Here is a 57,671-nt window from a genome sequence, read left to right on the forward strand (position 1 = left end):
GTAACTACTAAAGTTATTATTGTAGTTATGACAACTACAAAGAATAGTTTATGCCAATTATTTGCTAAAATATTAATTGATTTAAGTAATCCTACTCCTGGTGGCAAAAATAAAAAAGCTAAATTTGTTAGCATTAAATTCGTTGCATTCTTTATATTTTCAACTTTTAAAATTTTAAAGTTAAGTAAAATAAATAGCAAAAGTATTCCTATTACAGGGCCTGGAATGGGAATAGGTGTATACCTACTTATTATAGAACTTATATACGTTATCGCTAAAATAATAGCAAACTCTCCTATCATAAATCCTCCTGTTAAAAAATTATTTTACAACTTTTCCTGGATTTAAAATAAACTTAGGATCAAAAACACTCTTTATTCCTTGCATGATACCTATTTGCACATCTCCTATTTGCTCAAATAGATATTTTTTCTTAGCAAAGCCTATTCCATGCTCTCCAGAAACTAAACCTTTGTACTCTCTTGCTCGTGAGTACATCTCTTCAAAAACATCTTCTAAAACCTTTTCCCATTTACTCTCTTCCATGCCATCTTTGCATACATAAATATGTAAATTTCCATCTCCAGCATGACCAAAACTTGGAATTCTAACCTTATACTTTTCTTCTAGCTCTTTCGTGAATTTTATAAAATCAGCTACTTTATCTCTAGGAACAACAACATCACACTCATCCATTAAATCTGTACTTGCTTTTATCGCTTCTAAAAATGCTCCTCTAGCTGACCAAACATCTTTTTTTCTTTCTTCAGTGTCAACAATATATGCATCTAAAGCTCCCTCTTTTATACATAAATCAGCTACTTTAGAATAATCATTCTCCACTGATTCTAAAGTATTTCCATCAAATGATAGTAAAATATAGGCTTCTGCTGATTTATCTGGAAATTTTTTCCCTAGAAAGTCCTCAGCATAAAGCAAAACCTCTTTTTGAATAAATTCTATAGCTGTTGGAATAGCCTTAGATTTTATGATTTTAGGAACACACTCTATAGCTAACTCTATACTTGGGAAAGGTAACAATAAACTTATAGAATATTTTGGTAGAGGTAAAAGTTTTAAAGTTGCTTTAGTTATTATTCCTAGAGTCCCTTCTGCACCAATCATAAGATCTTTTAAAGCATAACCTGAGGAATTTTTTACAACCTTTCCACCTGTTGTAAAAAGCTCTCCATTTGGCAGAACTACTTCTAATTCTCTAATATAATCTCTAGTTACTCCATATTTAACTGCTCTCATACCACCTGCATTAGTTGATATATTTCCTCCTATTGTTGCAGATTTTTCTCCTGGATCTGGAGGATAAAATAGATCTTGTTCCTCTACATGTTTATATATATCCATTAAAAGAACTCCTGGCTCTAAAGTTAAAGTTAGATTATTTAAATCTAAATCTAAGAATCTATTCATTTTTGTCATATCTATCATTATTCCTCCATGCATAGCAACAGATGCTCCAACTAATCCTGTTCCAGAACCTCTTACAACAACAGGAATAGTATTTTCATAGGCATATTTCATAATTTGAGATATTTGAAAAGCATTATCAACTTTTAAAACAAGATCAGGTGGATTTGATATCCCTCCTAGTTCATCTTTATGATAATCATGTCCTACTTCATTTTCAAATAATGTATTTTCAATTCCAACTATATTTTTTAAATGCTCATAATCTTTAATATCTATCTTTTTATACATAGCTCCTCCCCTAGTAAATTGATTTTCCACTTTTTATATTCTCTATTAATTTAGGAACAATCTCATACATATCTCCAACAATTCCATAATGAGCTATATTAAAAATAGCTGCACTTTCATCACTGTTTATAGCAATTATTGTATCTGAACTATTCATACCTGCTGTAAATTGTACTGCACCTTGAATTCCACAAGCTATTATAAGTTTTGGTTTTACTGTTCTACCACTTAATCCAATCTGTTTTTTAGCTCCTAAAGTTCCATTTTCAATGATAGGTCTAGTACACGCTAGTTTCCCATTTAATAAATCAGCTAATTCTTGGAAAATTTCAATATCTTTAGCATTTTTTAAAGCTCTACCTACAGCAACAATAACTTCTGCTTCTGAAATATCCTCTTCAACCTCTTTTTTTGTAACCTCTATAATTTTTATCTTTGTATCTAAATGTTCCTCTTTTACTAAGAATTTATGTATTTCTCCAGAAGGAATCTCTTGTCTTTCAGGAGCTGAAAATATTTTATATCTAACTGTACATAGTTGTGGTCTATGATTTTGAGTTATAATTTGAGCCATTATATTTCCACCGAAAGCTGGTCTTATTTGGATTAAATCTGTGTTTTCTTTCATATCTAATATTGTACAGTCTGCAGTTAACCCTGTTCTAAATCTTGCTGCAATTCTTGGAGCCAAAGATCTTCCAATATTAGTAGCTCCAACTAATATAGAAGATGGCTTTACTCTTTCAATTAAATCTTCAAAAACAGCTGCATAAGGTTCTATAACAAAATGTTTCAAGTCTTTTGATTCATAGATAAAAATATCATCAACTCCATAATGTCTCAACTCTTGAGCACTCGTTTCAATATCATCTCCAATCATAAGAGCATAAACTGGATGATTAATCTTAGATGCTAACTCTTTAGCTTTTCCAATAAGTTCTAAACTTACTGGGTGTATCTTTCCATCTAAATGATCAATATAAACTAGAATTCCTCTCCATTTTGATTTATCTATCTCAATGATTTCATCCTCTTCATAACTTATTGCTCCTGCAGAGTTTTTAACACATATTTTACACATTTTACATGCTGATGTAATGTCAATACTATCTCCTAATTTTTCAATAGCTTTAAATGGACATATATTTATTAAACTTTCAATAATATTCTCTTGAAGCATAGATTGATTAACTATTAGTCTTCCCATTTAATTCCCTCCTAAACAAATTTTAGTTCTCTTAATTTATCTGAAAGCTTTTCAACTAACTCTTCACTACTACCGTTCCAAATAACTTTAGAACTATTTTTTTCAGGTGGAAATATTCTTTCAACTTGAGTTGGAGATCCTTTTAATCCATAATATTCCTCTCTTTTATCTTCCATATGACTTAAATTAAAAATAGGAATATCTTTATTTAAAGTTTCTAGTTTTTTCTTATAAGAAGGTAGTCTTGGAGTATAAATTCCTTTTTCAACTGTAATTAAACATGGAAATTTAACTTCCTGAATCTCAATAGTATGATCCATATCCATTTCAACTAATATTGAGTCCTCTTTAATATCTATAATTTTTCTAACATTTGCAACATGAGGTATATTTAAAAATTCAGCTAATTCTGGTCCTACTTGAGCTGTATCTCCATCTGTTGTTTGCTTTCCACAAATGATTAAATCATAGTCTTTTACAGTTCTGACACCTTGAGAAATAGCATAAGAGGTAGCTAATACATCTGCTCCTGCAAATTTTCTATCTGATAAAATAAATCCCTCATCAACTCCCATCATATAGGCTTCTTTTATAATATCTTTTGCCATAGGTGGTCCCATAGTTAAAGCTGTTATTTTTCCTTGGGTGTCCTCTTTTAACTTTAAAGCTGTTTCTAAAGCATAAAGATCATAAGGATTTATTTTTGAATCCACTCCATCTCTAATTAGAACTCCTGTAATTGGGTCAACATTAACATTGGTACTTCCTGGAACTTGTTTAATACAAACAATAATATTCATACAGCCTCCTTTTTAATATTGGTCTAACCAATTTATTAGTGATAGGAGTATACTTCATAGAAAAACCATTGTCAAATTTATTTCGAATACAAATTCAAAATAAAAAGCACATATCTTTTCAATATGTGCTTTTCAAGAGGTATTTTAAATATTAAAAAATATTTTTTTTCATTAATAAAAAATGCTCTTTTATAACTTCTCTTCCCAAATCAAGATTTTTTTCAATTAAAGCTTGATAAATTATTTTATGATGCTTTAAAAGTATATCTTTATTGTTTGAATTTTTTAAAATACTTATTCTTATATTCTTAATAAATTTTTCTAAAGTTAATCTAGAAGAGTTATATAAGCTTATAAAAAAAATATTATGACTAGCTTCTACAATAGCTCTATGGAACTCTGCATCTAAAAGAGAACTTTCATCCTCTGAAGCTGCATTTTTTAAATCTTTAAATATCATATCTATTTTTATTAAATCTTCATCTTTTATATTTGTTAGAGCTAATTCAAAAGCTTTAATTTCTATTCCTTCTCTAAAGTCTATTAAGTCAGAAACATTTTGCCCTGTTAAAAGAAAAAAAAGATTAAAATTTTCAAAAAGAGAATCTTTAAAATCATCTTTTAAATAATATCCACTTCCTTGAATACAATTTGTTATTCCCATTGCAGTTAAAACTTTTAAAGCTTCTCTAACTGTAGTTCTGCTAAGATTCAATTTTTCTGCCAAATCTCTTTCTGTTTCTATTTTCTCTCCTGGTTTTAAAGTATTATTTTCAATTTTTTCTTTTATATATTCTAAAATTATATTATAATTTTTATCTTTCATTTTTCTCCTTTAATATTCAATATATCTAGGGATTGTACCAAATTGTGTGAAGATTTTCAAGTGTTTATAATTTTGATAATTAAATAGACAATTTTATATAGTATAAAAAAACACAATTTTTAACTAATCGTGTTTTTTATATTTTTATCTTTCATTTTTTAAAAGATTTTTTATATCTCCAGCAATAAATTGAGCTTTTGCTCCAAATATAACTTGAACTCCATATTTTCCTACTTTTATTGTTCCACTTGAACCTAATTTTTTTAAACCTGCTTCATCTACTAATGACGTATCTTTTACCTCTACTCTTAATCTTGTTATACAATAATCAATAGAGGTAATATTTTCATTTCCTCCTAAATAATTTATAGCCATTGCAGCAATCTCTTTATCTGTAAAATTATCATTTTGGTTTTCTAAGTCGTTTATAACTTCTCTACCTGGTGTTTTTAAGTCAAACTTTCTTATTAAAAATCTAAAACCAAAATAATAACACATAGCCATAACAGTTCCGAAAACAAGAACCATTATATAATTTGTTTCATACCCAGAAAATGATGGTAATATTCCAAATGATAAGAAATCAATAAATCCTGCAGAAAATGACTTTGCTATATGTACATTTAATAAATACATCATCATATAAGATATCCCTGCAAAAACAGCATTGAAAAGATAAAGTACTGGTGCTACAAATATAAATGTAAATTCAATTGGTTCTGTTATTCCAGTTAAAAAACAAGTAAATGCTGCTGATAATAATATTCCTGCAACTAATTTTTTATTCTTAGGAAGAGCTTCATGATACATTGCTAAACCTGCAGCTGGTAAAGCCATTAACATTAATGGATACTCTCCTTGTAAAAATTTTCCTGCATTTTTATAACTTTCTGATGAAAAACTTTTTATTCCTTCCTCAAACATTTTAAACCAAATAGCTTGATCTCCATTAATAATATTTCCAGACTGTGCAGTATATTCTCCAAAGTTGAACCAATAAGGAGAATAAAAAATATGATGTAATCCAGTAGGAATTAACGCTCTTTCAGTAAATCCAAAGATAAAAGTTGATAATGCTTGATTTTCTCCATTTGCTAATTTAGATAGTAATCCAATCGTATTTTGAATTGGTTCCCAAACAAACGGAAACCCTAAACCTATTAAAAAAGCAAAAAGTGCTGTAATAATTGGCACAAATCTTTTCCCTGAAAAAAATCCTAAAAAATCAGGTAGTTTTATATTGAAAAATTTATTATACATTGTTGCAGCCAATACTCCAGATATAAGTCCACTAAATATACCACTTTGTAAAGTTGGAATACCCATAACACTAGCATAAGCTCCACCTTGAGAAGCCATTTCTGGAGTTACACCTGCAACAATTCCAGCAGTTGAATTTATTATTAGTATAGCTACAATTGAAGCTAGTGCCGCTATTCCAGACTCTCCGGCTAATCCTACAGCTGCTCCAACAGCAAATAATAATGGTAGATTATCAAATAATATTCCACCGGCATTAGTCATTAACGGAAGATTTAATCGATCGCCAAAAGCCAGTAGTATTCCAGCAGCTGGTAAAATAGAGATGGGTAGCATCAATGCTTTTCCTATCTTTTGTAAATTAGAAAATATTTTCATTTCATTTTCCTCCCTTTTATTAAACAATAAGTTTTTTTAAAACACACTTTATATTCGTAATAGTATATAATTTATATATTTTTGTCAAGTTTTTTCGAAATTAAATGAGCCATATATTGACAATATTTTAAAATAATAGTATTGTAATACTATATAATACAATATTTATTAATCTTTGGAGGTTTATGAAAAGTAACAATAACATCAATAAACTTAAAATTATTAAAATGTTTTTAGAAAATAAAAAAACTTTAAAAGAAATATCATATGAAGAGAATATTCCATATAGTACTTTAAAAAGATGGATAAAAAAATTTAGAGATGATGGAACAGAAGCGCTAAATTTAAAAGAACGAAGTGATAAAAATTCCTTCCGAAAAGTTGACAATACTTTACTTGCAACTATTAGGAATTTTTACTTAGAAAATAAAAATAATTCTTTACAAACAATTTATAATGACCTAAAAAATAATTTTAACTCTAATATAAGCTTTAATACATTTTATAGAATTATTAGTAATTTAGATGAATATTTAAAAAATAAATCTAGTACTGAAATTAATAAAAATATAAAAAATGGAGATGTGTATATTTTAAAATCCTTTATCTCTTATAATTTCATTGAAATTAACAATACAAAAAAATTACCTATTATTTTTCTAATTTTCAATGCTTCTGATTTAGATATAATTGATTTTCATATTGAATTTTCACTTACCAATTCCCAAAGTATATTAGCTTTTTTAAGAGAAAGTATTATTCTAGGGCTTCTTAAATACAACGTAACTTATTTACCAAAAGAAATTTTAAATGACTCTAGTTTTAAACTATCTAATAATATAAAAAAACAAATTAATGATTCTCTATCTTTAAAAATTCATGATTTTATCCACGAAAATAAAGAAATTGAGAGATTTATAAATTTTTTGAATAGCGACATTGAAAAAAATTTAAAGAATAATATTACATATGAAAATCTTTATGATTTTTTGAGTAACTATTTAAAGGTTAATAAAAGTTTGCCTACATTTATAGAAAGTGAAGATAATAATTTATTAATGCTTCTCTTCAAATTAAATATTTTTCTCCCAAAAATAAAAAGAAAAATACATTCGTATGGTATTCAAATACATAATACTATTTTTAATGATAGAACTTATTTAAAAAGATATTTAGGAGAAGTTGCTGAAATTATATATAATCCTTTAAATTTAGATTTTATCTTAGCTTTTAAGAAAAATTATCTAATTGGAAAAATTAAAAATGATAATCTAAAATAAATTTTATATACTTGAGAATAGAGATTGAAAATAATATCTATTGAGGATTAATAGTTATAGATAAAGATGGGAATTCTAATAAAAATTTAAGCAAAGAGCACTTAAAGAAAAGTTTAAAAGAGTTTAGATTTTAAGTAACTGATTGATGGTTAGGGTGGCAAACATTGTTATTTAGATGAAAACTCTTTAGAAACAGTTAATTTTAATAAATTGGATTCAAAACTAGCTAATATTTTAAGAGATGAAGATAAACTTAAAAAATTAGTTGAATCTATTGTATTGAGTATAAAAAATGATTTGGACAAATTAAAAGGAAATAGAGTAATTTAAAAAGAAGAAATTTATGAACTTAAAAGATTTACAACAAAAATATTGGAGTGCTTTTATAAAAGTAGCATTAATAAAAAGAAAATTATCTTCAGATCAATATAGATTAATTAAAACAACAGGTATAGATGTTTCTATTTGTAAAGACTATCACTTATATATTTCTATAGATAGTAGAAATAAAACTTTAACTATAAAGGTTTATATTGATAATAATAAAGAGTATTATAAACTTTTTGAAAGTAAAAAATTAGAAATAGAAGGTCAAATTGGCTCTAACTTAGAATGAAGAAATTTAGAGGATAATAAATCAAGTATGATTATGAAAAGCGTGGAATTCGACATATATAATGAGAAGTCATAGGGAGATTCAATAAATTACTTATTATCAGAAATTCCTAAGTATATAGAAGTTTTTAAAAAATATGAGTATAGCATCTAAAGAAATATGCGAGTCCTAGCTACTAAGGTAGGCTACTGTAAACAACGGACTGGCTAAGGCGAGACGAGCTGCCTTTTTAATCTAGTAGTAAATTTTATAAAGATAAATAAGCAAATGTAAGAATTTGATTTTCTATGTAAAATAGTATATAATAAAATTATTAAATTTTTTAAGGAGAGATTGAGATGGATAAAAAAATCTTAGATAATATATATAAAATATGTCAAGAAGCTTCTATGACCAATGATGAATTCTTTTATCTTTTAGAAAACTCTAAATCGGAAGAGGAGAAAGAGTTTTATGTTAATATGAAAAATTTCTTTTTACAAAAAGGAATGGAAAAAGTAATTAACCAAAACAAGTTTTAAGGAGATACATATGCTAAAACCGACATATACTATCTTTGCTGGAGTTAATGGAGCTGGTAAATCCAGTTTATATAATAACCTTATTTTAACGACAGAAAAAGATTTTTTAGGTAAAAGAATCAATACTGACGAAATTGTTAAAGAGATTGGAGATTGGAAAAGAGAGACAGATCAAATGAAAGCGGGAAGAATTGCCTTAGCTAAAATTAAAGAGTTTTTTGAAAATAAAATTACTTTTAACCAAGAAACAACTCTTTGTGGAAATTCAATTTTAAGAACAATAAAAAAAGCTAAAGAGTTAGGATATAATATTGACTTGCATTTTGTAAGTGTTAATTCATCAGATGTTGCTAAAGAAAGAGTTCATCAAAGAGTTTTGAAAGGTGGGCATGGGATTCCTGAGGAATCTATAGAGAGAAGATTTTATGAATCTAGAGAAAATCTTGCAAAAATAAGTGAATATTGTGATAAAATAACTATTTATGACAATACAGATGTTTTAATCACAAAAGTTTATATAAAAAATAATAATATATTATATAAAGGTTCAAATCTACCAATTTGGTTAGATGAATTTGTAAAAAAATTAGGAAAATAAATAGTAATTTTTTATTCAAGAAACCCCGCCTGCTGCGAGAGCCGATATTCGGCGGGACCAAGCCAGCAATGAGATACATATCTCCAGTGAGAGATAGGGATGTCAGTCGCTGGCTTTTTTCTTTCATAAAAAATGTGTGGGCTTGGGCCACCCCCTTCCGGCATCCCCCGTCAAGGTACTCCCTTTTTAGTGGGACCGCTCTTGGGGGTGGCCAATGCCTTTCCTTCATTTTGCTCCCTCTGGGATAGAATCAGGCTTTTTTTTGCTGAGATTGTATAAAAGAGAAAGCATGTCTCAGCAAAGCCTTCATAAGCAAGAGGCAGCAACTGCGCCCACACTTAGTAATTCCCGCCCTCCCTCTACTGCTATCTTGTTGGGACATTCCCATTTTTTAGTAAGTAGAGCTAGACATACTATCAATAATAGTTTTTAAAAATTTAGGCGGAAATAACTTTTTTTATCTTCTAGCTGCAATCTCCGCCAAAAATCTACCCGGTGGACTTTCAGATTTTACCAAAGATAAAATCTCAGTAAAGATATGGTATTAACAATGATTAAAGCCTTTTATTTACAATTCATGAGTTATATGATACACTGAAGGGCAAAAAATAAAAAGGAGTTAATTTTAATTATGAAAAAAAGAGTGTTTTATATTTTAAATATTTTTCTAATTTTATCATTTCAGTTGCTAGCTTTAAATTTTACTGAAAATAAAAAAATTGAAGAGATATTTGAAAAGAATAAGTTAGAAGGAACTTTTGTCCTTTATGACGCACAAAATAATAGTTTCACTGGTTACAATAAAAAAAGAGCAGAAGTACAATTTTATCCAGCTTCTACTTTTAAAATTTATAACTCTCTAATTGGATTAAATACTGGAGCTGTTAAGAATGTAGATGATATTTTTTACAAATATAACGGTGAGAAAGTATTTTTAGAAAGTTGGGCTCAAGATTCAAATTTAAGATATGCTATTAAAGTTTCACAAGTTCCTGCTTATCAATTGTTAGCTAGAAAAATTGGAACAGAAAAAATGCAAGAAGAAATCAATAAATTAACTTTTGGAAATAAAAAAATTGGAGAAGAAGTTGATCAATTTTGGTTAAGAGGACCTCTAAAAATTAGTGCAGTAGAGCAATGTGAGTTATTAACTAAATTAGCAAAAAATGAATTACCATACACTAAAGATATTCAAAAACAAGTTCAAAAAATAACAATTTTAGAAAAGACTGAAGAATGGACTATGCACGGAAAGACTGGATGGGCAACTTCAAATATAGAAATTCCAGTTGGATGGTTTGTTGGTTGGGTAGAAAAAGATGGCAAGGTATACAGCTTTGCTATAAACTTAGATATGAAAGAAGGTAAAGATTTACCTAAGCGTGAAGAAATGGCAAAAGAATCTTTAAAAGCCTTAAATATTATATAGAATCAGAGAACAGAGGAGGAAATTAATTTAATTTTCTCCTTTGCTCTATTTAATACAAAACCTCTAGAAATGTAATTGAAAAAAATATAATAAAAGGTGATAAATTTGAAAAATAAAATTATTTTATTAAAATTAAGTTACGAATATAAGCATGAAAATTTTGATATTTTTCCATGTGTTATACAAGATGAAAAAAATTTAGTTCTTGTAGATTGTGGTTATTCTAACTCTCTTCATTTAATAGAAGAAGAAATGATTAGTAATGGACTAAATCCCAAAAACTTAACACACTTATTTTTAACACACCAAGATGATGATCATATGGGAAGTGCAAAAGAAATTAAAGTTAAATATCCTAATATTAAAATAGTGGCCTCTTTAAAAGAGAAACCGTATATTGAAGGAACTAAAAAAAACCTAAGACTAATTCAAGGAGAAAAAGTTTTAGATACTCTACCAAAGGAATATAAGGAGTTTGGAATTGAATTTTGTAAGAGATATGAAAATTTAAATAATGTTAAGGTTGATATTACAGTTAATGATGGAGATATTTTAGATTGGTTTGGTGGTTGTATGGTAGTTGAAACTCCTGGACACACTCCTGGGCATACTTCTCTTTATTTAAAAAATGAAAAAATTTTTATAACTGGTGATGCTGCCATTATAGAGGATGGTAATTTAGTTATTGCTAATCCACAATTTTGTTTAGATTTATCAACAGCTGAAAAATCCTTAGAAAATTTTAAAAATTTAAAAATCGAAAAATATATTTGTTACCACGGTGGAATTCTAGGAGCCAATTAGGTTTTCTTCCGATAATAATGATAGAAAATTAAAAGTTATCATCTAACTGAATAAAATAAAGTATAATTAATTGAGATATGTTATTTTAATTTTAAAAAGTAAAAATAGCTTATAACCATAAATGTATTATAAATTTTTTATTGATTAAAATTATAAAAGTAATATTGGAGGAAAAAATTGGAAAAACATTGGTCTAAAATAGAGATGATTCATGAAACAGTAACAAATGAAAATATTATTATAAAAGGAACAAAAAGTTATTATAGTAATGCTTGGACTGAAAATTTTCAAAATTCAGTTGTGAGATATTTATATGGAGATGAATATAGTAAAAAAAGTTGGAAAAATAAGTGGGATTTAGATAAATTATATATTGGAAATTTTGTGTGTATTGGTGCAGAAAGTATCATATTGATGGGTGGAAACAATACTCATAGGGTAGATTGGTTCTCTTGTTACCCTTTTATGGAAAAGATTGATGAAGCTTATGAAAAAAGAGGAGATACAATAATCGAAGATGGAGCTTGGATAGGAATAAGAGCTATAATTATGCCAGGAGTTAAAATAGGCGAAGGAGCGATAATTGCAGCTGGAGCTGTTGTCACAAAAGATGTACCACCATATTCAGTTGTAGGTGGAAATCCTGCCCAAGTTATAAAATATAGATTTCCTCAGGAAGCTATAGAGAAATTATTGAATATGAAAATTTATGATTTACCTGAGGAAAAAATTGAAAACCTAATAGAATCGTTATGCTCTAATAATTTAAATTTTTTAAAAAGTATGTACCATAAGATTAAGGGTGAGTAACAGAAAATAGTTCTAAAGGTCTTTGATTTTATTAAAAAAGATGTAAATTTAAATATCTCTTGATTCTATTGACTTAAACGAAGAAAAAGTGACTTTTTTTGGAAAAAACGAACCGAGACCTTCACAAATTTTATCAAGCTCTTTTTTAACTTTTTGTCTATTTTAAAATTAATTTTAGATTGAGACATACTATTATCTCCTTAAAATATTTATAAATAATTATAGATTCTAACTGAATAAAAAAATAGAGGGCAACCATCACAAATCCCTCTATTCACTACTAAATCACCTTTGAATAACTTTAAAACTTTCAATCATTTCATTTAAAAATTAAAACAACTTTGAAACTGTGTGATGGCTATTTGTACTGCCTTAAATTCTTTTCTATCTTCTAACTATTATTGTAATTTTTGGAGAAATAAATGATGATAAATTATTTTAAATATATATTAAAAATCTAAATACATTTTTTTACTTATCTCATTAAACCCTTTTTTTTCATAAAAGGAAATTGTGTTTGTATTAAATGAATATACTGTTAATTCAATTCGATTGATATTTTTATCTTTAGCCCATTCCTTAACCTTTTCCAATAAAAGATTTCCTACTTTTTTATTTTGGTATTCATTTTTTACGGCTATGTTATCTAGTTGTATCCATTTACGTTCTTTTATAACAGGATGATCTATAGATGTTGCTATAAAGCATTCAGTAAATCCAATAATTTCAGAGTTGTATTCTGCTACAAATAATTCTCGGTTAGGATTTTCAATAATATTTTTTATATCAGATTCGTCTCTAGAAGAAATCAATGGTTTTTTAAAAAGTTCAGGATGATTTTGAAGATGTAAACTATCTAATTCGTCGTAAACTAAGCAAAGAGATGTGTAGTCTTCAATACAAGCTTTTCTAATATTAATCATTTTACTTACCCCCACAAAAAGTTTTTAATTATAAATTTGTGATATTATACATTAATTTTAAATAATTAGCTATAAAAATACAAATGACCATTTTTTTTGATAAATGCTCACTTAAATGCTCACATGTTATTAATTTTTTTTAAAAAACTCAATAAAATCAAGGAGATAAATGCTCACCTAAATATTAAATTAAATTTTCATATGGATATTTAGATTAGAAGAGAAAGTCCACCCGGTGGACTTTTTGTATTTTTTAATTAAAAAAATTAAAATACAAAAAAGGGAAAGAGCCTCTGGGGGGATAGAGGCTCTTTTGGGGGGATTAAATTATTTATTACTTTTTTAACATTTATTTACAATATTTAGACAACGGGTTGGTGTTATAATCTTTTAGTAGACACTTTTTACTTTAATTAGTATCATAGTTTTAGATAATAAATTAAGGTAGGTGCCCCAAGTGTCAAAACACAAATATGATGATGAATTCAGAAAACAAATCGTAGATATTGTTGAATCTAACGTAAAAACAGTAAAAGAAATTGCAGGAGAATATGGCCTGCCTGTTCAAACTATTCATTCATGGGTTAGAAAATACAAAAATTCTTCTAGCTTTAGAGATGAAGATCAATTAACTCCTGAACAAAAAGAAATTAGAGAGTTAAAAAAGAAAATCAAACAAATTGAAGAAGAAAATGAGATTTTAAAAAAGGCAACGGCCATATTTTCGAGACTCACAAAGTAGTTTCTATTACTAAAAAATTTGAATTCATCAAAATTCATTCTAAAGTTCATAATATAAAAATTTTGTGTAAGGTTTGCGGTGTTTCACGTAGTGGATACTATAAACACTTAGCTACCGAGGATATTCGTACGAATAAAGAAGCTGAAAAAGTTATTTTAATAAATAAAATTAAAAAAATTCATATTGATTCAAGAAAAACTTATGGTTCCCCAAGAATAGCAGCTACTTTAAATGCTAACGGTCACATCGCAAGTCAAAAACGTGTTGCAAAACTTATGAAGGAAAATTCTATTCAAGCGATATCATATAAAAAATTTAGATCAAAATCTAAAGCAAGTAATGAATCTATTGAAGAGAATTTAATTAAAAATCTTAAAGTAGATGCGCCAAATCAAATTTGGGTTACTGATATAACTTATATTTGGACTAAAAAAAGATGGATGTATTTATCATCAATTATGGATCTTTATAGTCGTAAAATAATAGCTCACATCATTGATGATAGAATGGATTCGAGTTTAGTTGTAAACACCTTAAAACTAGCAATAAGCAGACGTGGATTAGCTGAGAATTTAATATTGCATAGCGATAAAGGATCACAGTACAGAAGTAACATATTTAAACAATTATTGAAAAAAAATAATATTAAACAATCTATGTGTGGTAAAGGAAATTGCTACGATAATGCAGCAATGGAATCCTTTCATTCAAGTTTAAAGAAGGAACAAATTTATCCAAATCCAATATTAGATCAAAAAGAAACACAACTTCAAATTTTTGATTATATTGAAGGATTCTATAATAAAAATAGACTTCATAGTAGTTTAGATTATGTTTCGCCAGAAGTATTTGAAGAAAAGTATTTAGAAAATGTCTCATGAAATTATATGAGATATTTTCTAAAAAAATCAAAGTAAAATCTGTCTACTATCTTGACAGAACACCAGGTTTTATAAAAAAGTTTTAATTTTTGAGAAAATTATTTTGATATAAAAAGTTCGCTCAGCGAACTTTTTGTAAATTACAAAAATAAGAATATTTTCAAAATTGTTAAAAAGAATTTCTGGCAAGAAATAGCCACTTAACTCATCGCTTTCTCCCTCTGGTCGTAGCTGGGATAGTGGGAGTCTTATTGACAGTCCCTTATGGTACGCTACCCTGCCGGTCGCTCAGTACTCCGCTCAAGAGTTAAAGACAGTTCTTGCCTTAATAGGAAAAGGGCTCGAGAGCTGTGGATGAAAGACAATTTAATTTGCAATACACGGATCTCTTCGCCCTTGAACCTTTAAGTCTTTCCCACCCTCCCCATTCTGCTATCTTGTTGAGATAACTCCCTTTTAAAAGATAAAACCTCAGTTAAAAAAGCCTTTAAGAAAGGCTATTAATAACGCCCTAGAGTTTTTGGAACTATTAAATGAGTTTTTAAAAGGTGGTATTAAATCTGAAGATATAACAGTTCGAGGGAAAGTAGATTTTTAAACTATATGAACATCCAAATGGGATATTTAAAACATGAGGAGTTTTTCTAAATAGCAGTAATCAAATAGTTTTAAATGAAACTCTATTTTGTGGAACTATAGACCGCAGTGTTGTTTATCCAAGATTGATAATTGAAAAGGCAATCCTATCAAAAGCTAAAGGAGTTATATTTGTACATAACCACCCAAGTGGTAATTTAACTCCATCTAAAAAAGATATTGAGCTGACACTGGAGATGCAAGAGCTTCTTGATAAAGTTGATGTAAAACTACTTGACCACTACATAATCTCAGAAACAGAAAACTTTAGTTTTTATGAAAATGGTTTAATTGATTATTTGTAAAGCTTGAGGGAGTTCCCTCAAGCTACTTTTAAAGATGGAGGTGCTGTATGAAAAAGTTTGATATTATGGTTAGTATTAGAAGAGAGATGAATCTGAAAAATTTAAGCAGTAGTAGAGTGGCCAAGAAGATTGGAGTTAGTAAGATAGAGATGATAGAGTTTTTCTTGGAGAAAAATGTAAGTCTAGAACTACTTGAAAAAGTTATTGAAATAGTTTTTGAAAGCTATGAGTTCCAGTACTCTTTTAAAGAAAATCCACTTAGAAAGTTTAGTACTAAAGAGTTGTTAGAGGAACTTTTGAGAAGAGAAAAAGATTGAATAAACATAAAAAAGCAAGATTTAAAACCTTGCTTTTTTTTATTTGCTATTTACTAACTTCTATAGTAAAGTTTTTGATATTTTAGGGGAGTGCTTAATTAGAAGCATATTATAATTTCCATAAGGTTTTCCTATTGTAATTAGATTAAAGAGCTTCAATTGGGTTGCTAGACTATTCCATAAATGAGCATCTTTTAAGAAAACTTTACTTTTTTCAAAATTAGGATTTAAATTTTTTAAAAAATCAAAAATTTCAAAATTATAAAATTTAGTTTGATTCGTTAATAATGGAATAGAATCTAATTTCCAAATATCTATAATATTTTTTATTATTTTTTCTGTAATTTTAATTTTCCAATCTCTTTCTAGAAGATTAGTTGTGATTAACTTAATGTTTGAACAATCTTCAATAAGTTTTATTATTATTAAATCATCAAAAATATTTATATCTAGTTCTTCTTTTTCTATTAATTCAAAGATGGTTGCTTTATTATTAAAAATATACTCGTTTCTTAAGTCTTCAGAGAGAGAAGCTTTTAATATATCTAATATTTCTTTATTGAAAGAAAGCTTCTTACTTTCTATTAAATATTTTATTTTATCACTTTTAATTCTTTTAAAAATTTCTGAATCTATCTCATATATATAAGAATGCATATTTTCTAAAAGATTCTGAATTATTTGTATAGAGATATCATCCTCTAATATCAGTTCATCTATTAAATCAACATCAATTTCTTCATCTAAGGTTATTTCAGTAGTCCAATTAGTTAAAAATTCTACCAAATTTTCTAATCCAAATTCTGAATAATATTTATTTATATTTGAAACCGTTTTAATTATCTTATAATCTTTAATTAAAGTTTTCCAAAGATTTGTAGAAAATGAGCTTATATCTATAAATGGTTTCATATTAAGTTTTAGTAAATTAAAGATTAGTTCCTCATTATTTAATTTATTATTAATTAAAATTATGATTAATTTTTGTTGTTCTTCAGAATAATCACCCAAATTAAAATATATATTTTTTAAAAATATCTCTATATTTTTATCAATATAGTTTATTAAATCAGTATCCGTTAAATCAGAATAAAATCTATTTTGTTGTATTTCTTTTTTTGTCTCCATAAAATAAATATTCTCAATATTTGCTTTATTTAAAACATAGCTTTCATTATCTTTTATTAATTTAAAGAAATCAGTATTGGTTGTTCTCAATATATTATTAATTTCTATTTGATATGTTTTTAAAATAAACTGAAATTTATCTAAATTTAAATTTAAATTAAATATATCTTCTTGATTTTCTAAAGATTCTAGAAATTGATCACTTGTAAGTTCACAAAGTTCCTCAATTCCTTTTTCTGAAAAAGAATTAATTATATTTTCTATTATTTCATTTATAAAATTAGTCTCAAAATATTCATTTAACTCATTCCAAGTTAAGCTGTTATTTCGTAATAGACTAAGAACAAATTTTTCTTTATCTTCAACTTCTCTTAGAAAAAATAAAAAATCTTCTCTAATATCTAAATTTTTTAAATCCATAAATTCTAAAAATCTTTTATAATATATATTTTTATTTTCGTTTAAAGAGTCAGATGAACATGAATTTATTAATGATATATTTAACATACTATATTTATTTACAGTTTTTAATTTTTCAAAAACTGCAATTTCATTACTTATAATTTGCTTTCTTTGAGTATCACTTTCATCGTTTATATGAACTCTTCTTATAAACAGATTATCTTCTTTTGTAAGTTCTCCTTCTTTAAATTCTGATAAATAATCACCATACGTTTCATCAATATACCCATTCCCGAATAAAAATAATTTAAAATTATATTCATATTCTATTTCTTCAGGATTTCTCTCTTTTTCTTTCAGCTTATCTTTAACTTCTAAAACTTCTTTCTTTTCTAACTTGGATTGTTTTTTTAATAAATTAGCTAATGCCGTTCTTTCGAGTTCATTTTTTCTTTTTTTTAAAATTTGTATTTTTTCTTTTATTTTTTTTACTTCATTTTCTTCATTTCTTTTAATTAATTCTTTTTCTCTGTAGTAATCAATTCCTAAAATAGTTTCAATATCTTTTAAATTTATAGTTTCATTGTCACTAGACCAAGTACTGTTATAAGAATAATAATATTTATATGTAACTGTCAATGATTCTTTAAATTCAAAAGGTTCTAATTTAATTATTCTGTTATTTTTCTCTGCAATTTTTCGATATATAGTATTTTCAAAGGTAACATTTAATAATTTTAAATCTTTTATTTTTCTATTCTCTATTTCTATTAAGTCTTTCTCAAAAGAATTAATATTTTGATTTATTTCTTTTAATTTATTTTCAATTAAACTTGCTTTAGTAGTATGAAATAATCTATATAAAAATCCAGTACTAAAATTTGCCTTTGAAAATTCCTGAGGATATATATTTTTATATACAATAATTGATAATAAATTTTTAGATGAAAAATGTTCTTTTAAAAATTTTTCTCGATATATTTTATACTCATTACAAATATTCAAACCTAATCTCATGTCTGTTATATATTTAAAAATTTCACTTAAAAACTCATTATCTTCATCTTCAAAATCATTTTTAATTTTTTCTCTTAAAAGACCTTCAGAATTTGATGAATTTAGAACTGGAATTACAGGTATTATAAAGTCAAAGAACTTAGTTCTATCTTTATCTGAAAATAAATCATCTCTAAGAGCATAAACAAATGTAACTTTTCTATTTTCTAGTCGTTCATTTAATAAAATATTTAATTCTCTTAGTTTTATAAAAATATCAATATTATCACACCTATCTAAATCTTCTATAAACATTAAATCTAGTTTTAGAGCTTCAAAACAATAAATAATATCTTCCATATATAAATCTAATGTGCTCTTTTCTTTATCTGAATCATTACTTAATTCAATAGAAGAAATAGGTGCTATTTTTTTTATTTTAAGTTTTTTAATACTACCAACTAATTGATAAAATATAAACGTTCCCCATAAAATAAAAATAAAAAAACAAATATATTCTATATAACTTATTTTATTGAAACCTCCGTTTTTTATAATTAATTTTATCATATCAAAATATTTTTCTTTTAAAATAAAGCTAGCTATTATAAATAAAACAAGTTGAAATATTTTTAAATATTCAATAAATTTATTTTCAATTTCTATTTTATGAAATTTACTTAAAGGTAGTTCTTGAGATTTTTTTTGATAAAATATTTGTTGAAGTATTCTCTTTTCTAATTCTAAAGTTTTTTCTTGAATACTTTCCTTATTTATATCTTCTTTACTAAAATTTAAAAGTGAAATAGATATATATTTTTTCTTTTCTATATCTTTATCAAGTTTAATTGATTCTATTAAAGAACTTTTTCCTGATCCATAAGATCCTGTTATTCCAATATTCTTAGTCTTTTCATCTTTTATTTTCTCTTTTAATAACTTATAAGAAATTTCTTTCTTTTGAACTATTGAAGGAGTTAATAAATTATAACCTTCGATTTTTTTATCTTTTTTTCCCCACATTTTATATCTCCATTGAATTTAATAGTATTATTTATATTATTTAATTGAACAAGTAATATTAAAATTTTATATGAATTAAATATTGTTTATTTTCTCCCACTCTCTAAGCAGTTTATAAAACGTTGTCTTTTTAAGATTTAATATCTCCATAGCTCTAGTACCTGTGATTTCTCTAGTTTTCCAACTGTTGTAAATATCTTTCCAGTTTTCTGGAAAAGGTATTGGTTTACGCCCTTTGTACTTTCCTAACTCCTTTGCTATCAATATTCCCTCCCTTTGACGCTCTAAAAGATTAGTCCTTTCAAACTCATTTATAGCAGCTATCATAGTTAACATTAGCTTTCCAGTAGGTGTAGATGTATCGATGTTCTCTTTAAATGACACCAAATGCACCTTTTTTTTGGCTAAAAGGTCAGTTATATGTAAAAGGTCCTTAGTAGATCTAGCTAATCTAGAGAAATCATGGACATACACAGTATCCCCTTCTCTAACAAACTCTAGCATGTTTTTAAGTTCAGGTCTCCCCTCGATATCCTTACCTGATACTTTTTCAATATATAGTTTTTCCACCTTGGCCTCTTCCATCCTCACCAATTGGCGACTTTCATTTTGGTCCACAGTGGAGACTCTCACATATCCAACTTTCATACTTCCTCCGATAATTAAAATTCTTGGATATATTATACAATATCGTTCGTTTAAAGTAAATAACAATCACATATTCATAAAATACGTTCGAAAATTATTTTTAAGGCTTTGTAATTTTGATTTTAAGGCGTTCGTTTAGATTGTACCTTATTAGAAAAAAGAAAATTGAAAAATATGTGTTTATGGGAGAATACATCTGAAAAGGTCAATTTTTTTAAGCAAATATAACAATATAACCATAAAAAACTATATTGATTACATGTAAAATGAAAAAGGATTTTATTGTTATTTTAGTACATTATAAAATATTAAATTAAAGCGGAGGTTAATACTAATGAATACATTTTATATTATTTTTATCATAATATTAATTTTAATAAATTGTTTTGCTTATTTATACATAATAGTTTTTAGATTAAAAGATCTAGAAAAAAATTTATATTTAGAAAATATAACTAATGAGTATATAAAAAATCGTTTTAAATTGAATTTATTATGGTATGAAAAGCATGCTCTAATTAATTGTTTTAATTATAACTTCTATATTCTTCTATCTATAATTTTAGCAGCTTTTATTCCCTTCTTAAAAGATTTAAATAAAAATAATGCTAACAACAATATTTACGTGATTATTTCTATTTTGATTACTATAATAAATGGATATCTATATATAAAAGATCCTAAAATAAAGTGGTATACTTATAGAAAATATTCAGAAATTTTAAAAAGATTGATTTCTGATAAAATTATTAATAATTTAAATGATAACGAGTTTTTAAAAAATTTAGAAGATATTCTATCAGAAGAGAGTGGTACTTGGTACTCTAAAGGAAATATTAATAGTACCTTTCTCTCAGGAAAAGGTTTTAATTCGGACGATGAAAAATCTTAATTTTTATCTATTTCTGGTATCTAGCCAAGACCAATAAACACATTAATATAATCAGAAAAACTATAAAAAATATGAATTTGTTATGGTTATATCTATAATAAGTAGCTTTAATAACTCTTTCTTTAGGGTTATAAAATAAAAAAGTCAATACTGCTCGTTTAGGAGTAGTCATTGACTTTTTTTAATCTTTCTTTTTCCAGCTGTCTACTTTATCTAAAAAGTTATTCATATTAGAAGCTCTATCTTTATAAGCTTTTATTCTTATGTATGATTTTTCAAAAGTTTCCCATTGCATCAAACTACTATCTCTAAAAACTTTTTCAAAAACCATCTATTAAAAGAGAATTTTGAGCAAATTCATTTGACAACTTCTCTTTTAATTCATCTGTTAATATTTCGCTATTTCCAATAGTTACAGCTTCTAAATCCTTAGCAAAGAATATTGTTTCAAATGGAACTCTTGGTATTTTTCTCTCAGAAATATTCTTTTGCTTTTCTTGTCGTCTTTGAATTTGATTTTGATAAACTTCGATCTCCTTAAAATTGAACATTTTTGATAGACACTCTTTTTTATTTAATCTAGGTAGAGTTTCTTCAAAAAAACAGTTATCAGTATCTGTTACATAAAAAACATATTCAATATTTTTAGCTTTTATACCTAGATCTTTTACATCTTTTCTGTTTAAATATTCAATTATGATATTTTCAATATATTGATTTACATTGTCAGCAGTAACTGTGAAAAGAGTTTTACTATTTGGGATGTTTTCACTTGTTTTATCACCATAAGTTTATTTGTACTGATAATTTTTTTCTATTCTTAAACATCAATTTTGTTATATATGCAGAAAGAGTTTCTTCATCTGAAGGTCCTTCAACAATAAAAAGAACAAGTTTAATTGCCATTTTTTAACACCAACCCTTTTACAAAAATATTTAAAGCTGGGATATTTAAATGAAGAGGTTCTATATTCTCTTCACTCCATAAGGCTTGAGAACGTAAATACTTTTGTCTAATGTTAGTGCTGTTTGAAATTCCTTTCATAAATGTGTAAACTATATTATCATTAGATTCAGTGGCGATTATAATAGAATCTTTATCTAATTTTTCCATAGGTAAAAGATTATGACCTGTAAAAATAAGCTGTCCTTTAGCTAAAGGCGCCATTGTTTCTAGTAGCACAGCTAATAGGTATTCAAAGATATGAATATCTAACTCGTCTATAACAATAATAGCTTTTTAATTTTGTATATACACAATTAAAATAGATAAAAGAGATACAAGTTTAATTGTACCAGTAGATTCTAGTGTTAAAGGGATTTTGATGCCTTTTTCACCAGGAACAAGTTGATAGCAATTCTTTCATCAGTTTCATCAATTCCAACAACTTTTTCTTCAAGTATAAACCTAGAATCAGGAATAATAATCGAAAGCAGCTTATCTATATTTTTAGCAGCTCTTTTCAAAGAGTCTACATCTTTTTTATTGAAAATATTATCTTGAGTAGAGTAATTTATAGTATCTAAATCTGAACCATCTCCATAATTAATAGGAATAACTAGTGTATCCTTATAAAGAGCTTGTTTTGATAGAGTAACTACTACAATATTTTTAATTAAATTTTCAACTATTTTTAAATTTTCAAAGGAATCTTTCAGAATTTTAAATTTAGGATCTTCTAATTTTTTTATATCTGTATGTAAGAATGAGCTCAAGAAAAAACTATTCAAATTACTAAAGTTTTTTAACAGTTGTTTAAAGTTTGACGTATCTAAAAACTCGATTAAAATATTTGAATTTGTTGTATTTGTTCCTCCTATAAAAATCTCTGGTAATAACACTGTATCATCATTTTTAATCTTAGCTATACGTTGAAATTTACGTCTAGCTTTAGATTGTTTTTGGAAAAACTCCTCTCTAGAGACAAAAATTCCACCGTTACTATCTTTGACGAACTCCACTAAAACTTTAAAATCGATATCATTATGAACAAAAATAGCTTCAATAACCATATTTTGTTTATCTATCGTCATAAGCTTTAGAATTTTATCTAAAACTTGGTTATTATTTATATATTTAGAAGTATTGCTAAAATATACTTTTAAAACTTCTAAAGCTTCTATAATAGATGTTTTTCCTATTCCATTAGGACCATAGATTCCAGATAAATTACTACGGAATTCTATTATACTATATTTATATTTTTTATTTTTTTCAATCCGATTTGTTTTATATTCATTTTTATTCCCACTTTCTAAAAATATATTTTATATTAATTTTAATATAATAATCATATAATAATAATTTATTTTTGTTAAAATATGTTTTTTTATCATAATTTTACAAAAAAATTAAAAAAATCAATTTATCTCCATTATAATTGTGCACGCACTTCCTGCATAATTTCTGCCGGATTTTCTACATCCACAATAAATAAAAAAATACGTCGGAAATATGTCGGCGTAAATTAAATGTTACTTTTTAAAGTTTCTAGTATTTCACTAATATGTTCTAATTTTTTTATTTTTAAGAATATAAGAAAGAATAGATTTCTTCTTAGTTTGTTAATATTATGGCATAATTTAAATAAGATAAATAAATTTTAGAATGGTGATTGTATAAACAATATGAAGATAAATAGAGTATTTGAAATCTTATATATATTATTAAATAGGGAAAACATTTCTTCTAAAGAATTAGCAGAATAATTTGAGGTGTCAGTCCGAACAATTTATAGAGATATTGAAATTATATCTGGTACAGGTATCCCTATTTTTATGACTCAAGGAAGAAATGGGGGGATAAGTTTACTGCAGAATTTTACTCTTAACAAGCAAGTACTAACAGAAAATGAAAAAAAAAGATATGTTAATAGCGATTTAAAGCTTGAACTCTTTTAATAAAGAATCAGCAAAAAGTATTTTTTCTAAACTTAGTTCTTTGTTTGGTGAAAATCAAAGGGACTATATAAAAATTGATTATTCAGGTTGGGAAAACACAATAGAGAGGTAGAACCTTATATTTTATGGTTTAAAAGTAAAGCCTGGTATTTAAAATGCTTTTGCCTTGAGAAAAATGAAATTAGACTATTTAGATTAAGGAGAATAATAAATATTCGGATATTAAATGAAAATATTAATTTAACTAAGCTTGATGAAGCAGTTTTAATAGAAAAAAAATAAATACAGAGGCTTCTTCAAATTTTGTGTAAACTCTAAAAAATTTAGAGTAATATTTTATATTTTTTAGGGATGATTTTTTTAGATCATCCATTTTTATATATTTTAGAGAAATCTTAATAAAGTGAAAAAATAATTTACTTTATTAATTTTATACTTTCATATACTTATATTTAAATTTTTTCTTTAAAATATACTAGAAGCTGCAATATGATTTGACTCCTATCTCTTGATTGCTTTTCTATTTTTTGAGTTATTAGAATCTTTATTACGATAGTCGTAGTATATCCTAACTCCTCTTATAGATCACCTTAATAAAACTCTTCTATTATAACTTTCATCATATCTTAAAAAAGTATTAAGATTATCAGAACTAGAAATAGAATTTTGTTTCAAAAATTCTCTCATTTTAATTCTTTTTTGCTTTTTTTCTTCAGACATATTTCTTCTCATAAAAAAAACTCCAAGTTAGATAATTTAATATTACTCTAACTTGAAGATTTAGACAAATATTTAATTAGATCCAATTTAATAACTAAAAAGGTTATCTTCTATTTTTTATAAATTGTAAAATGCTCTTCTACATAGTCCTCTTGCTTTATTGTTCTAGCTAAAAATATAGCTAATATAATTTTACAATTTAAATCTTCTAAATTAGTAGCTAAAGAGTAAAAAGTTTTTCCAGAAGTTAATATATCATCAAAAACTATAAGGTATTTTTCCTTTAATTTATCTTTATTTAATATAAACTCATATTTCTTAACCTTCATATCATCTTTCAAATGATTAGGAGAGTTATTTTCTTTCATGCTTATATAAGCATATCCATTTTCAATTTTTAACTCTTCACACAAAAGCTCACAAAATTTCTTATATCTCTTTTCATTTACTTTTTTATTAGATGCTGGTATAGGAAGAAAAATTACTCCATTTAACTGGTAAGTTCCATAATTTTCTATAAGCCATTCCTTTATTTCAATAAGAAATTTATCAAAAGATACTCCGTTTTTAAACTCATATATTTCATCTCTTATCCTTCTATCTAAAGCTCCTATTTCGTATCTTTTGGGATAATATACTCTAAAAAATTTTATTGAATATTTTTTATTATCTTCTTTAAAAACTAAAGATTCGATATCTTTATATAACTCCATAGATATTCCTCCTAAAAAAAAGATTTTTTTATACTTGTCATAAGTATCCTCTTTATTCTAAAAAAAGAATATTACTTTGAAAATATACCTTACCCTTAAGGTCACTGCTACTAAAGTAGTGGGTCTTATAGAATTTGTTGTAAATAAAGAAAAAATAATTTTTTAGCTAAAAAACTAAAGTATCTGTATTATCCATAAAATCCAAAAATTCATCTAAATTTTCATATTCAAGATTAATATTAAAAGTACTAGCTAATGAAAATGCCATTTCGTTGGCTTTATCTAAGTTTTTATTATCTAAAGATAAATTTAATTCTTTTATTTTATCCATAAAATTAGATTTTTGTTCAAATAAAGTAGCAAGAACATTTTTTTCAATATTTTCTGCTCCTTCTTTAATTTCTTTAGATCTTTGATCAAATATTTCATTTATTCTTTGAATTTTCTTTTCCCATTTAGATCCAAACAAATCAAGTTTATCTAATATATAAACTACTCCCGCTACTGAAAATCCTTCTAGTAAAATCATTATAATAGTATTAAGCGGACCTGCAAATGGAATAATTTTTGATATTGTTTCATTAGCAGATACGAAAAAAGTACCCCTAAAGCCGTGGTTGCTAATAATTTAGTTATTGCATCCATTCTTTGACTTAAAGTCATTCCTTCGGGAGGAGATACTAGTAATTTTATTGATTGAACTATTGCACCAAATCCTTTAACAACAATTTGCCCGATCATTTTAATTGTTCCTAAGAAAAAATCAAATATTAATTTTACAAAACCCTTAATAGCTTCAATTATCATATCTTTAATGCTTCCTGACATAATATCTTTTAAAGATGTTATTATATAAGTTACAGCTCTATTTACTCTTATTTTCAAAGCTTCTAAGGTTGTGCTAGCATCAATATTATGTGTTATCCCATTTTTAAATGAATCGACTACTTCAAAGTAAGTTGTTTTTATTAATAAAATAGTCATTCTAGTATAAATACCTGTCTTTGCTGAATCCACACCCACTTTTAAACTTGTTTTACTCATCTCTTTTAATGCTGTATTTCTCATTTCTGAATTATTTTTAAAATTATTCACGACCCTTTTATTTGCTTCTTTTGCTATTGCACTATTTGCTTGTTTTTCTTTACTCTTCATTATCGCAATTGTTTCTTTAGAAAGTTCATTCTTATTACTTTCTATGTATTGAGAGTTTGTTTTATCCCCTTTAGAACGATTAAGTTTTGAGTTTGTTAAAGCATAATTATCCTCTAAATTACCAATCACTTTTATATCGGATTCTTTTAAAAGTATATTACGTTTTGTTTGTTCATGAAGTTCTTTCAGAGGAACTATATGATCTACATCTGTTGTATGACTATTTATATCTTTAAAATTTCTTTTTTCTGCATCATTTCTTTTCTTATAGATACTTTTCTTCTCAACATACTCATCTTTTACTGTTTTTCCATTTGTTTTTTCATCTCTATAATTATCTCTCTTACTAACATGATCTAATTTGTTTCGATTAAATTCTCTTTCTTCTATGTCTAACTCTATTTTTTTATTCAGACTTCTTACTCTAACATCAGATAAGTTATAATTATCTATAGTAAATTCTTTACATTCTCTTACAACTTCTCCAGGAGAAATTGACATTTCGGCTTTTCTTCCAACTACATCTAACATTCCATATACTGAAGGAATCATTAATGATTCTATGGCTCCGCCTTTTCCATTAAACTCTTCATCAATTTGTTTAAACAAATCTTCAGCTTCTACTTTATTATAAAATTCCATTTCTAATAACTCTTTAACCATATCTAATGGATTAATTGTATCAAAATCATTTTTTTCCATAACCTATCCCCCTATGCTGATACTTTTAACTCTTCTAATACTTGTTTATTACTTTTTATAAAATCATTTATATTATTTGTATCTTCTGTAATAATAGTTGAATTTTCTGTGTTTATATACTGCATCTTAGACATCTCTATTAATGTTTTAACTAGTGTAGTAGAAAGCATTATATTCTTTTGAGATAGTTTAGGAAGATCTCTTACACTATATTTTCCACTAATTAACTTTTTAGTTAGAATTATTAATTTTGTTCTTACTTGACCTAAAGAGAACTCTAAATGTCTATTTGATTTATCAACTACGTTTATAAGTTCTTCAAAATAACTAGATATATTCTTAAGAGATTCTACCATTAAATTTAGTCTCTTAATTTCTGCATGCATTTTTTCTACTTCAATTTTAACTCTTCCCGCTTCTTTTTCTGCATTTTCAAGTGATTCTCTTGCTTGACCTCTTGTTAAAAACCCTAATGTAAATATTGCCTTCATATTATTTTTAAATGTATCTTTTTGAAAATCAATCTTTATTACTTGTTCAATTGCTTTCATTTCAGAGAGATTAATATTTTTTATATTTGCTTTTTCTAATAATTCTTGACTTTCTATTGCGGCATCTCTAATCTTTTTTAATATATTAATGTATCTTTTTAAAGAGATATTCATAAATTTCTGTTTGTAGCTATTAATATCTTCTACTAATGTATTTATCTCATCTATACAAGAATCTCTTGAACCATTATATAATTTCAATTCGCGTTCATATTTCTCTTTAGTTTTTTCGTATAGTTGTTTTGCCTTATCTGCTGTTTCTTGTCCTGTAAATTTATGATAAACATCCTTTACTTTATCTCTTACTTTTCCTGCAACATTTTTAACTGTATCAACAATTGCTGATCCTATATTTTTTACCCAACCAAAGAATCCCATACTTCCTCCTATTTATCTTCTAATAATATATAACCTTCTACTAGCAAATCATTAAATGCGTCTACCCATCTTTTCATCTTATTAAAATCATATTTTTCTAAATGCCACACTTCTAATAGTTCTTTAAAAACTTCATCTTCTGCCATTAGTTTATCATTACTATTTAAAGCTAAAGATATCAACTCCAAAAGAAATACTTTTTGAGTTTTTTTAGGAAATCTTTTTAAAGTTAAATTAAGATCACTAACATTTTTTCCTTCAATTTTGTATTCTGTTTTTGCTAATCCTAGTTCTCTTCTATAATTTTCAAAAGTTAATCTATCTTTTGGTGTTATACTCCCATTTTTATTTGCAATTAAAAAGGCCAACTCTAAAAAAACCTTTTTTTCTGATTTTTGTAACTCTTGTAAAAACATCTGTTATATCCTCCCTATTACCTTACCATTGCCATCATATTTTATTATTTCCTCTTTTTTTCTTCCTTTTTCTTGAGTATACTCTATTTTTTCAATTATTTCACCATTTTTATATTTTAATTTTGTTACTAACTGTCCATTTTCATATATCTCACCTTGAAGAAAGTTCTCATTATTATCATATATCATAGTATTTATTAATTTTTTATTTACATCATATGTTTCTGTTTTTACTACTTTATTTTGCTTATATTGAATTTTAGTTACGGTATTATCTGATTTGTCTAAATATTCAGTTACAAGATCTTCAGAATAAGTTTTTATTAGATTTCCTTCTTCTACTCTTCCATTTAATTTTTTAGGTTTAGAATTTTGTTTTGTTGCTTCAATGGAAGAATTTTTTACGAAATTTTCTAGTTTTTCTAAAATTTTATTATAATTTTTCTCTAATAAATTATACTTTTCTTTTATTTCTTTCTCTGACTTAGAAGTTGAATCTAATACTTCTAACTTTGTTTTAGATATATTTTCATTTAATAATTTTGATGTGTTTTCTAAGTTTTCACTTAAATTTCTTGATACCTCTGATATTCTATTTAAATGAATCTCTTTTGTTTCTTCTAACTCTTTTGATAATTTTAATGTTTCTTCTTTTAAATTTTCTTGAAGATTACTACTTTCTACATCTAGCTTTGTTAAAATTTCTTTCTTATCTTTTTCTATTATCTCTTTCAGTTCCTTTTCTGACTTAGAAGTTGAATCTAATACTTCTAACTTTGTTTTGGATATATTTTCATTTAATAATTTTGATGTGTTTTCTAAGTTTTCACTTAAATTTCTTGATACCTCTGATATTCTATTTAAATGAATCTCTTTTGTTTCTTCTAACTCTTTTGATAATTTTAATGTTTCTTCTTTTAAATTTTCTTGAAGATTACTACTTTCTACATCTAGCTTTGTTAAAATTTCTTTCTTATCTTTTTCTATTATCTCTTTCAGTTCCTTTTCTGACTTAGAAGTTGAATCTAATACTTCTAACTTTGTTTTAGATATATTTTCATTTAATGATTTTGATGCATTTTCTAAGTTTTCACTTAAATTTCTTGATATCTCTGATATTCTATTTAAATGAATTTCTTTTGTTTCTTTTAACTCTTTTGATAATTTTAATGTTTCTTCTTTTAAATTTTCTTGAAGATTACTACTTTCTACATCTAGCTTTGTTAAAATTTCTTTCTTATCTTTTTCTATTATCTCTTTCAGTTCCTTTTCTGACTTAGAAGTTGAATCTAATACTTCTAACTTTGTTTTAGATATATTTTCATTTAATGATTTTGATGCATTTTCTAAGTTTTCACTTAAATTTCTTGATATCTCTGATATTCTATTTAAATGAATTTCTTTTGTTTCTTTTAACTCTTTTGATAATTTTAATGTTTCTTCTTTTAAATTTTCTTGAAGATTACTACTTTCTACATCTAGCTTTGTTAAAATTTCTTTCTTATCTTTTTCTATTATCTCTTTCAGTTCCTTTTCTGACTTAGAAGTTGAATCTAATACTTCTAACTTTGTTTTGGATATATTTTCATTTAATAATTTTGATGTGTTTTCTAAGTTTTCACTTAAATTTCTTGATACCTCTGATATTCTATTTAAATGAATCTCTTTTGTTTCTTCTAACTCTTTTGATAATTTTAATGTTTCTTCTTTTAAATTTTCTTGAAGATTACTACTTTCTACATCTAGCTTTGTTAAAATTTCTTTCTTATCTTTTTCTATTATCTCTTTCAGTTCCTTTTCTGACTTAGAAGTTGAATCTAATACTTCTAACTTTGTTTTGGATATATTTTCATTTAATAATTTTGATGTGTTTTCTAAGTTTTCACTTAAATTTCTTGATACCTCTGATATTCTATTTAAATGAATCTCTTTTGTTTCTTCTAACTCTTTTGATAATTTTAATGTTTCTTCTTTTAAATTTTCTTGAAGATTACTACTTTCTACATCTAGCTTTGTTAAAATTTCTTTCTTATCTTTTTCTATTATCTCTTTCAGTTCCTTTTCTGACTTAGAAGTTGAATCTAATACTTCTAACTTTGTTTTGGATATATTTTCATTTAATAATTTTGATGTATTTTCTAAGTTTTCACTTAAATTTCTTGATACCTCTGATATTCTATTTAAATGAATCTCTTTTGTTTCTTCTAATTCTTTTGATAACTTTAATATTTCTTCTTTTAAATTTTCTTGAAGACTATTTTTTTCTAAATCTAATTTCAATAAAATTTCTTCCTTTTGTTTAATATTTTCTAAGTTATTTTTTAGCATTACAAGAAAAAAATCTCCCAGAATAATAAATTCTAAAATATTATTCATATTTAAATTTAATCTTTTGTCAATTAATAAAATAATTGTGTTTATTATTAACAAAACAAATACATACAATGAATAATTTATTTCTTTTAGTAAATTCTTCATGTTTCCCCCTCTTTATTATTATGTTTCTGTTAACTTAAAATTTATTGAAACTGCTCCAATCCTTTGAGGTATAATAGTTATTCAATTAACCAATACCTCTCCGAGAAAGAAGTAGTTTTTAACTATGAATTTAATTATATCATTTCAAAATCAATATATCTATTTGAAATATTTTTAATTTTTTTTAAAATTTCTTCAAAAAATAAATCTTGTGAAAAATCTATTCACTGAATATTATCTTCAATTGATTTAATATTATTTTCACTCTCTTATTTTCTATTTAAATTAATATTACTCTGTAAAAGTCAGCATTAATTTAATATAAAAAATAACTTCCCATAATAGTTTAACACTATTACAGAAAGTTATAATCTTTAAAATATTTTTTAACTTATTTTAATTTTTAGTTATTTTTATTTTTAAAACCTCTTCTTTTTGTTCCTTTTGAGCATCAAAGGTTATATCTTCAATTTTAAATCCATACTTTTTTAATTTTTCATCTATTTCGGTAGAAAACTTTCTAATCAGTTTTTCTGTTTCTAAATTTAACAAAATTAATGCCCCCATCAATATTATTTTTTATTTTTCTTTCTAAACTCCCAAGGTGGCGTAGGATTTTTCTCTTTCCATAACCCTAACCCTTCTAATTTAGCTTTTTCTTCAGCAGCAGCAAATTCTAAATTTTTCTTAGAATACTGCTTATACCACCAAGCATTTCCTGTTTCTAACATGTAAAGATTTACATTTTTTCCGTTATAATAAACCTCTCCAACAACTCTTCCATATTGATCTTTATCCTTAACATCAATCTCTACAATTTTACCATCTATCATCTTTTTTAAAACATCTAAAGACTTTATTCCATACTCTTGTTTTTTTTCTGGAGCATCAATTCCATAAAATCTAACTCTAACTTTTTCTCCATCTTTTAAAACAGTTATCGTATCTCCATCTGTAACTTTTATTACTTTTCCTGAAAAAGCAAAAGACAGTGTAGTTAATAAAAATGCTATTAATAAAATAATTATTTTTTTCATAATTTTAACCTCCATCCATAAACTTACTTTTTATTTTTATAGTTCTATTATTTACTTTTTTTTAAAATACTTAATTCGTATTCTAATTCTTTTATCTTTTGATAATATTCAGCTATCTTTTTTTCAATCTTTGTAATTTTATCAAAATCATTATATAAAATTTCTGCTTCTTCAATTTCGGGTATTCTATCTTTCGGGTTACCCGAAAGATTAACTTCAATCTCTTTTGCTACTAATACTGGCTTTTCAGCATTTACAATTTCTAATATTTCTTTAACATCTACTTTATCTTTTATTTTAGAAATAGTTTTTATAGCTTTTTCTGGTATTTCAAATATTCTCTCATTCTCAACTTCCATAAATAATTCATTTCTTTTAAGAAGCATATATACAAAATCTTTTTTAAACCCCAATACTTCAAACCATTTTACAAATGATCCTGTCTTTGCAGATGCTAATGTTTTTTGAGCTTCATAAAATATCTTTGATAAGGCTATAGTATTTTTAGAAAGTTCATTTGCATGATGAATTGCTTTCTCTTCAAATAGAATCATTTGTTCTTTCTGTGTATTTTCAAGCTCAAACTCATCATAATTTAATATTGGATTATATTTTTCTTTAATTTCAACTATCTCTGTTGTTTCTATATTAGCTTTTGGAATATTAGTTTCTTTAAATTTTTCTCCTAATTTATTTGCTATTTTTACATTAATCTTTTTCATTAAGACACCACCCTAGCAATTTCTATTAAATTATTTTGTATTTCATCTATTTTTTTTGAACTACTCTCTAAAATAGTTTTTCCTTGATGTGTTAATTCAGATAAAAATGCCATTTGAGGTATAGGTTCAGCAAAATAAATTGAGTTCCCTTTTAAGAAATCTCCTAATATATTTTTCCAAAATTTCTCTGACTTTGTTTTAGAAAATTTGTTTGGTACTATTGCTTTTACTTTCGCTAAATCTACTTCATTTGATAAATTCAAGATTCCTTTACAACTTGCGGTATCAAGCATTGTTGGTATTACTATACTATCTGCTAGTTCTAAAAAGCAACTATCTATATTTAGTATTGGAACTGAATCTATTAAAATATAATCATATTCATCTTTTAACTTTTCAATTAATATTTTTAATTTTTTATCAAATCCCCTTTTAAAATTACTACTTGTTAATGGAATATAATATAAATTCTCTCTTAAAGCTATCATATCTCCATCACCTTTATCTAACCAATTTTCTAACCCCTCATCAAATTCAACATCAACACCTGCATATAACATAACATTGTTTTGTGAATCAGACGTTAAAACTAGTATTTTATTATTTTCTATATTTGAAAGGATATGAGCTAATTGCAAAGTAAGCCATGATTTACCAACTCCACCCTTATTATTTTTTATTGTAATAACTTTTCCCATATTTCCTCCCTATTTCAGTTTCTCTGCGATGGTCTCATTTATCTCATCTATTGTAAGTTTTTTTAGAATAAATTTAGTCCCTAATTCTTTTAAAGTTTCTCTTTTAATTTCTATAATTTTTTCATCTGTTAAATTAAGAATCATTTTGTACATATCGATACTTTTATTTATTATATCGTTAAATACTTCCAACTCTAAAACTAAATTATCATTATTTTGAACCTTTTTTTCTTGAACCTCTTGAATATCTTGAATTTCTACTTTTTTAACTTTATGTAAATTATTTTTTTCGATATACTTGTAAATTAAACTATTTTTAGCAACACTAAATGCCATTTGTTGAATTTTTGTTTCTTGTCCACACTCTTTAATATACTCTCGATATGTTTTTTCTTCAATATCTTTTTTTATATTATCAGGTGAATCATTATAAAATTTAACTATACTCTCATCTATTTCATCTATTTTGTTCACTTCTTCTTTTTGAACTATAGTAGCAGATGATCTTTCGCTACTTTCTTTAATTAAAATATCATCAGCCCAATTATTTTCAAGAGCTTTTAAAAAATATGCTCTAGGACTAGTCACTTTTTTTTGATTGGACATATAGATAGCTGTAGCTTTAACTTTTTCATAACCATAGTTTTCTATTGTATCTTTTATAATTTTAGGCATAGATTTCAAATTTTTAGCTTTAGATGGCATTTTCTCTAAAATATCAAATATCATTTCACTTGTTACAGCAATTGATGGTTTTATCTCTTCTATATTTTTCTCTGTAAAACTTATAGCTAGATTATTGTATATATTTTTAAGATCTTTATTATCTTCATCAAATCTCTCTTGCTTTAAAATATTATGAGTTTCATCAAAATATATTTCAACATCTGATTCTAGCCACGTTGACGTTTTGATAAATTTAAAATCTTTTATAAGATGTTTTTGTTTTAACTCATTAAAAGCTTTTTCTAAAGTTTTTATTGTTGTAGATAAAGTTTTTTTCTCATATTTTAAAGGGATTTTTTTTATTAACGCAAAAACTGATTCTCTAACATATAATTCTTCAAATCTTATTTTTTCAATAAGCATGTATAATGTTCTTGAAACACTAGAGTTTATATCTAAAAGAATATCTGAATCGTATACTAAATAACCTCTTTTCACGATATTTTTGTAAAAGTGGTCGGAAATTCTTATAATATAAACCTCTCTAATACGCCCATCTTTTATTGTGTTTTTTATATTTTCATTTCCTGACAAATCTAATTTTTTTGCTTTAAATGTCAATATTGGTGTGCTCACTTCTTCTTTTAAAATAGCATTCATTTCATTAGAATACATTGTATTTTTAAAATTATAACTAGTTTCAGATAATCTTAACAATGCTCTTTTTATTTCACTAATATAATTATTGGAATGAGTTTTTACTGCATCTTTTATCTCTTTAGCAGTAACAATAAATTCTTGCGTCATACCTTTTTCTTTCATTAATTTCATTAGGGCAATAAAAACTCTTTCTTCTCCTTCTCCTGGAATTAACTCTCCACTCGATGGTTTAACTGTAATGTAGGTATCTCGGTTCTTATTGAAAAAATAAGTCGTTATTTCGTTCTTTTTTCTTTTTGTATTTTTACTAAAAATTGGAAACTGTACTATGTTCATATCCATACGTACTAAAGCTTTATTTTTTATATATCGTTCATCTATAGATATATCTTCTTCCAAGTAATATGTGGGGCCTGTATCTATTGTTTCTATAAAATCTGTTCCATCTGTCTCAATTAAATCATTTATTTTTTTAGACATATTTATCTCCTTGTTTTATATAAAAAAGACCCAAATTAACAAGGTATAAGTTATAAAATTTCATCAAACTATATCTTGTTCATTAAGAATTTTCTATATAATAGCATATATTTATCAAAAAATATAGAGTTTTTAGGAAAAATATACCTTATTCATTAGGAAAAATTATATATAATAAATATATACCTTATTAATTTGGATTATATATCTTGTTAATTTGGATGGTTATCCTTGTTAATTTGGATTATAACCCTTGTTAATTTGGATTATAACCCTTGTTAATTTGGATTATTAATATCGACAAAAAAGTCAATAAAATCAATAACAAAATAGAGAAAATACATATGTATTTTTTGTACATAACAAAAAAACAATATATAACAAAAAAACAACAAGAAACAACGTATAATTTTTAAAATAAGTTTTAAAAGTAAAATAAACGATCTAATTTTTAACACTAAAATATTTTAATATAAAATTTAAAAATCCATTTCAAAACTTTTCTTTTTCTCTATTTCAAAATCAACTAAATAGTTACCTAAGATTTTTCCTCTTAAATTAATATAATTTGTTTTTAAAGATGCTTTAGTAAATCTATTAGATATATCTTTTTCAAAATCTAAATCTCTTTTTAGCTTATTTGTCTCTTTAATAAAAAATTCATTAAGCTTAGATTTCTCTTTGAACATATCACTTTGTTTAGAGTACCTATCAGCAATATTATTTCTTAAATTATTAATTTTAGATATTTCTTCATGAAGTTTTTTATCATCAATTGATCTTTGAATCTCTTTAAACTCTTTTTCTAATTTTAAAAGAGACGCATTAACATTTTTAAGTTCTCTATTTACTTTAGACAAAGCCCCTAAATGTAATAACTTTTTAGATAGAGTTGAGTATGAATCTCTTTTTATTTGTAACTCAATTCTTTTTTTATCTAAAACTCCATATTCTTTCATAGCTTTAAAGTATCTTCCCTTACTTAAATTGTTTAAAGCTAAGCGTTCTATATTTTCAAATTTCATATTTTTAAAATAATTATAAATCTCAGATGACTTTGAAGCTTTTAAATTGATTTTAAGACTTTCTGACTTCATTTTGGATAAATAACACTCAAAAATAGTATCATCAACCTTAAAAAGAGTTTTACGTAGGATTTCAACGGTTATTTTTCTATCTAACAGGATAGATTCTTGCAACTCTTTTTCTTTTAGTAATTTTGATTCTATACTTTTTTCAATTCTAATCTTTTTATTTTTCATTTCAGAAGTGGAATAATCGCTTTTTATTTTCTCAATTTGAGATAAAATTATTTTATTTGACTCGCTTAATCTCTCAATCTCTTTTTTAAAGAAATTTAACTTTTTCTCGCTACCATCTTTATACTTATAACCAGATTTATATATCATTAAGTTTAATTCATTAGAATCCAATTTTCTCTTTAACTTAGAGTACTCACCTTTAGTCAGAATATTTAAACTTGTAGTTTCTAAGTTTTCCAACTGTCTTGGAATATTTTTTAAGATCTTCTCAGCTTTTTTTATTTCATAGTTACTTTGATTAAATATATTAAACATAGTATTGAAACTATTTTTTAATTTTTCTTCTGCATAAACTTTAAACTCATTCTCTTGTATTGTTTCTTCAAATTGATCCAAATACTTTTCTAAATTAAGTTTATCATTGTTTAAATTTTTCAATAATAGATTTAAAGAATCTAATCTATTTTTTTCCATATTAAAACTGCTTAAAAGCTCATGTTCAACTTTTAAGATTTGCACATTAATTCCTTCTAACTTCTCATGAGTGTCTAAAATATCTTGGTATTTACTATCACTAAAGCTATTTAACTCTAAATCAATCTCTTTTATTGTGTCTTTTTTCAAAGATTTTTCAGCTTCTAATCTTTCTAATTTTAGAATTTCATCTTTTAATTCTTTTATTTCTCTAATTATTTTAAAATATTCTATTTTATCTTTATCCATTTTATTTAATTTATCTTTAGATTTTTTTAATAGATAACCATCTATTTGAACGGGGTCTCTATCTAAAGATTTAGCTAAAAAAATATCTCCTTTTTCTAAAGCAATCTCTCTTTGTTTCTCTAAAGTTTCACATGAAACTCTCTCATTACTTTTTTCATTTTCTAAATATTTATTTTGTATATCTTCCCAAAGTTTTCTTATCTCTAATAACTTTTCTATATTATTCCAACTTGTATTTTTCTTACAACCTCCACGTTCTGGAGATTTAGCATTAGCTCTTTTAAAAAAAATATCTTTATTTCGCTCAATTCCATCAAGTTCTCTTGGAGAAAACATTATATGAGCATGAGTATTTAAAATCTCTTTTTTGTATGAACTTTCTTTACTGTGAATAGATACAGAATAGTGGTATTTCCCCTCTAAAATGGTATCTATAAACTCATTTAAAAGCTCAATATTCTTCTCATGAGACAGTTCATTAGGAAGAGATATTCTAATCTCTTTATACACTGTACCGTTGACTCTTTCTTTGTTATCAGCAGCTACCCAAAAATCTTTAGGAGATTTACACCAATTAGGCAAATTGTGATTAGTGTATTTAATCTCATTTTCTTTATTAGCATATTTATTTTGTCCTAAAATATAGTCAATATGTGGCCCACCTTTTCCAACTCTACCATAAGATATATTCAAATGATAATTTGCCATGATTTCACCTCCTCCAAAGTCGAAGACACCTGAAAGGTCAGAAAACCTCTTTAAACACGCAGTTTCTAGCAATTTGCCAAGGCAAATGTTAGAAACTATTAAGCGTGCACTTTGGTGACTTCTGTTGGGTAGTTATACTATGCAAACACTCTATTTCTTTATTTTTTTCTATTTTTTCTTTGATTTTTATTTTTTTAAAAAAGGAAATGCTCTATATTTGGAATAAAAAGCATAAAATTATTAAATTTTAAAAGGGGGAGTCAATGAGTTATAGAAGTAATTTTATTTTATTGTTTTGTTTAGTATTTTCAACTATTTTCTCAGAGGATGAACTTTTAGAAAAGTATATTTTTAAAAATATCTCTAATTTAGAGAATGCTCAATTTATCTATGAGGATATTATTCGATTTTCAAGTAAATATGAGATTGATCCAGCACTAGTAGTTTCTATTATGAAAGTTGAAAGTAACTTTAACCATAATGCTGTGTCAGAGAAAGGAGCAATTGGATTAATGCAACTTATGCCTGAAACAGCAGAAGAACTTAAAGTAGATCCATTTAATGTTTCATCAAATATTGAAGCAGGAGTTAGATATTTTTCAAGATGTTTAAAACTAAATAATAATGATATAGCTTTAGCTTTAGCAAGTTATAATGCAGGGCATAGTAATGTTCAAAAATATGAAAGTATTCCACCTTTTACAGAGACAGATAACTATATTTCAGAAGTTTTAAAAATATATACTGGAAGTTTTAATAAAAAATATATTTTTAATCCAGTTTCTTTTCAAGAGAGTAGCTTTAAATTTGGAGGAAAAGATGGAGATAGATAGTTTAAATAGGAAGATTCAAAAGAAAAAAGAAAAGCTTCAAAAATTAGAAAGAGATAAAAAAATATATATGTCCAATGAAAGTAGAGAGAAAAGAAGAAAAAGAGCTAGAAATCTTATAATGCTAGGAGCTTTATTCGAAATAGAAAATTTAGAAAAAGAAAGTGGTGAAGCATTACTTGGATTTTTACATGAAAATAAGGAGATTTTTTTAAAAAATAGAGATAAATATTTTGGAATAGGTGAGAGTATCTTAGAAAAAAGAAAGAGTTTTAAAAATAAAGAAAATGATATGGTTGGAAAAGAGGAGATTAAAGAGTTATTAGAACTAGTAAATATATTTAAATCTAAAAATCAAGATTTAGGAGTTTATATACAGGAAAAATTTAAGAAAAAACTTTTTCAAGATTTAACTACAAACGAACTTAAAACAATAAAGAATTATATAAAAAACCTCTAGTCTTTCTAGAGGTTTTTGTATAATTATAATTTTTAGTTATTTTTTTATTTTAATTATACCAAGGCGTAAAAGTTCTGATTTATTTAAATCAAAAAAACCTTCAGAATAGAGTTCGTATTGAAATGTTTGTTCATAATGTTTTCTATCTCCAAATTGCTTGGCATGGAATAATTTATGAGTAGTTTTAAATGTGACTCCTAAAGATAAAGCTTCTAAAAATTTTAATTCATTAATTTCATAATTTAAGAGATGTTTATTCTTTTCTTTCATGTAATCACTCCTTAAGAATATTTTATTTTTAGAACTAAAACTTATAAAACTTATTAAAATATATTATTTTGGATATACAGTAATTTTTTTAATATCTTTTTTTTTTGTTAAAAAAAGGAAAAATAAATCAAGTTTGGAATAAGTTCACTAAGGAAATAAAATGAAATTTAAAGAATAATGGAGTCCCCAAATGTCTTTAGTTTTCTTTAATTAAAAAAGAATAATTTTTTATGGCCAAATGGAGCACCCAAAGTCCGTGAATTTAAGTAGATGATAATTTATCATTTGCTTTTTTCATGGGCTTTTTTGTTTATAAAAATTCAAGGAGGTTTAAAATGAAAAAGTTTAATGGAGTAGTTGTGGGAATGGCATTGTATTTTTTTAATTCAGTTGTATCTTTTGCTTCAACTAATGCTGATATGGTATGGGAGGAGCCTGCAAGTGTAATTCAAAAATCTGTAAATGGGCCGGTGGCTTTAGCGGTGGCTCTAATATCTATCGCAGTGGCTGGGCTTACTTGGGCTTTTTCTGATGGTGGTAGCATGATGGGAAAATCTATAAAGATTGTGGCAGCTCTGGCTATTGTAGGTGGCGCTTCTATTTTGGTAAGTAACGTATTTAATATAACAGGAGGAGTTACTTTTGGATAAAGAGATAGGGTATGAAAAGGCAAAGGAGGAGTTTTTGGACTTTTATATGAAACAATCTAAAACTATTCATACTTGGAAGTTATTGTCTTTTATCTCTTTGATTCTTTTAGCAGTATCCTTATCAATAACTTTTTATCTCTCTACAAGATCAAGCCTTATTCCATATGTTATTGAAGTGGATAGTACAGGAAATGCAAAAGCTATAAATACAGCTTATGAGGTTAAATATGTTCCTGATGAGGTGGCTCAAAGTTATTTTTTAAAAGAGGTTTTAAGAGATATGAGAAGCGTCCCAAGAGATAAGGTTTTAGTTGGAAGAAATTTTAAAAAAAATCTATTTTTTCTAAATGGATTTTCAGAGAAAAAGTATAGAGATTTAATTCAAAAAGAGAAGCTTAGTGAGATGGTTGAGATGTTTCTATCAAGAGATGTTTTCATTAACTCTTTTACAAAGATTTCAGGAACAAAAAATTCATATCAAGTGAGATGGGAAGAGAAGATTTACGATAAAAATGGAGAGGTTGTATCTAAAGAAAACCTAATTGGAATTTTTACTTTAGATAAAAAACAGCCAAAAACCCTGGAGGAGATTGATAACAATCCTTTAGGAATTATGGTAACGGACTTTTCTATCTCAAAGGAGAAGTGACATGGGAGTATGTAAAACTTTAATAGGGGTAGCTTTGATTTGTAGTGTGGCCCTAGGAAGTAACGAAAAGTTTTTAAAAGAGATATCACCAAGTGCCAACGCTATTATTGTTTCTGGAATAAAAGAGGCTAAGGCAAATATACAAACTGAGTTTGTTTATAATGAAAACTCAATGTACACAATATATTGTAGAGTTAACTATCTAACAACAATTTTTCTTCAGCCTGGTGAGGAGGTAACCTATGTGGCTGGAGGAGATACAGCTAGATGGTCAAAAGCTAGTGCAGTTACAGGTTCTAGTGAGGGGCAAAGAACAGTTATATATATAAAACCTTTTTCATTAGGTTTAAAAACTAATCTTGTTATAAATACAAATAAAAGAACATATAACATAAATCTTTACTCAGCTAAAGAGTGGTATAACCCTGTGGTTAAATGGCTTTATCCACAAGATGATATTATGAAAAATATAGTGAAAGCTCAAAGTGAAGAGGAGATGACTTTAACAGACCCAAGAAATTTAAACTACAGGTATTCTGTGAACACTAAGAAGTACTCCTTTGTTCCATCTGTGATTTTTGATGATGGAAAGAAAACCTTTTTAGTTATGAACAGTAATCTTCAAGAGTTACCATCATTTTACATTAAGGATGGAAAGAAACTTCTTCTTGTAAACTATCGTGTAAAGGGGAATTATCTCATTGTAGATAGAACTTTTAAAGAGGGTGTTTTAAGAGTTGGGGAAAAAGAGATTACTATAAGGAGAAGGTGACTGTATGGAGGAAAAGGAGAAAGAGATAGATAAAGTTGAAAAACCTGAACCTCAAGAGAAGATAAAAAAAGAGGTGGCAATAGGAGCTGCAATTCTTCTTGTGGTAGCTATAACTTATGGATTTTATGAAGCTTTAAAAAAACCTAAGAAAAAGGTGGCAAAAGCTGAAGCGAAAGAGAGTATAGAAAGTGATAGTGTAAGAAAGGATGGTGTTGAGGATCTGAATCTACTTCTTGGATATGACGGAGTAGAGATAAAAAGATTAAAGATAGAATCTGAAAAAACTGAGACAAAACCTGAAATAGGTAGCAGTGAGAATCAAAATATAATACCACCACCTGCTAAAAATACTCCTAATCCCTATGAAGAACAAAGAGAACGTTACTATGAACGATTGGTGCAGGATGAAATAGCAGCTAGAAAAGCTAATATAGGGTTTCAAGATGAAAATAGAAACCAGCAGGATATGAATATATCTTTAGAAGGTGGCAAAAACAGCAGTAACGGGCAAATTTCAAATGACCAGCAAGAGAAAAAAGCCTTTTTAAACTCTGAACCTGGAAGAAAAAATTACAACCCATATGAGGAGATGAGTTCTTTCTCTCCTTATGAGATTAAGGCTGGATCTATTTTGCCTGGAATTATGATAAGTGGGATAAATTCAGATCTACCTGGAACTATAACAGGGAATATCCGTGAAGATGTGTACGATACAGTTTCAGGTAACTATCTTCTTATTCCAAAGGGAACTAGAGTAGTGGGAACTTATGACAGTGCTATAACTTTTGGCCAATCAAGAATCCTTATTGTTTGGCAAAGACTAATATTTCCAAATGGTAACTCTTTAAATTTAGAGAACTTTCCAGGAGTTGATTTGTCAGGGTATGCAGGGGTAACTGGAAAAGTAAATAACCATACTTTTAAACTTTTTCAAGCTGTTGTACTTAGCTCTATTTTGGGAGCTGGAGGAGCTATTGTTACAAATGATAGATATGATGACAATGATTGGCGAGTAGCTGCAGCTCAAGGTGGCGGTGAGCAGATTATCTCTATTGGAAACACTGTGGCCAATAAGATTTTAGGAATCCAGCCAACTATTGAGGTAGCTCCAGGAAGTAGATTCAATGTAATTGTAAATAGTGACATTATCTTAACACCATATAAGTAGGTGGAATATGAAAAGATTAGATAAAAAAACAAAAAAATATGTTGTGGTAGCAGGAACTCTTTTTACTATGGTAACTATCTCTTTGGGAGTTGCCACACAAAATTTGGCTAGGGCTCTAAACTATCATATAGCCCTTGGAAAACCTCTATATGAAAGACTTTATAACCCATATTCAATACTGCGATGGAAGGTCTTATATGAAAATCCATATTTAAAAAGATATGTGGATATAAGTACAACCTTAGGAGCAAGTTTACTTTTTACTTTTACTGTGGGGATATTTATTTATCTTTTAAAAAAACAGGAGCTCGATTCTCATGGCTCAGCTCGTTGGATAAAAGAGAGCGAGCTTTCAGAGATGGGTATTCTTTGTAAAAAAGGTGAGTATAGGGACGGAGTTATTTTAGGAAGAACTAAAAATGGAAAAACAGTTATTGAAAACGATAAAACACATATATCTGTAATAGCTCCTACCCGTTCTGGAAAAGGGGTGGGAATCATTATACCAACACTTTTAAACTGGCAAGGTAGCTCTTTAGTACTGGATTTAAAAGGGGAAAACTGGGCTTTAACATCAGGATATAGAAAAAACAGTTTAAAACATAAACTACTAAAATTTGCACCCTATTCAGAGAGTTCTATTTCATATAACCCTTTAGGTGGAGTAAGACTTGGTCGTTCTTGGGAGTTTAAAGATGTTCAAATTATTGCTGATATTTTGACAGATCCTGGAGTTGGTAAAAAAAGAGACCACTGGGAAACTTCAGCAAGTACTTTTTTAGTTGGAATGATACTTCATGTGCTCTATGAAAAAGATAAAAAAGGAGAGGTAGCAGCATTTGGTGACCTGGTAGATTATCTAACATCAACAGAGGCTCCACTTTTTGATAGACTAAGAGGTTTAATTGTTCATGAACATGTTGAAAAAGATGGATTTTTTAAAAATATTTATGAAGAGTCTCAACTAGAGGGTATCCCACCTAGAACTCATCCAATTGTAGCTAGAACTGCAGCAGAGATTATAAATAAGGATGAAAAAGAGGCAGCAAGTATTATATCCTCTGCACTTGCTACACTGACACTATTTAAGGACCCTATTATTAGAAAAAACACTAGAAAGGTTGATTTTAAAGTTACAGATTTAATGAATTTTACTACACCTGTGGATTTATACGTAGTTGTTGAAGCTGAAGCTATAGATACACTATCCCCCCTTGTTAGGCTTTTATTAACTCAGATTATTGGAACTCTTTGTCCAGAACTAAAAGATATAAATAGCTCTCCTCATAAACATAGAATGATGCTTATGTTAGATGAGTTTCCAGCATTTGGGAAAGTTCCGCTTTTAGAGAAAGCATTAGCTTATATAGCTGGATATGGAATGAAAGCTGTTATTATAGCTCAAGCTTTAAATCAATTAAAAAATGTATATGGAGATAGAAATACTATTTTAGATAACTGTATGGTGTCTGTTTACTATACTCCAACTCCTTCTGATAAAGAAACTCCACAACTAATATCAGATATTTTAGGGGAAAAAACAATTAAAGTAAAAAATCAATCTTCTAAAAAAATGGGAGTAGGGCTTGATGGAAATATATCTGAAAACAGTATGGGACGAAGACTTTTAACTCCTGAAGAGGTAAGAAATAAACTGAGTGATAAAAGAAATATTATAGCTTTTGGTGGGAAATATCCACTTATGGGTTATAAGATTAGATACTATTTGGAAAAGTACTTTTTAGATAAAACGAAGGAGAAAGTTGAAAAAATAGAGGGGTTATACAATTTTGTAGAGAAGTAGAAGGGAGAAAATGTTGGAGGAGTAGAGTATGAATAAAAAGAAAAGTTATGAAAGTTATGATGATAAAAAACAACAGATACTTGAAAAATCAAAAAAGTTAAAGATGGAAAAAAATGAGTATCTGAAAAAATTAACAATTGAATATTTCTATGGATTTGTGAAAAACGAGAGTACAGCTAGAATTTTGGAAGCTAAAAGAGGTGATAAGAGTTTTTTAAAACAACTACATGATGAGCTAGGGAAAGTGTTGGAGTTAAAAGAAGGTGAGAGTGTGGAGAATGGAGCAGAAAAAGGAGTATAATAGACGAATTTTAAATATTTTGGGATTTTCTTTTGGGAAGGAGATTTTGGAGTTGCTTCAAGATGATGATGTGATTGAGGTGATGCTAAACCCAGATGGAAAACTTTGGATAGATACTTTAAGTGGTGGCCAAAGAGATACTGAGCTTTTTGTAGATGCAGACACAGCTATGAGAATTATAAACACTGTGGCAACTCATGTAAAAACCATAGTGGATGAGAGAAATAGTGGGCTAAGTGCAGAGCTTCCTGAAACAGGATTTAGATTTGAAGGGCGAGTTCCACCAACTGTGAAAAACCCAAGTTTTACAATAAGAAAGATGTCAACTCTTGTGTTTTCTCTAAGGGATTATGTGAATATGGGATGTTTAAAAGAGAATCAATTAAATATTATAGAAAAAGCTATTCATGATAGAAAAAATATACTTGTGGTTGGAGGAACAAGTAGCGGAAAAACAACTTTTGTCAACGCTTGCATAGGTAGCATAAAAAAAGATGAAAGGTTGCTTATTTTAGAGGACACAAGAGAGCTACAAAGCCTTTGCCCAAATACAGTTTTCTTTAAAACTTCTGATTATACATCGATGACAGACCTTTTAAAATCAACTATGAGATATAGGCCAGATAGAATTATAGTTGGAGAGATTAGAGGAAAAGAGGCTCTAGATTTACTAACAGCTTGGAACTCTGGACACCCTGGAGGTATCTCAACTATTCATAGTGATTCAGCTATTGGTGGCTTAAGACAACTTGAACAGTATATTGAAAGGGTATCTGTAAATAAACAGCAGGAGCTGATTGGAAAAACTGTTGATATTATTGTGGTTTTAAAAAGAGAGCGTGGCTTAAGAAAGGTAACATCTATAACTGAGCTAGTGGAGTTTAATAAGGGATATATTTTAAAAGAGTTCTAGGAGGAAGTTATGAAGAAAAATAGAGTACCTGTTTGCCAAGGACTTATTAAGCCTCAAACAATTATGGGAGTTTCAAGAGAGGCTTTTATACTAAATATAACCTTAGGAGGTGTATTTTTACTAGCTTTAAAGCAACCAATGCTACTGGTTATCAACTTTATTATTCACTTTATTTTAAGGGGAGTTTGTAAAAAAGATCCTCTGCTTATAAAGATTTTTTTTAAGAGATATAGCAAACAAAAAGACTATTTAAACGAGGGCTAATATGATAAGAGAGTATAAAAAATTAAAGGATAAGTTAAGCTATTATGTCCCTTGGGTACTGCTTGTAGATGAGGGAGTGGTTTTAAATAAAAATGGAACTTTAGAAAAAACTTTTAGATATAGAGGAAAAGATTTAGATAACGCCACAGAGGAGGAGCTAGAGTATATTGTGGCAAAAATAAATAACGTAATAAAAAGATTTGATAGTGGCTGGAGCATATTTGTAGAGGCTAGAAGAAAACGCAGTGATAGCTATGTAAAAAATAACTCTCATATTTTAGGATTACAAATTATTGATGAGGAAAGATATGGCCATTTTCAAAGTGGAAATCATTTTGAAAGTGAGTACTATTTAACTTTTGTGTATTTAACACCACTAGATAATAGGAAAAAATTAGGTGACTTTTTTGTGAAGAGAAAGGTTTCTAGAAAGAATAACTTAGATGAAGTGGTGGAAAAGTTTAAAAAAGAGTGTGGGGAGATATATGAGCTGTTAAAGGAGATTTTTTTAGAAATATATCCACTAAATGACGAGGAAACATACACCTATCTACACTCTTGTGTATCTCAGTATGAGATGGCAAAGGTTAAAATTCCAACTGTTCCAAACTATATGGGAAACTATCTATGTGACACTCCTATGATTGGTGGCTTAAAGCCTCAACTTGGAGAAAAACATATGAGAACTATCTCTATTCTTGATTTTCCACAATATACAGAGGCTGGATTTTTCGATAGATTGAACCATCTGAATATAGAGTATAGGTGGGTAACAAGGTTTTTAACTCTTGGAAAGCAGGAGTCACTATCAATATTAAAAGGTGTCTGGAACACTACTTTCCAAGGGAGATTATCTTTTCTTCAAAGAGTTTTAAATGAGTTTACAAATGGAGAAAAACATCTAAATGAAAACCGAGATGCCCTTGAAAAAGCTGAGGGTATAGATGATCAAATGAACTTAGTAAGAGGGGATTATTTATCTCAAGGATACTATACTTGTACAATTATTGTTTTGGATTCTGATTTTCATGAGGTTGAGAGAAAGGCAGAGCTTATTTGTAAAACTATAAATGATATGGGATTTGTGGCAGTAATCGAGGGTGTCAATGGAGTTGAAGCTTATCTTGGAAGTAATCCTGGGGATATATACCATAATATTAGACGACCAATTCTAAACTCTATAACTTTATCCCACCTTATACCTCTAAACTCAGTTTGGGCAGGGGATAGGGAAAATAGACATCTGAAAGTTGATTCACTTATCTATACAGAAACTGAAGGAGCAACACCATTTCGATTTAATCTTCATGTGGGAGATGTGGGGCACACATGTATTGTAGGACCAACTGGAGCTGGAAAATCGGTGCTTTTAGGTGCTATAGCTTCTCACTTTTTTAGATATGATAACTCAAATGTATATTTCTTTGATAAAGATGGTTCAAGTAGAGTTCTTACATACTCTATGGGTGGGCACTTTTATGATTTGGGGGAGGAGGATTTAAGCTTTCAACCTCTTGGTGATGTGGACTCTGAAATAGAGTTAATGTGGGCTAACGATTGGATAATTGAGATATTTATCCAAGAGGGAATAGAGCTGACACCACTACAAAAGGATAAAATATGGGAAGCTTTAAAACTTCTAGGCACAACTCCAAAAGAGTTTCGAACTTTAACAGCATTTTCTAACTATCTAAGTGACACAACATTAAAAGAGGCTCTTAGCAACTATATGATAACTGGAGCTCTTGGAAGATACTTTGACTCAGATAAAGAGAGTATACACTATGATAGGTGGCAGGTATTTGAAATGGGAAAGATTTTTAACAATAAGCAGGCTCTAATTCCACTTTTAAACTACCTTTTTCATAAGATAGAGAGAAGATTAGATGGTAGCCCAAGTTTAATTATACTAGATGAGTGCTGGATGTTCTTTGACAATGAGATGTTTTCAAATAAGATTCGTGAGTGGTTAAAGGTCCTTAGAAAGAAAAATACATCTGTTGTTTTTGCTACACAGGAGTTAGGAGATATTTTAAACTCTAAGCTCTTTACAACAATTTTAGATGCATGTAAAACAAAGATATTTTTACCTAATCTGAATGCTCAAGGGGAAAATTATATACCTATCTATGAAAAGTTTGGTTTAAATAGACGTGAGGTAGAGATTATAGCAGTTTCAACTCCAAAGAAAGAGTACTATTTAAAAAGTGAAGTTGGAGCTAGAAAGTTTTCTTTAGCACTACGCGAAAAAAGTTTGAAACTTCTTGCTTCTTCAAGTCAAGAGAATCAAAATCTAGCTTTAGAGATATATAAAAGATGTGGTAATAGAGATGAGTTTACAAAGGAGTTTTTAAATTTAAAGGATGGTGAGGTATGAGAAAAATTAGGAGTTTAGTGTTGCTTTTTATAATTTTAGGACTTTCAACTTTGGGAAAATCTATAAGCATAAAGGGGTTTGGAGATTTACTAAATTTAGTTAAAACTATATCTAAAACTCAAACTGGGATGAATACAGAGCTATTGGACCAAGGAATAAAACAGGCAAAACAGATTGAAAATGAGATAAATATGATAAAAAATCAAGTTGAAAACTTAAAAAGACTTGGAAAAAATATAAGTGATGGAAATATAAACTCTTTGAGATACACTTTAAATCAGGCTATTTCATTACAAGATCAAAGTAAGGGATTTATATATAATCAACAAGAACTAGTTAATAGATATTGGGATATATATAAAAAGGACCCGGAAAATTTTGAAAAGAACACAGAGTTTACAGAGGAGAATCTTAAAAAAGTGGATAGAGAGCTAAAAAAAGCTAAGGAGATGACGCAATATGCTCTTTATGATTCTATGATAAACTCAGGTTTTACAGCACAACTTAAAAGTGATAAAGCAAACTTAGAAACTCTACTTAATGCCAGCAGTACAACAACTGGTGCCCTTCAAGCAATTCAAGCAACAAATAATCTACTTGGACAAACTAATACAATACTACTAGATTTAAAAAGCGTAATGTCAACAATGGTTAAAATGAACGCTTCTGTGGAATCTGTAAAGGTGACAGAGGACAATGCAAAAGAGAACAAACTTGATACTCTTGAAGCTGACTTGAAAAAATCTATGAATGAGGAGTTACAAAGATATGAGGAGCTAAAAAAACAGAAAGTGACGATTGGAGGCTGATTTAAATTTTAGACTTTTTAGTGGTTATAGGTGAGTTTAAAAATTTGAGCACAAGTATAATAAACAACCTAACTCCAACTGTTAAAAGTATGCTCTATATATTTTTAATGTTGGACTTAACTCTTTCCATGCTTTTTAATGAGGACGATGGAATGGGAATATTTATAACTTTTATGAAAAAAATTCTTCTCTATGGGTTTTTCATATGGGTTATAACAAAGTACGGATATATTATAAAAACTGTTTTAGATGGCTTTATACAACTTGGGAATTTGGCTTCTATTGGGGTGGCTTCAAAATCCCTTGAAACCTCTCCAGGAGTTGTATTTTCACTGGTTATGTCAAAGATAACACCAATATTTCTAACTGTTTCAGCTGGAGCTTTAGCTATGGACTTGGCTTTAATCGAAAGTTTGCCAATAACTCTTTTTCTACTTGGAAGTAGCCTTGGAATTGTGGCAGGACTTATAGCTCTAGAGATAGTTATTATTTTTATAAAGTTTTATCTTACAACAGCACTGGCTTTTGTACTTATGCCCTTTGGAGTTTTCTCTAAGACTAGAGAGGTGGCCACAAAGGGACTTCACTCTCTTCTTTCCCAAGGAGTTGAGATTATGGTAGCTGTTATAATTATAAACTTTTTTAATAGGTATATTGAGAATTTTTTAATGTTAGATTCTATAGATGATAAAAATCCCATTGGACTTATAAATAATTTGGTGATAGTTATATTTTTCTTTTTACTAATAACAAGAATTCCAATTATAGTGTCAACACTTTTAACTGGATCAATAAGCAATTTATCTCTTACTGATTCTGGAATAAGAAATGCTTCTGGTAACTTAAATCGTGGGAATATTGGAAAAGCTGGTTCTGAGATAAAAAATATGGGTGAAAAGGTTTATTCTGCATATAAGAAAGCTACTGGTGGTTAGGATGAGAAGAAAAATAGGTATTATAGCAACCTCTTTATTACTTTATCTCTTTGTAAAAGAGCTAAGCAATAGATATTTTGTTTTAAATCTATCTCCTAGTATGGAAAAAGGTATCTATCTATTAAAGGAGATTGATGAGTTAAAAAAAGGGGACGTTGTAGTTTTAAATATCCCCTTAAATATTGAAGAAACCCTTTATTCTAGAGGGTATCTGCCTAAAAATATAAAGACACTTTTAAAAGAGGTGGTAGCAGTAGAAGGGGATTCTATTAAGGTAGATCACAATAAAATCTATATAAATGGTGAGTTTAAAGGAGATATTGCTGAGGTGGATCCAAAAGGCAGAGAGTTAGTTAGTTTTGTAAAAGATGGAGTTTTAAAAAGTGGTGAGGTTTTTCTTCTAGGAAGAGGGAAAAATAGCTTTGATAGCAGATATTTTGGAGCTGTGGAAAAAAACGAAATATTAAAAAAAACTATTTTAATAAAGGAGTTTTAAATGGATTATAACCAAGAGAGATTAGAAAAGGAAGTTATTTTAGAGCAGTTAGATAAAATAGAAAAGCTTATAGAGGAGCATGAGGAGAATACAAAATATTTAAGAGAAAGTATTGTCGAATCCTTTTTAAACTATTGTAAATGCCAGGATGTTAAAGAGTTACTGGAAAAGGAGGAGTTTGAAGACTTAGTATCATCATATAAAGAGGTAGAGCCATGAGTATATTAAGAGAGTTTGGAAGCGAGAATGAGTTAGAGTTAAAGGAAAATCTTAAATATAACTTAAAAGAGAGTGAAAATTTGGCGTCTATAATTGATTATATGGGAAAAGTTAGAAATTCAGAGAAAATTATGCTAAAAAGCTTCAATGATGTAGCTAATATTTGTGAGTACTTTAGAGACCCAGATATTAATATAAAATATGGAGATATGGCACTGCTGTCTTTAAATGCTAATAATGAAGTGGAAAGTTTTAAAAAATTAGAAAGTAATGTTTTAGAAAGTAATTATGAAGAGATAGAAAACAACGTTTTAAGAGCAGCTTTAAGTGAGAGATTTGCTAAAGGTGGAATACTTTTAGTAAATAGTGATAACTTTGAGTATTCAGGTTACTTTAGAGATACTTTAGATGATATGGGATATAATCTTGTTGACAGTGTGGGCATAGATAAAGAGGATAAAGTGGCTTCTTTCATCAATGATGGATATGAGAGAATCTTAGAATATAAGGAAGTTCATAAAACAGTGTTGGAGAGTTTAGAAAAAGCAAAAGATAGAAATTATAGTGAAAAAGAGAAAAATCTAGTTAATATATTTAAAGCTCATGGGTATAAGGTTAAAAATTATGAGGATATTGTAAAAGAGATAAAAAATGAAAAAAACTCAGAACTGAAGATTTTAAAGGATACAATTGATGATTTTTTAGCAAAAAAGGTTGAAAGAATGAGATATAGTGGCGACTTAAAAGAGCTTGCACACTATGTAAGAGCAGAGCTTGGAGAGAAAGATTATGAAGTTTTTAAAGTTCTTTGTTTAGACAAACAAAATAATATTATTAAAAATAGTAATCTTTTTTATGGAACTATAGACCGTAGTGCAGTTTATCCTAGAGAGATACTAAAACTAGCACTGGATAGTGAAGCTCACTCTGTAATGTTTATCCATAACCATCCTTCAGGAAATCTAACTCCTTCTAAAAAAGATATTAGTTTAACTCAAGAGATGGGGGATATGCTAGAAAGAGTTGGATGTAGATTAGTTGATAGTGTAGTTATTTCAAGAGAGGGATATACCTCAATGAGAGAGGACAATCTAGCTACCTTTAGTAAACTCACAGAAAAACCAAATCCTATATCAATTGAACTTGAAAAAGAGCCTCTAATAGAAACACCTAAAGTTGAAAGAAATGAGGTAAAGGAGAAGGAGTTAGCATTTAAAAGGGATACTGAACTTTCTCCTGTGGAGGAAAAATTTATTAAAAGGTTTTTAGAAAGGTGTGAAAAAGGAGTAAATCCAGTAAAAAACGAGGTACTGGGACAACTATTTAATCCTGTAACAGGAAATGAATATAAGGGGTTAGATGCACTAGTTCTTTTAGAAAAAAGTAGCGAAAAAGGATATATGGATTCAAGGTGGCTAACACTAAATGAAGCTGATAGACTGGGCTACAGTATTAAAAAAGGTGAGAAAGCTACAACTTTGGAAAAAACTATTTTAAGGGATAAGGATGGAGAGGTTCTTACTAAAAACCGATATGAAAACCTATCTGTGGAGGAGAAGGTGGCGTTTTTTAAAGAGAGTGTTCAAAAGGATAAAATTCGAATCCATCTATTTAATGGTGAACAGATAGAAAACTTTCCAAAGTTAGAGAAAACAATTGAAAGGGATGTGGATAAACTACTAAAAAATATTCCTTGTAAAATTGAGGAAAGAGCTGGAGATTTAAGCTATTACGATAGAGCACATGACACAATTGTAATATCTCAAAATTTAAAGGGAAAAGATAGAGAGGTTGAACTTTTAAAACAATTTATAAATAGCACTTCACATCCAAATAGACTGGATAGAGAGTATAATATTTTATCTAAAAACCACTACAAAGAGGAGTTTATAAGTAGTGTTGCTCTGACTCTTTTAAAAAATCATTTGGGACTTGAAAACAGTGAGAAAGGTAGCTATGTATTTAAAAGAGTTGGAAAAGAGTTTATGGATAAACCGCAGGAACTATATGAGATTTTAAAAATGGGTGAAAAGGTGGCCCTAGGAGTTTTAAATAGTGGTAGGTTGGAAAGAGATGATTTCAAAGATTTAAAGGTGAAATTGAACTTTTCTGAAGTGGATTTTAAAGTTAAAGATGGGACTACTTTAGAGGGAGTTGAGGGGTATAGACTGCTTTCAAAGATACTTTTAAAGGATAAAGAGATAGAAAGAAACTTTGAAGAGAGAAGAAATGTGGATTTTGAAATAGAGTGTAAAAGCTTTAAAAGTGGAAGAGTTCGCGTGGAGTTGGGAGCTTTAGAGTTTGGAGGGCAGGAAGAGGTGGCTAAAGGTCTAGAGTATAAGTTTAAAAGTATAGTTAAAGAGATAGAAACCAATGCAGATAGATATATTTCACCTTTTATTAATAATAAAAATATAGAGAGTGAAAAAAGTGAGGTGTTAAGGTTAAATAGAAGCTTTAATAGGCGAGCTATGAACTTTTGTGAAAAAGTTATGACAGATGAAAAAGAGAGAAGTTTAGATTTAGATAAAAGTATAAAGATGGAAAAGTTAAATCCTTGGAAAAAGTTTCAAGAGGAGAGAAGAGAGCGTGGACAAAGTTTAGGTAGGGAGAGATGATATGGATTTAATAATAGCTGAAAAAAAAGGGGTAGCTGAAGCTATAGCAGAGGCTTTAGGTGGCTTTGAAAAAAGTACTGGATACTTTGAAAGTGAAAGTTCTATTTTAACTTGGGCAAGTGGACATCTTCTTGAACTTAAAGAACCTCAAGAGATAGATGAAAAGTTTAAAACTTGGAAACTACTAGATCTACCCATAAAAATTGATGAAACTTGGGAGCGTAGACCAAAGTTTTATAACGTAGGAAATGGGTTATCAAAGGAGGAGAAAGAGAGATTAGAAAATAGTCAAAAAGTTATAGATAGACAACTGGGGTTAATAGAGAGATTTTTAAAAAATAAAGAGATAAAAAAAGTGATTCATGCAGGAGATCCTGATTCTGAGGGGCAACTGCTAATTGATGAACTAATAGAGTATTTCAGCTGTAAAAAGCCAGTTATGAGGGTACTAATAAATGATAATAACACTAATAAAGTGAGAGAGGCTTTTAAAAAGATGGAACCTAATGAAAAATACCAGCCTCTTGGAAAAGCTGCTTATGCTAGGAGTTTAGCTGATATGTATCTTGGGGTTAATGGTAGCAGATTTTTTACATTAAAAGCCAATATGAATGAGGGAAGAGTTGTTGTGGGGAGAGTAAAATCCCCCGTTCTTGGACTAATTGTAAATAGGTATCTAGAGATTAAAAATCACGTAAAATCTAGCTATTACATCTTAGAAAAAAGTGTAGAGGTTGTAAAAAAATCAAATGCTCAAGAAAAAGAGGAGTATATAAGGGCTATTGAGAGATATGAAAAAGAGTTTTTAGATGAAAGTCGAAAAAAGGTAGCTTTGGAAAATTTAGCTGATGAGTTTGCTAGATTAAATGAAAGAGTAAGGTTAAAGTTAAATCTTGTACCACCTAAGGAGATTTTGTCAGATGGAAAAGTTGTAGATAAAGTTCTACTAGAGGAGTTAGATAAAGAGATAAATGGAGTTCAAAGATTAATAGTATCTAAAGAGATAGTTAAAAAAGAACCTCCTCTACCATTTAATCTAATAGAGTTGCAACAGCATTGTAATAAAAAGTGGAGCTATGAAAGTGATAGAGTTATGAGAGTAACTCAAGATTTAAGAGATAAATACAAAGCTATAACTTATAATCGTTCTGATTGCCAGTACCTATCTTTAGAACATTTTAAAGAGGCACCAGAAGTTATGGAAAGAGTTTTTAAAAATCTGGGTATTAAAGTGGAAAATATGGATTATACAAAAGTTTCAAAGTGTTTTAATGATGATTTAGTAACTGCACACCATGGAATAATACCTACAAATACAACTATAGATTTAAAAAGACTAACTGAAGAGGAAAGAAATATCTATGAGATTGTCTGTAAGTACTATATAGTTCAGTTTTTAGGAGCTATGATTATGGAAAAAACTTTGGGAGAGGTAAGAGTTGTAGATAGTTTAATACTTAAAGGGACATCTAGCAAAACACTGGACTATGGATATAGGGAGTTTTTAGATGAGAGAGACTTTGAAGAGGAAAAAGAGGAGAGTAGCTCTTTAAGCTCATTGTATAGCGGAGAATATGAGTGCGAAATTATAGGTGGCAAAATACTGGAAAAGGAAACAGCGCCTAAAAAACAGTATACTGAGGCTACTCTATTAAAGGATATGACATCTATATCTAAATATGTAAAAGATATTAGATTAAAAGAAGCTCTAAAGGATAAGGATAAAGGGAAAAAAGGGGAGAGTGGTGGCATAGGAACTCCTGCTACTCGTTCCACTGTTATAAAAGATCTTTTTAGAGATAAGTATGTGGAGTTAAAGGGAAAGGAGATAGTTCCTACAGAGCTTGGATTAAAGGTTTATGAATATATAGCTGATGAGGTTAAAACTGCCAATGTGACAGCTGAGTGGTGGCTAATACAAAGGGAGATAGAGGAGGGCGCAAGTGTATCTAAACTAGTTCGAAAGGTTGAAAAGGATTTTTTAGATATTATGTCAAAGGATTACGAAAAGTTAGAGTACGGAGAAAGAGTTAAAGAGACTATTGGAGCTTGTCCTAAGTGTCAGGGAGATATAACAGAGTCTAAAAAAGCTTATAACTGCTCTTGTGGATTTATATTTTGGAAAAATGAGGCTATATCTTTAAAGAGGTTTCAAGAGCTTATAAAGGGAAAGACTATTAGTGTAAAAGGGTTAAAGAGTAAGGCTGGGAAAAGTTATAGCGCAAAGATAAAACTGAAAGCTAATTACGAGGGATTTGAGATAGTGGAGTTTTTGAAGAGTTAGGAAAAGAAAGTGTGAATTTTTATTATAAGTTTAAAGGAGTGATTATTGAAAATCACTCCTTTTGAATTTAGCTTGATATATTATTTAATATAAGTATTTAAATATGTTTTTATCTTTTTTTTAATTCGCTGAATTGTATTATCAATTCGTTTAGGTGTATCATTTAACATTTGAGCAATTTCTAGATAGGTTTGTTGTTGAACTAGATAGTAGAGTACTTTTTTTTCAAAATCACTTAAGCTATTGTTCAAGTATTCTTGTAAAAGGTTAACTAACTCTTTACCTAGCAATATATCTTCTGGAGATTGTAGAGATAAGGATGGTTTTGAATAAGATATTTTCTCTTGGTGTTCTGAATAATTTTTTTGACTTGAGGCTTCATTAAGGACTTTAAATTTATCAGCATTAGAATTTTTAATGGCAGTAATTATTTGTCTTTTTATGCAAATATGTGCGAAGGTTATAAAACAAGCATTTTTAGATTCATCATAATTTTTAATAGCATTAAAAAGTCCAATAAATCCCTCTTGTATTAGATCATTAGAATCGCCACCTTTTATAAAAAAATTTCGACTTGTTTTACAAACAAGAGCATTATATTGTTTTATAATTTTTTCTATAGCCTCTTCATCACCTTCTCGAGCAAATTTTAAAATGTCATATTTATTCATAAATTTCACTCCTTTAAGTTAGATATTATATTAAATTTTGTAAAGTAATGTGGATCATTTATAAATTCATTTCCTTTAATTGTGTAATATGGTATTCGAATATGGATATTATCATTGTAAATATTCAAATCAAAGTTACTGATAAAAAAAATTAAATCATACTTATTATTGATATAATCCCAAGAAAAATTTTGAAAGGCATATAAAATATCAACATCATTAGTAAAATATTTATTTATGAGTTCTTTTTTTACGTAAACAGCAGTTATCTTAAATAGTTCAGGTATTATTATAAGAATATTTTTGTTAAAATTTTTAGAAGAAATAAAAAATTTTTTAAGTGTTGAAATTATAATAAAGGAATTTTCTTCAGAAATATTAGTAAAATATTTATTAAAAATTTTTAAAGATTTATAAAAGGTTTCAGTATAAATTGGAGGATAATCCTTAAATCTTAAATTATAAAATTTAAGATTATACTTTATTTTATAATCGATAAAATTAATGCAACATTCACTTTTTGATAGTAAACTAGAGGTTATATCAAATTCAAAAATATTTTTTAATTCGTGCAAAAAGCAAATTGTTCTATCTTTTGGTTTAATAGTAGTTGGATTAATCTCATAAAATATTTCTAAAAAATAAGGGATATAATATTTTATACAGCTTAAATTAGGATATTTATCTAATATTTTAAATAAAGAATTAATATTAAGTTTATAATTTTTATTTTGAATTGTTTCATAAGTAAAGGAATTTAAAAAACTAATATTTTGTTTTAATATTAGAACGATAGAGACATTAAGATTGTAATAAAATAAATCTAAAGGACAATTAAGAAAATCAAAAATCTCTTTGATGAAATTTTCGCACTCAATAATATCTTTTTTTTGAATGAATGTATAAAGAGTTTTGTAAACAAGGTTAGAATTATGAAAATCAAAAATACGGTAAAAATCTGGATTAAAACTTTTAGAAAGTAATAAATATGTTAAAAACTCATAAGATAATTTAATAATATTATTGATATCCCCTTTTAAATAATACCCACTCCATGGTTGAGATATTATCTC

The 57,671-nt window shown here is 27.4% G+C and carries 60 protein-coding genes and 1 pseudogene (2 of these 61 cut by a window edge); 31 read left to right on the top strand and 30 right to left on the bottom strand.

What is annotated here, in order from left to right; translation table 11 throughout:
- The 6 genes from NON08_RS12365 to NON08_RS12390 form a co-directional block, all read right to left on the bottom strand.
- On the bottom strand, positions 1 to 302 hold the 5' portion of the coding sequence (locus NON08_RS12365; RefSeq protein ID WP_256691919.1) for a CidA/LrgA family protein. It extends 67 nt beyond the left edge of the window; 302 of the gene's 369 nt are visible here — the first part of the coding sequence; its start codon is at positions 300 to 302; the stop codon falls past the left edge of the window.
- A gap of 19 nt (positions 303 to 321) precedes the next feature.
- Positions 322 to 1,716 carry an FAD-binding oxidoreductase gene (locus NON08_RS12370; RefSeq protein WP_256691920.1) on the bottom strand — a complete coding sequence of 465 codons (1,395 nt, stop codon included), beginning with the start codon at positions 1,714 to 1,716 and terminating at the stop codon, positions 322 to 324.
- Positions 1,717 to 1,726: 10 nt separating this feature from the next.
- Positions 1,727 to 2,923 carry an electron transfer flavoprotein subunit alpha gene (locus NON08_RS12375; RefSeq protein WP_256691921.1) on the bottom strand — a complete coding sequence of 399 codons (1,197 nt, stop codon included), beginning with the start codon at positions 2,921 to 2,923 and terminating at the stop codon, positions 1,727 to 1,729.
- Between the two features lie 11 nt (positions 2,924 to 2,934).
- On the bottom strand, positions 2,935 to 3,723 hold the full coding sequence (locus NON08_RS12380) for an electron transfer flavoprotein subunit beta/FixA family protein (protein ID WP_256691922.1): 789 nt from the start codon (positions 3,721 to 3,723) through the stop codon (positions 2,935 to 2,937).
- Positions 3,724 to 3,874: 151 nt separating this feature from the next.
- On the bottom strand, positions 3,875 to 4,549 hold the full coding sequence (locus tag NON08_RS12385; RefSeq protein ID WP_256691923.1) for a FadR/GntR family transcriptional regulator: 675 nt from the start codon (positions 4,547 to 4,549) through the stop codon (positions 3,875 to 3,877).
- Positions 4,550 to 4,693: 144 nt separating this feature from the next.
- Positions 4,694 to 6,187: a PTS transporter subunit EIIC gene (locus NON08_RS12390; RefSeq protein ID WP_256691924.1), complete on the bottom strand. Its 1,494-nt coding sequence runs from the start codon at positions 6,185 to 6,187 to the stop codon at positions 4,694 to 4,696.
- A 185-nt stretch (positions 6,188 to 6,372) separates the two neighbouring features.
- On the opposite strand from NON08_RS12390, the gene NON08_RS12395 reads away from it, so the two are divergent.
- The 7 genes from NON08_RS12395 to NON08_RS15060 all read left to right on the top strand — a co-directional run bounded on the left by NON08_RS12395 (position 6,373) and on the right by NON08_RS15060 (position 12,245).
- Positions 6,373 to 7,467 (top strand): helix-turn-helix domain-containing protein, encoded by a 1,095-nt coding sequence (locus NON08_RS12395; RefSeq protein ID WP_256691925.1) that lies wholly within the window; start codon positions 6,373 to 6,375, stop codon positions 7,465 to 7,467.
- 343 nt (positions 7,468 to 7,810) lie between these two features.
- Positions 7,811 to 8,083, top strand: coding sequence for a DUF4268 domain-containing protein (locus NON08_RS12400; protein ID WP_256691926.1), 273 nt, complete (start codon positions 7,811 to 7,813; stop codon positions 8,081 to 8,083).
- Between the two features lie 338 nt (positions 8,084 to 8,421).
- On the top strand, positions 8,422 to 8,604 hold the full coding sequence (locus NON08_RS12405) for a hypothetical protein (RefSeq protein WP_256691928.1): 183 nt from the start codon (positions 8,422 to 8,424) through the stop codon (positions 8,602 to 8,604).
- A 10-nt stretch (positions 8,605 to 8,614) separates the two neighbouring features.
- Positions 8,615 to 9,202, top strand: a complete 588-nt coding sequence (locus tag NON08_RS12410; protein WP_256691929.1) for a zeta toxin family protein — start codon at positions 8,615 to 8,617, stop codon at positions 9,200 to 9,202.
- Positions 9,203 to 9,833: 631 nt separating this feature from the next.
- Complete coding sequence (blaOXA, locus tag NON08_RS12415; RefSeq protein WP_256691930.1) at positions 9,834 to 10,631, top strand: class D beta-lactamase; 798 nt, start codon at positions 9,834 to 9,836, stop codon at positions 10,629 to 10,631.
- A gap of 105 nt (positions 10,632 to 10,736) precedes the next feature.
- Positions 10,737 to 11,435 (top strand): MBL fold metallo-hydrolase, encoded by a 699-nt coding sequence (locus NON08_RS12420; RefSeq protein ID WP_256691931.1) that lies wholly within the window; start codon positions 10,737 to 10,739, stop codon positions 11,433 to 11,435.
- Between the two features lie 177 nt (positions 11,436 to 11,612).
- Positions 11,613 to 12,245, top strand: coding sequence for a CatB-related O-acetyltransferase (locus tag NON08_RS15060; RefSeq protein ID WP_240222348.1), 633 nt, complete (start codon positions 11,613 to 11,615; stop codon positions 12,243 to 12,245).
- Between the two features lie 449 nt (positions 12,246 to 12,694).
- On the opposite strand, the gene NON08_RS12430 is transcribed toward NON08_RS15060, so the two are convergent.
- Positions 12,695 to 13,168 carry a GNAT family N-acetyltransferase gene (locus NON08_RS12430; protein ID WP_256691932.1) on the bottom strand — a complete coding sequence of 158 codons (474 nt, stop codon included), beginning with the start codon at positions 13,166 to 13,168 and terminating at the stop codon, positions 12,695 to 12,697.
- Positions 13,169 to 13,625: 457 nt separating this feature from the next.
- Between NON08_RS12430 and NON08_RS12435 the strand changes: the two genes are divergently transcribed.
- From NON08_RS12435 to NON08_RS12450, 4 genes and pseudogenes are all read left to right on the top strand, one after another.
- Complete coding sequence (locus NON08_RS12435; protein WP_256691933.1) at positions 13,626 to 13,910, top strand: transposase; 285 nt, start codon at positions 13,626 to 13,628, stop codon at positions 13,908 to 13,910.
- Between the two features lie 32 nt (positions 13,911 to 13,942).
- The gene (locus NON08_RS12440) at positions 13,943 to 14,791 is read left to right on the top strand and encodes an IS3 family transposase (RefSeq protein ID WP_256692014.1); all 849 of its coding nucleotides are present in this window, start codon (positions 13,943 to 13,945) and stop codon (positions 14,789 to 14,791) included.
- 650 nt (positions 14,792 to 15,441) lie between these two features.
- Positions 15,442 to 15,732 (top strand): annotated as a pseudogene (locus NON08_RS12445) (JAB domain-containing protein); the annotation flags it as partial.
- A 47-nt stretch (positions 15,733 to 15,779) separates the two neighbouring features.
- Positions 15,780 to 16,049, top strand: a complete 270-nt coding sequence (locus NON08_RS12450) for a hypothetical protein (protein ID WP_256691934.1) — start codon at positions 15,780 to 15,782, stop codon at positions 16,047 to 16,049.
- Positions 16,050 to 16,109: 60 nt separating this feature from the next.
- On the opposite strand, the gene NON08_RS12455 is transcribed toward NON08_RS12450, so the two are convergent.
- Both NON08_RS12455 and NON08_RS12460 read right to left on the bottom strand, forming a co-directional pair.
- Positions 16,110 to 19,598, bottom strand: a complete 3,489-nt coding sequence (locus tag NON08_RS12455) for a hypothetical protein (protein ID WP_256691935.1) — start codon at positions 19,596 to 19,598, stop codon at positions 16,110 to 16,112.
- A gap of 75 nt (positions 19,599 to 19,673) precedes the next feature.
- Entirely contained in the window at positions 19,674 to 20,246 is a 573-nt protein-coding gene (locus NON08_RS12460; protein WP_256691936.1) for a recombinase family protein, read from the bottom strand.
- Positions 20,247 to 20,580: 334 nt separating this feature from the next.
- Between NON08_RS12460 and NON08_RS12465 the strand changes: the two genes are divergently transcribed.
- Positions 20,581 to 21,138 carry a DUF4231 domain-containing protein gene (locus NON08_RS12465; RefSeq protein ID WP_256691937.1) on the top strand — a complete coding sequence of 186 codons (558 nt, stop codon included), beginning with the start codon at positions 20,581 to 20,583 and terminating at the stop codon, positions 21,136 to 21,138.
- 181 nt (positions 21,139 to 21,319) lie between these two features.
- Here the strand turns inward: NON08_RS12465 and NON08_RS12470 are convergent, their stop codons facing one another.
- From NON08_RS12470 to NON08_RS12490, 5 genes are all read right to left on the bottom strand, one after another.
- Positions 21,320 to 21,469 (bottom strand): hypothetical protein, encoded by a 150-nt coding sequence (locus NON08_RS12470; protein WP_256691938.1) that lies wholly within the window; start codon positions 21,467 to 21,469, stop codon positions 21,320 to 21,322.
- Positions 21,459 to 21,689, bottom strand: coding sequence for a hypothetical protein (locus NON08_RS12475; RefSeq protein ID WP_256691939.1), 231 nt, complete (start codon positions 21,687 to 21,689; stop codon positions 21,459 to 21,461). The genes NON08_RS12470 and NON08_RS12475 overlap by 11 nt, the downstream gene beginning before the upstream one ends.
- 229 nt (positions 21,690 to 21,918) lie before the next feature.
- Positions 21,919 to 22,044 (bottom strand): hypothetical protein, encoded by a 126-nt coding sequence (locus tag NON08_RS12480; protein WP_256691940.1) that lies wholly within the window; start codon positions 22,042 to 22,044, stop codon positions 21,919 to 21,921.
- Positions 22,034 to 22,321, bottom strand: coding sequence for a hypothetical protein (locus tag NON08_RS12485; RefSeq protein WP_256691941.1), 288 nt, complete (start codon positions 22,319 to 22,321; stop codon positions 22,034 to 22,036). The genes NON08_RS12480 and NON08_RS12485 overlap by 11 nt, the downstream gene beginning before the upstream one ends.
- Positions 22,322 to 22,449: 128 nt before the next feature.
- Positions 22,450 to 23,403 (bottom strand): AAA family ATPase, encoded by a 954-nt coding sequence (locus NON08_RS12490; protein WP_319941563.1) that lies wholly within the window; start codon positions 23,401 to 23,403, stop codon positions 22,450 to 22,452.
- A 450-nt stretch (positions 23,404 to 23,853) separates the two neighbouring features.
- Between NON08_RS12490 and NON08_RS15120 the strand changes: the two genes are divergently transcribed.
- Together NON08_RS15120 and NON08_RS15125 are read left to right on the top strand one after the other, a co-directional pair.
- Positions 23,854 to 24,039: an HTH domain-containing protein gene (locus NON08_RS15120; RefSeq protein ID WP_413774059.1), complete on the top strand. Its 186-nt coding sequence runs from the start codon at positions 23,854 to 23,856 to the stop codon at positions 24,037 to 24,039.
- A gap of 87 nt (positions 24,040 to 24,126) precedes the next feature.
- Positions 24,127 to 24,321 (top strand): WYL domain-containing protein, encoded by a 195-nt coding sequence (locus tag NON08_RS15125; protein WP_413774060.1) that lies wholly within the window; start codon positions 24,127 to 24,129, stop codon positions 24,319 to 24,321.
- A gap of 303 nt (positions 24,322 to 24,624) precedes the next feature.
- Here the strand turns inward: NON08_RS15125 and NON08_RS12495 are convergent, their stop codons facing one another.
- The 13 genes from NON08_RS12495 to NON08_RS12555 form a co-directional block, all read right to left on the bottom strand.
- Positions 24,625 to 24,771 carry a hypothetical protein gene (locus NON08_RS12495; RefSeq protein ID WP_256691942.1) on the bottom strand — a complete coding sequence of 49 codons (147 nt, stop codon included), beginning with the start codon at positions 24,769 to 24,771 and terminating at the stop codon, positions 24,625 to 24,627.
- A 98-nt stretch (positions 24,772 to 24,869) separates the two neighbouring features.
- On the bottom strand, positions 24,870 to 25,472 hold the full coding sequence (locus NON08_RS12500) for a phosphoribosyltransferase (protein WP_256691943.1): 603 nt from the start codon (positions 25,470 to 25,472) through the stop codon (positions 24,870 to 24,872).
- Positions 25,473 to 25,638: 166 nt separating this feature from the next.
- The gene (locus tag NON08_RS12505; protein WP_256691944.1) at positions 25,639 to 26,001 is read right to left on the bottom strand and encodes a hypothetical protein; all 363 of its coding nucleotides are present in this window, start codon (positions 25,999 to 26,001) and stop codon (positions 25,639 to 25,641) included.
- Positions 26,001 to 27,329 carry a hypothetical protein gene (locus NON08_RS12510; protein WP_256691945.1) on the bottom strand — a complete coding sequence of 443 codons (1,329 nt, stop codon included), beginning with the start codon at positions 27,327 to 27,329 and terminating at the stop codon, positions 26,001 to 26,003. The genes NON08_RS12505 and NON08_RS12510 overlap by 1 nt, the downstream gene beginning before the upstream one ends.
- Before the next feature lie 11 nt (positions 27,330 to 27,340).
- A complete protein-coding gene (locus tag NON08_RS12515; RefSeq protein WP_256691946.1) occupies positions 27,341 to 28,258 on the bottom strand; it encodes a hypothetical protein in 918 nt (305 codons plus the stop codon).
- Between the two features lie 8 nt (positions 28,259 to 28,266).
- Positions 28,267 to 28,674, bottom strand: a complete 408-nt coding sequence (locus tag NON08_RS12520) for a hypothetical protein (protein ID WP_256691947.1) — start codon at positions 28,672 to 28,674, stop codon at positions 28,267 to 28,269.
- A gap of 3 nt (positions 28,675 to 28,677) precedes the next feature.
- Entirely contained in the window at positions 28,678 to 31,152 is a 2,475-nt protein-coding gene (locus NON08_RS12525; protein ID WP_256691948.1) for a hypothetical protein, read from the bottom strand.
- A gap of 396 nt (positions 31,153 to 31,548) precedes the next feature.
- A complete protein-coding gene (locus tag NON08_RS12530; protein ID WP_256691949.1) occupies positions 31,549 to 31,704 on the bottom strand; it encodes a hypothetical protein in 156 nt (51 codons plus the stop codon).
- 20 nt (positions 31,705 to 31,724) lie between these two features.
- The gene (locus NON08_RS12535; RefSeq protein WP_256691950.1) at positions 31,725 to 32,189 is read right to left on the bottom strand and encodes a thermonuclease family protein; all 465 of its coding nucleotides are present in this window, start codon (positions 32,187 to 32,189) and stop codon (positions 31,725 to 31,727) included.
- Positions 32,190 to 32,236: 47 nt separating this feature from the next.
- Positions 32,237 to 32,911 (bottom strand): hypothetical protein, encoded by a 675-nt coding sequence (locus NON08_RS12540; protein WP_256691951.1) that lies wholly within the window; start codon positions 32,909 to 32,911, stop codon positions 32,237 to 32,239.
- Positions 32,911 to 33,609: a ParA family protein gene (locus tag NON08_RS12545; protein WP_256691952.1), complete on the bottom strand. Its 699-nt coding sequence runs from the start codon at positions 33,607 to 33,609 to the stop codon at positions 32,911 to 32,913. Before NON08_RS12545 ends, NON08_RS12540 begins: the two co-directional genes overlap by 1 nt.
- 9 nt (positions 33,610 to 33,618) lie before the next feature.
- Positions 33,619 to 35,415 (bottom strand): hypothetical protein, encoded by a 1,797-nt coding sequence (locus NON08_RS12550; protein ID WP_256691953.1) that lies wholly within the window; start codon positions 35,413 to 35,415, stop codon positions 33,619 to 33,621.
- 479 nt (positions 35,416 to 35,894) lie between these two features.
- Entirely contained in the window at positions 35,895 to 38,108 is a 2,214-nt protein-coding gene (locus tag NON08_RS12555) for a MobA/MobL family protein (protein ID WP_256691954.1), read from the bottom strand.
- Positions 38,109 to 38,371: 263 nt separating this feature from the next.
- Between NON08_RS12555 and NON08_RS12560 the strand changes: the two genes are divergently transcribed.
- Both NON08_RS12560 and NON08_RS12565 read left to right on the top strand, forming a co-directional pair.
- The gene (locus NON08_RS12560) at positions 38,372 to 38,941 is read left to right on the top strand and encodes a lytic transglycosylase domain-containing protein (protein ID WP_256691955.1); all 570 of its coding nucleotides are present in this window, start codon (positions 38,372 to 38,374) and stop codon (positions 38,939 to 38,941) included.
- A complete protein-coding gene (locus tag NON08_RS12565) occupies positions 38,928 to 39,398 on the top strand; it encodes a hypothetical protein (RefSeq protein ID WP_256691956.1) in 471 nt (156 codons plus the stop codon). The genes NON08_RS12560 and NON08_RS12565 overlap by 14 nt, the downstream gene beginning before the upstream one ends.
- A gap of 36 nt (positions 39,399 to 39,434) precedes the next feature.
- Here the strand turns inward: NON08_RS12565 and NON08_RS12570 are convergent, their stop codons facing one another.
- Positions 39,435 to 39,668: a hypothetical protein gene (locus tag NON08_RS12570; protein WP_256691957.1), complete on the bottom strand. Its 234-nt coding sequence runs from the start codon at positions 39,666 to 39,668 to the stop codon at positions 39,435 to 39,437.
- A gap of 335 nt (positions 39,669 to 40,003) precedes the next feature.
- On the opposite strand from NON08_RS12570, the gene NON08_RS12575 reads away from it, so the two are divergent.
- From NON08_RS12575 to NON08_RS12645, 15 genes are all read left to right on the top strand, one after another.
- Complete coding sequence (locus tag NON08_RS12575; protein WP_256691958.1) at positions 40,004 to 40,318, top strand: TrbC/VirB2 family protein; 315 nt, start codon at positions 40,004 to 40,006, stop codon at positions 40,316 to 40,318.
- Positions 40,311 to 40,967 carry a type IV secretion system protein gene (locus NON08_RS12580; protein WP_256691960.1) on the top strand — a complete coding sequence of 219 codons (657 nt, stop codon included), beginning with the start codon at positions 40,311 to 40,313 and terminating at the stop codon, positions 40,965 to 40,967. The genes NON08_RS12575 and NON08_RS12580 overlap by 8 nt, the downstream gene beginning before the upstream one ends.
- Position 40,968: 1 nt before the next feature.
- Entirely contained in the window at positions 40,969 to 41,739 is a 771-nt protein-coding gene (locus tag NON08_RS12585; protein ID WP_256691962.1) for a TrbG/VirB9 family P-type conjugative transfer protein, read from the top strand.
- 4 nt (positions 41,740 to 41,743) lie between these two features.
- Entirely contained in the window at positions 41,744 to 42,907 is a 1,164-nt protein-coding gene (locus tag NON08_RS12590) for a TrbI/VirB10 family protein (protein WP_256691963.1), read from the top strand.
- 7 nt (positions 42,908 to 42,914) lie between these two features.
- A complete protein-coding gene (locus NON08_RS12595) occupies positions 42,915 to 44,711 on the top strand; it encodes a type IV secretory system conjugative DNA transfer family protein (protein WP_256691964.1) in 1,797 nt (598 codons plus the stop codon).
- A gap of 28 nt (positions 44,712 to 44,739) precedes the next feature.
- Positions 44,740 to 45,012 carry a hypothetical protein gene (locus NON08_RS12600; RefSeq protein WP_256691965.1) on the top strand — a complete coding sequence of 91 codons (273 nt, stop codon included), beginning with the start codon at positions 44,740 to 44,742 and terminating at the stop codon, positions 45,010 to 45,012.
- Positions 44,990 to 45,925: a P-type conjugative transfer ATPase TrbB gene (gene trbB, locus NON08_RS12605; RefSeq protein WP_256691966.1), complete on the top strand. Its 936-nt coding sequence runs from the start codon at positions 44,990 to 44,992 to the stop codon at positions 45,923 to 45,925. Before NON08_RS12600 ends, trbB begins: the two co-directional genes overlap by 23 nt.
- Positions 45,926 to 45,934: 9 nt before the next feature.
- The gene (locus NON08_RS12610; protein WP_256691967.1) at positions 45,935 to 46,189 is read left to right on the top strand and encodes a VirB3 family type IV secretion system protein; all 255 of its coding nucleotides are present in this window, start codon (positions 45,935 to 45,937) and stop codon (positions 46,187 to 46,189) included.
- Between the two features lies 1 nt (position 46,190).
- Positions 46,191 to 48,566, top strand: coding sequence for an ATPase (locus NON08_RS12615; RefSeq protein WP_256691969.1), 2,376 nt, complete (start codon positions 46,191 to 46,193; stop codon positions 48,564 to 48,566).
- The gene (locus NON08_RS12620) at positions 48,563 to 49,375 is read left to right on the top strand and encodes a hypothetical protein (RefSeq protein WP_256691971.1); all 813 of its coding nucleotides are present in this window, start codon (positions 48,563 to 48,565) and stop codon (positions 49,373 to 49,375) included. Before NON08_RS12615 ends, NON08_RS12620 begins: the two co-directional genes overlap by 4 nt.
- Positions 49,376 to 49,527: 152 nt before the next feature.
- Entirely contained in the window at positions 49,528 to 50,310 is a 783-nt protein-coding gene (locus tag NON08_RS12625) for a type IV secretion system protein (RefSeq protein WP_256692016.1), read from the top strand.
- A 1-nt stretch (position 50,311) separates the two neighbouring features.
- Positions 50,312 to 50,806, top strand: a complete 495-nt coding sequence (lepB, locus tag NON08_RS12630; RefSeq protein ID WP_256691972.1) for a signal peptidase I — start codon at positions 50,312 to 50,314, stop codon at positions 50,804 to 50,806.
- Positions 50,807 to 51,025: a hypothetical protein gene (locus NON08_RS12635; protein ID WP_256691973.1), complete on the top strand. Its 219-nt coding sequence runs from the start codon at positions 50,807 to 50,809 to the stop codon at positions 51,023 to 51,025.
- On the top strand, positions 51,022 to 53,643 hold the full coding sequence (locus NON08_RS12640) for a JAB domain-containing protein (RefSeq protein ID WP_256691974.1): 2,622 nt from the start codon (positions 51,022 to 51,024) through the stop codon (positions 53,641 to 53,643). The genes NON08_RS12635 and NON08_RS12640 overlap by 4 nt, the downstream gene beginning before the upstream one ends.
- Position 53,644: 1 nt before the next feature.
- Positions 53,645 to 55,927, top strand: coding sequence for a type IA DNA topoisomerase (locus NON08_RS12645; protein WP_256691975.1), 2,283 nt, complete (start codon positions 53,645 to 53,647; stop codon positions 55,925 to 55,927).
- An 80-nt stretch (positions 55,928 to 56,007) separates the two neighbouring features.
- On the opposite strand, the gene NON08_RS12650 is transcribed toward NON08_RS12645, so the two are convergent.
- Together NON08_RS12650 and NON08_RS12655 are read right to left on the bottom strand one after the other, a co-directional pair.
- Positions 56,008 to 56,598: a sigma-70 family RNA polymerase sigma factor gene (locus NON08_RS12650; protein WP_256691976.1), complete on the bottom strand. Its 591-nt coding sequence runs from the start codon at positions 56,596 to 56,598 to the stop codon at positions 56,008 to 56,010.
- Positions 56,599 to 56,603: 5 nt separating this feature from the next.
- Positions 56,604 to 57,671 carry the 3' portion of a hypothetical protein gene (locus NON08_RS12655; RefSeq protein ID WP_256691977.1) on the bottom strand. It continues 399 nt past the right edge of the window, so only the last 1,068 of its 1,467 coding nucleotides appear in the window; the start codon falls outside the window, past its right edge; it ends in the stop codon at positions 56,604 to 56,606.

Origin of the sequence: Cetobacterium sp. NK01 (assembly GCF_024506395.1) — a bacterium.
Taxonomy (GTDB): Bacteria; Fusobacteriota; Fusobacteriia; order Fusobacteriales; family Fusobacteriaceae; genus Cetobacterium_A; species Cetobacterium_A somerae_A.

Excerpts from the sequence above, each read along its gene's own strand:
- NON08_RS12370 (WP_256691920.1), bottom strand. The coding sequence starts at position 1,716 with ATGTATAAAAAGATAGATATTAAAGATTATGAGCATTTAAAAAATATA.
- NON08_RS12375 (WP_256691921.1), bottom strand. The coding sequence starts at position 2,923 with ATGGGAAGACTAATAGTTAATCAATCTATGCTTCAAGAGAATATTATT.
- NON08_RS12380 (WP_256691922.1), bottom strand. The coding sequence starts at position 3,723 with ATGAATATTATTGTTTGTATTAAACAAGTTCCAGGAAGTACCAATGTT.
- NON08_RS12385 (WP_256691923.1), bottom strand. The coding sequence starts at position 4,549 with ATGAAAGATAAAAATTATAATATAATTTTAGAATATATAAAAGAAAAA.
- NON08_RS12390 (WP_256691924.1), bottom strand. The coding sequence starts at position 6,187 with ATGAAAATATTTTCTAATTTACAAAAGATAGGAAAAGCATTGATGCTA.
- NON08_RS12395 (WP_256691925.1), top strand. The coding sequence starts at position 6,373 with ATGAAAAGTAACAATAACATCAATAAACTTAAAATTATTAAAATGTTT.
- NON08_RS12400 (WP_256691926.1), top strand. The coding sequence starts at position 7,811 with ATGAACTTAAAAGATTTACAACAAAAATATTGGAGTGCTTTTATAAAA.
- NON08_RS12405 (WP_256691928.1), top strand. The coding sequence starts at position 8,422 with ATGGATAAAAAAATCTTAGATAATATATATAAAATATGTCAAGAAGCT.
- NON08_RS12410 (WP_256691929.1), top strand. The coding sequence starts at position 8,615 with ATGCTAAAACCGACATATACTATCTTTGCTGGAGTTAATGGAGCTGGT.
- blaOXA (WP_256691930.1), top strand. The coding sequence starts at position 9,834 with ATGAAAAAAAGAGTGTTTTATATTTTAAATATTTTTCTAATTTTATCA.
- NON08_RS12430 (WP_256691932.1), bottom strand. The coding sequence starts at position 13,168 with ATGATTAATATTAGAAAAGCTTGTATTGAAGACTACACATCTCTTTGC.
- NON08_RS12450 (WP_256691934.1), top strand. The coding sequence starts at position 15,780 with ATGAAAAAGTTTGATATTATGGTTAGTATTAGAAGAGAGATGAATCTG.
- NON08_RS12455 (WP_256691935.1), bottom strand. The coding sequence starts at position 19,598 with ATGTGGGGAAAAAAAGATAAAAAAATCGAAGGTTATAATTTATTAACT.
- NON08_RS12460 (WP_256691936.1), bottom strand. The coding sequence starts at position 20,246 with ATGAAAGTTGGATATGTGAGAGTCTCCACTGTGGACCAAAATGAAAGT.
- NON08_RS12465 (WP_256691937.1), top strand. The coding sequence starts at position 20,581 with ATGAATACATTTTATATTATTTTTATCATAATATTAATTTTAATAAAT.
- NON08_RS12470 (WP_256691938.1), bottom strand. The coding sequence starts at position 21,469 with ATGGTTTTTGAAAAAGTTTTTAGAGATAGTAGTTTGATGCAATGGGAA.
- NON08_RS12475 (WP_256691939.1), bottom strand. The coding sequence starts at position 21,689 with ATGTTCAATTTTAAGGAGATCGAAGTTTATCAAAATCAAATTCAAAGA.
- NON08_RS12480 (WP_256691940.1), bottom strand. The coding sequence starts at position 22,044 with ATGGCAATTAAACTTGTTCTTTTTATTGTTGAAGGACCTTCAGATGAA.
- NON08_RS12495 (WP_256691942.1), bottom strand. The coding sequence starts at position 24,771 with ATGAGAAGAAATATGTCTGAAGAAAAAAAGCAAAAAAGAATTAAAATG.
- NON08_RS12500 (WP_256691943.1), bottom strand. The coding sequence starts at position 25,472 with ATGGAGTTATATAAAGATATCGAATCTTTAGTTTTTAAAGAAGATAAT.
- NON08_RS12505 (WP_256691944.1), bottom strand. The coding sequence starts at position 26,001 with ATGATTTTACTAGAAGGATTTTCAGTAGCGGGAGTAGTTTATATATTA.
- NON08_RS12510 (WP_256691945.1), bottom strand. The coding sequence starts at position 27,329 with ATGGAAAAAAATGATTTTGATACAATTAATCCATTAGATATGGTTAAA.
- NON08_RS12515 (WP_256691946.1), bottom strand. The coding sequence starts at position 28,258 with ATGGGATTCTTTGGTTGGGTAAAAAATATAGGATCAGCAATTGTTGAT.
- NON08_RS12520 (WP_256691947.1), bottom strand. The coding sequence starts at position 28,674 with ATGTTTTTACAAGAGTTACAAAAATCAGAAAAAAAGGTTTTTTTAGAG.
- NON08_RS12525 (WP_256691948.1), bottom strand. The coding sequence starts at position 31,152 with ATGAAGAATTTACTAAAAGAAATAAATTATTCATTGTATGTATTTGTT.
- NON08_RS12535 (WP_256691950.1), bottom strand. The coding sequence starts at position 32,189 with ATGAAAAAAATAATTATTTTATTAATAGCATTTTTATTAACTACACTG.
- NON08_RS12540 (WP_256691951.1), bottom strand. The coding sequence starts at position 32,911 with ATGAAAAAGATTAATGTAAAAATAGCAAATAAATTAGGAGAAAAATTT.
- NON08_RS12545 (WP_256691952.1), bottom strand. The coding sequence starts at position 33,609 with ATGGGAAAAGTTATTACAATAAAAAATAATAAGGGTGGAGTTGGTAAA.
- NON08_RS12550 (WP_256691953.1), bottom strand. The coding sequence starts at position 35,415 with ATGTCTAAAAAAATAAATGATTTAATTGAGACAGATGGAACAGATTTT.
- NON08_RS12555 (WP_256691954.1), bottom strand. The coding sequence starts at position 38,108 with ATGGCAAATTATCATTTGAATATATCTTATGGTAGAGTTGGAAAAGGT.
- NON08_RS12560 (WP_256691955.1), top strand. The coding sequence starts at position 38,372 with ATGAGTTATAGAAGTAATTTTATTTTATTGTTTTGTTTAGTATTTTCA.
- NON08_RS12565 (WP_256691956.1), top strand. The coding sequence starts at position 38,928 with ATGGAGATAGATAGTTTAAATAGGAAGATTCAAAAGAAAAAAGAAAAG.
- NON08_RS12570 (WP_256691957.1), bottom strand. The coding sequence starts at position 39,668 with ATGAAAGAAAAGAATAAACATCTCTTAAATTATGAAATTAATGAATTA.
- NON08_RS12575 (WP_256691958.1), top strand. The coding sequence starts at position 40,004 with ATGAAAAAGTTTAATGGAGTAGTTGTGGGAATGGCATTGTATTTTTTT.
- NON08_RS12585 (WP_256691962.1), top strand. The coding sequence starts at position 40,969 with ATGGGAGTATGTAAAACTTTAATAGGGGTAGCTTTGATTTGTAGTGTG.
- NON08_RS12590 (WP_256691963.1), top strand. The coding sequence starts at position 41,744 with ATGGAGGAAAAGGAGAAAGAGATAGATAAAGTTGAAAAACCTGAACCT.
- NON08_RS12595 (WP_256691964.1), top strand. The coding sequence starts at position 42,915 with ATGAAAAGATTAGATAAAAAAACAAAAAAATATGTTGTGGTAGCAGGA.
- NON08_RS12600 (WP_256691965.1), top strand. The coding sequence starts at position 44,740 with ATGAATAAAAAGAAAAGTTATGAAAGTTATGATGATAAAAAACAACAG.
- trbB (WP_256691966.1), top strand. The coding sequence starts at position 44,990 with ATGGAGCAGAAAAAGGAGTATAATAGACGAATTTTAAATATTTTGGGA.
- NON08_RS12610 (WP_256691967.1), top strand. The coding sequence starts at position 45,935 with ATGAAGAAAAATAGAGTACCTGTTTGCCAAGGACTTATTAAGCCTCAA.
- NON08_RS12615 (WP_256691969.1), top strand. The coding sequence starts at position 46,191 with ATGATAAGAGAGTATAAAAAATTAAAGGATAAGTTAAGCTATTATGTC.
- NON08_RS12620 (WP_256691971.1), top strand. The coding sequence starts at position 48,563 with ATGAGAAAAATTAGGAGTTTAGTGTTGCTTTTTATAATTTTAGGACTT.
- NON08_RS12625 (WP_256692016.1), top strand. The coding sequence starts at position 49,528 with ATGGGAATATTTATAACTTTTATGAAAAAAATTCTTCTCTATGGGTTT.
- lepB (WP_256691972.1), top strand. The coding sequence starts at position 50,312 with ATGAGAAGAAAAATAGGTATTATAGCAACCTCTTTATTACTTTATCTC.
- NON08_RS12635 (WP_256691973.1), top strand. The coding sequence starts at position 50,807 with ATGGATTATAACCAAGAGAGATTAGAAAAGGAAGTTATTTTAGAGCAG.
- NON08_RS12640 (WP_256691974.1), top strand. The coding sequence starts at position 51,022 with ATGAGTATATTAAGAGAGTTTGGAAGCGAGAATGAGTTAGAGTTAAAG.
- NON08_RS12645 (WP_256691975.1), top strand. The coding sequence starts at position 53,645 with ATGGATTTAATAATAGCTGAAAAAAAAGGGGTAGCTGAAGCTATAGCA.
- NON08_RS12650 (WP_256691976.1), bottom strand. The coding sequence starts at position 56,598 with ATGAATAAATATGACATTTTAAAATTTGCTCGAGAAGGTGATGAAGAG.